Origin of the sequence: Ferrovibrio sp. (assembly GCF_025869515.1) — a bacterium.
Classification (GTDB): domain Bacteria; phylum Pseudomonadota; class Alphaproteobacteria; order Ferrovibrionales; family Ferrovibrionaceae; genus Ferrovibrio.
The window spans coordinates 1-41,021 of record NZ_JAOZVR010000052.1 but is presented as its reverse complement, the minus strand read 5'-3'; the positions used below and the strand labels follow the sequence as shown (position 1 = coordinate 41,021).

At 65.2% G+C, this 41,021-nt stretch carries 45 protein-coding genes; 27 read left to right on the top strand and 18 right to left on the bottom strand.

What is annotated here, in order from left to right:
* From OJJ21_RS08380 to pdxH, 3 genes are all read right to left on the bottom strand, one after another.
* A partial coding sequence (locus OJJ21_RS08380) for a sodium:proton antiporter (protein ID WP_297685041.1) occupies window positions 1–1,182 on the bottom strand: 1,182 nt, incomplete at its 3' end.
* Between the two features lie 70 nt (window positions 1,183–1,252).
* On the bottom strand, window positions 1,253–2,206 hold the full coding sequence (locus OJJ21_RS08375) for a cation diffusion facilitator family transporter (RefSeq protein ID WP_297685039.1): 954 nt from the start codon (window positions 2,204–2,206) through the stop codon (window positions 1,253–1,255).
* On the bottom strand, window positions 2,203–2,793 hold the full coding sequence (pdxH, locus tag OJJ21_RS08370) for a pyridoxamine 5'-phosphate oxidase (RefSeq protein ID WP_297685037.1): 591 nt from the start codon (window positions 2,791–2,793) through the stop codon (window positions 2,203–2,205). The genes OJJ21_RS08375 and pdxH overlap by 4 nt, the downstream gene beginning before the upstream one ends.
* Before the next feature lie 262 nt (window positions 2,794–3,055).
* Between pdxH and OJJ21_RS08365 the strand changes: the two genes are divergently transcribed.
* The gene (locus tag OJJ21_RS08365) at window positions 3,056–3,514 is read left to right on the top strand and encodes an RT0821/Lpp0805 family surface protein (protein WP_297685035.1); all 459 of its coding nucleotides are present in this window, start codon (window positions 3,056–3,058) and stop codon (window positions 3,512–3,514) included.
* Window positions 3,515–3,626: 112 nt separating this feature from the next.
* Here the strand turns inward: OJJ21_RS08365 and fabF are convergent, their stop codons facing one another.
* Window positions 3,627–4,886: a beta-ketoacyl-ACP synthase II gene (fabF, locus tag OJJ21_RS08360; RefSeq protein ID WP_297685034.1), complete on the bottom strand. Its 1,260-nt coding sequence runs from the start codon at window positions 4,884–4,886 to the stop codon at window positions 3,627–3,629.
* Window positions 4,887–5,008: 122 nt separating this feature from the next.
* Here fabF and OJJ21_RS08355 point away from each other — a divergent pair, with 122 nt between their 5' ends.
* Together OJJ21_RS08355 and OJJ21_RS08350 are read left to right on the top strand one after the other, a co-directional pair.
* Window positions 5,009–5,485, top strand: a complete 477-nt coding sequence (locus OJJ21_RS08355; RefSeq protein WP_297685033.1) for a MarR family transcriptional regulator — start codon at window positions 5,009–5,011, stop codon at window positions 5,483–5,485.
* A 12-nt stretch (window positions 5,486–5,497) separates the two neighbouring features.
* Window positions 5,498–5,941: a DUF3237 domain-containing protein gene (locus tag OJJ21_RS08350; RefSeq protein ID WP_297685032.1), complete on the top strand. Its 444-nt coding sequence runs from the start codon at window positions 5,498–5,500 to the stop codon at window positions 5,939–5,941.
* Here OJJ21_RS08350 and OJJ21_RS08345 read toward each other — a convergent pair.
* From OJJ21_RS08345 to OJJ21_RS08335, 3 genes are all read right to left on the bottom strand, one after another.
* The gene (locus OJJ21_RS08345; protein WP_297685031.1) at window positions 5,938–7,032 is read right to left on the bottom strand and encodes a PAS domain-containing protein; all 1,095 of its coding nucleotides are present in this window, start codon (window positions 7,030–7,032) and stop codon (window positions 5,938–5,940) included. The genes OJJ21_RS08350 and OJJ21_RS08345 overlap by 4 nt on opposite strands.
* 137 nt (window positions 7,033–7,169) lie before the next feature.
* Window positions 7,170–8,198 (bottom strand): site-specific DNA-methyltransferase, encoded by a 1,029-nt coding sequence (locus OJJ21_RS08340; RefSeq protein WP_297685321.1) that lies wholly within the window; start codon window positions 8,196–8,198, stop codon window positions 7,170–7,172.
* Between the two features lie 292 nt (window positions 8,199–8,490).
* A complete protein-coding gene (locus OJJ21_RS08335; RefSeq protein ID WP_297685030.1) occupies window positions 8,491–9,144 on the bottom strand; it encodes a ribonuclease HII in 654 nt (217 codons plus the stop codon).
* A gap of 114 nt (window positions 9,145–9,258) precedes the next feature.
* Between OJJ21_RS08335 and OJJ21_RS08330 the strand changes: the two genes are divergently transcribed.
* Genes OJJ21_RS08330 through OJJ21_RS08320 form a run of 3 tightly spaced genes read left to right on the top strand, consistent with a single transcriptional unit; the run spans window position 9,259 to window position 12,572 of the window.
* A complete protein-coding gene (locus OJJ21_RS08330) occupies window positions 9,259–10,065 on the top strand; it encodes a crotonase/enoyl-CoA hydratase family protein (protein ID WP_297685029.1) in 807 nt (268 codons plus the stop codon).
* On the top strand, window positions 10,065–11,549 hold the full coding sequence (locus OJJ21_RS08325; protein ID WP_297685028.1) for a M48 family metalloprotease: 1,485 nt from the start codon (window positions 10,065–10,067) through the stop codon (window positions 11,547–11,549). The genes OJJ21_RS08330 and OJJ21_RS08325 overlap by 1 nt, the downstream gene beginning before the upstream one ends.
* An 18-nt stretch (window positions 11,550–11,567) precedes the next feature.
* Window positions 11,568–12,572 carry a phosphotransferase gene (locus tag OJJ21_RS08320; RefSeq protein WP_297685027.1) on the top strand — a complete coding sequence of 335 codons (1,005 nt, stop codon included), beginning with the start codon at window positions 11,568–11,570 and terminating at the stop codon, window positions 12,570–12,572.
* Here OJJ21_RS08320 and OJJ21_RS08315 read toward each other — a convergent pair.
* The 7 genes from OJJ21_RS08315 to OJJ21_RS08285 all read right to left on the bottom strand — a co-directional run bounded on the left by OJJ21_RS08315 (window position 12,569) and on the right by OJJ21_RS08285 (window position 18,783).
* Complete coding sequence (locus OJJ21_RS08315) at window positions 12,569–13,519, bottom strand: RNA polymerase factor sigma-32 (protein WP_297685026.1); 951 nt, start codon at window positions 13,517–13,519, stop codon at window positions 12,569–12,571. The two genes, OJJ21_RS08320 and OJJ21_RS08315, sit on opposite strands and share 4 nt — an antisense overlap.
* Window positions 13,520–13,642: 123 nt before the next feature.
* A complete protein-coding gene (locus tag OJJ21_RS08310; RefSeq protein WP_297685025.1) occupies window positions 13,643–14,251 on the bottom strand; it encodes a PAS domain-containing protein in 609 nt (202 codons plus the stop codon).
* Between the two features lie 57 nt (window positions 14,252–14,308).
* Entirely contained in the window at window positions 14,309–15,124 is an 816-nt protein-coding gene (locus OJJ21_RS08305) for a hypothetical protein (protein ID WP_297685024.1), read from the bottom strand.
* 200 nt (window positions 15,125–15,324) lie between these two features.
* The gene (locus OJJ21_RS24400; protein WP_366092635.1) at window positions 15,325–16,344 is read right to left on the bottom strand and encodes a CarD family transcriptional regulator; all 1,020 of its coding nucleotides are present in this window, start codon (window positions 16,342–16,344) and stop codon (window positions 15,325–15,327) included.
* A 412-nt stretch (window positions 16,345–16,756) separates the two neighbouring features.
* Window positions 16,757–17,098: a ferredoxin FdxA gene (gene fdxA, locus OJJ21_RS08295; RefSeq protein ID WP_297685023.1), complete on the bottom strand. Its 342-nt coding sequence runs from the start codon at window positions 17,096–17,098 to the stop codon at window positions 16,757–16,759.
* 241 nt (window positions 17,099–17,339) lie between these two features.
* Window positions 17,340–17,627, bottom strand: coding sequence for an RNA-binding S4 domain-containing protein (locus tag OJJ21_RS08290; RefSeq protein WP_297685021.1), 288 nt, complete (start codon window positions 17,625–17,627; stop codon window positions 17,340–17,342).
* A gap of 34 nt (window positions 17,628–17,661) precedes the next feature.
* Window positions 17,662–18,783: a carboxylate-amine ligase gene (locus OJJ21_RS08285; protein ID WP_297685019.1), complete on the bottom strand. Its 1,122-nt coding sequence runs from the start codon at window positions 18,781–18,783 to the stop codon at window positions 17,662–17,664.
* 324 nt (window positions 18,784–19,107) lie between these two features.
* On the opposite strand from OJJ21_RS08285, the gene OJJ21_RS08280 reads away from it, so the two are divergent.
* Window positions 19,108–19,848, top strand: a complete 741-nt coding sequence (locus OJJ21_RS08280; RefSeq protein WP_297685017.1) for an SDR family oxidoreductase — start codon at window positions 19,108–19,110, stop codon at window positions 19,846–19,848.
* Between the two features lie 67 nt (window positions 19,849–19,915).
* Here OJJ21_RS08280 and OJJ21_RS08275 read toward each other — a convergent pair whose 3' ends face one another.
* Both OJJ21_RS08275 and OJJ21_RS08270 read right to left on the bottom strand, forming a co-directional pair.
* On the bottom strand, window positions 19,916–20,587 hold the full coding sequence (locus OJJ21_RS08275) for a glutathione S-transferase family protein (RefSeq protein ID WP_297685015.1): 672 nt from the start codon (window positions 20,585–20,587) through the stop codon (window positions 19,916–19,918).
* Window positions 20,588–20,665: 78 nt separating this feature from the next.
* A complete protein-coding gene (locus OJJ21_RS08270) occupies window positions 20,666–21,505 on the bottom strand; it encodes a MerR family transcriptional regulator (RefSeq protein WP_297685012.1) in 840 nt (279 codons plus the stop codon).
* Between the two features lie 189 nt (window positions 21,506–21,694).
* Between OJJ21_RS08270 and coaBC the strand changes: the two genes are divergently transcribed.
* The 13 genes from coaBC (at window position 21,695) to OJJ21_RS08205 (ending at window position 30,169) form a co-directional block, all read left to right on the top strand.
* Window positions 21,695–23,011: a bifunctional phosphopantothenoylcysteine decarboxylase/phosphopantothenate--cysteine ligase CoaBC gene (coaBC, locus tag OJJ21_RS08265; RefSeq protein ID WP_297685010.1), complete on the top strand. Its 1,317-nt coding sequence runs from the start codon at window positions 21,695–21,697 to the stop codon at window positions 23,009–23,011.
* Entirely contained in the window at window positions 23,011–23,496 is a 486-nt protein-coding gene (gene dut / locus OJJ21_RS08260) for a dUTP diphosphatase (protein ID WP_297685008.1), read from the top strand. Before coaBC ends, dut begins: the two co-directional genes overlap by 1 nt.
* 5 nt (window positions 23,497–23,501) lie before the next feature.
* The gene (locus OJJ21_RS08255) at window positions 23,502–23,954 is read left to right on the top strand and encodes an Rrf2 family transcriptional regulator (protein ID WP_297685006.1); all 453 of its coding nucleotides are present in this window, start codon (window positions 23,502–23,504) and stop codon (window positions 23,952–23,954) included.
* 54 nt (window positions 23,955–24,008) lie between these two features.
* The gene (cysK, locus tag OJJ21_RS08250; RefSeq protein ID WP_297685004.1) at window positions 24,009–24,989 is read left to right on the top strand and encodes a cysteine synthase A; all 981 of its coding nucleotides are present in this window, start codon (window positions 24,009–24,011) and stop codon (window positions 24,987–24,989) included.
* A 4-nt stretch (window positions 24,990–24,993) separates the two neighbouring features.
* Window positions 24,994–25,755, top strand: coding sequence for a molybdopterin-synthase adenylyltransferase MoeB (moeB, locus tag OJJ21_RS08245; protein ID WP_297685002.1), 762 nt, complete (start codon window positions 24,994–24,996; stop codon window positions 25,753–25,755).
* Window positions 25,756–25,861: 106 nt separating this feature from the next.
* Complete coding sequence (locus tag OJJ21_RS08240) at window positions 25,862–26,458, top strand: PAS domain-containing protein (protein WP_297685000.1); 597 nt, start codon at window positions 25,862–25,864, stop codon at window positions 26,456–26,458.
* A gap of 79 nt (window positions 26,459–26,537) precedes the next feature.
* A complete protein-coding gene (locus OJJ21_RS08235) occupies window positions 26,538–27,113 on the top strand; it encodes a PAS domain-containing protein (protein WP_297684998.1) in 576 nt (191 codons plus the stop codon).
* Window positions 27,114–27,375: 262 nt separating this feature from the next.
* Entirely contained in the window at window positions 27,376–27,756 is a 381-nt protein-coding gene (locus OJJ21_RS08230; RefSeq protein WP_297684996.1) for an AtpZ/AtpI family protein, read from the top strand.
* A 2-nt stretch (window positions 27,757–27,758) separates the two neighbouring features.
* Window positions 27,759–28,526, top strand: coding sequence for a F0F1 ATP synthase subunit A (locus OJJ21_RS08225; protein ID WP_297684994.1), 768 nt, complete (start codon window positions 27,759–27,761; stop codon window positions 28,524–28,526).
* Window positions 28,527–28,584: 58 nt separating this feature from the next.
* The gene (locus OJJ21_RS08220) at window positions 28,585–28,809 is read left to right on the top strand and encodes a F0F1 ATP synthase subunit C (RefSeq protein ID WP_144068315.1); all 225 of its coding nucleotides are present in this window, start codon (window positions 28,585–28,587) and stop codon (window positions 28,807–28,809) included.
* Between the two features lie 5 nt (window positions 28,810–28,814).
* On the top strand, window positions 28,815–29,309 hold the full coding sequence (locus OJJ21_RS08215) for a F0F1 ATP synthase subunit B' (protein WP_297684989.1): 495 nt from the start codon (window positions 28,815–28,817) through the stop codon (window positions 29,307–29,309).
* Window positions 29,310–29,326: 17 nt separating this feature from the next.
* Window positions 29,327–29,812, top strand: coding sequence for a F0F1 ATP synthase subunit B (locus tag OJJ21_RS08210; protein ID WP_297684987.1), 486 nt, complete (start codon window positions 29,327–29,329; stop codon window positions 29,810–29,812).
* A gap of 90 nt (window positions 29,813–29,902) precedes the next feature.
* On the top strand, window positions 29,903–30,169 hold the full coding sequence (locus OJJ21_RS08205; protein WP_297684985.1) for a hypothetical protein: 267 nt from the start codon (window positions 29,903–29,905) through the stop codon (window positions 30,167–30,169).
* 1 nt (window position 30,170) lies between these two features.
* Here OJJ21_RS08205 and OJJ21_RS08200 read toward each other — a convergent pair whose 3' ends face one another.
* Together OJJ21_RS08200 and OJJ21_RS08195 are read right to left on the bottom strand one after the other, a co-directional pair.
* Window positions 30,171–31,112, bottom strand: coding sequence for a methyltransferase domain-containing protein (locus OJJ21_RS08200; RefSeq protein WP_297684983.1), 942 nt, complete (start codon window positions 31,110–31,112; stop codon window positions 30,171–30,173).
* Window positions 31,113–31,346: 234 nt separating this feature from the next.
* Window positions 31,347–32,099 carry a DEAD/DEAH box helicase gene (locus OJJ21_RS08195; protein ID WP_297684981.1) on the bottom strand — a complete coding sequence of 251 codons (753 nt, stop codon included), beginning with the start codon at window positions 32,097–32,099 and terminating at the stop codon, window positions 31,347–31,349.
* A 725-nt stretch (window positions 32,100–32,824) separates the two neighbouring features.
* Here OJJ21_RS08195 and rpmI point away from each other — a divergent pair.
* The 7 genes from rpmI (at window position 32,825) to OJJ21_RS08160 (ending at window position 40,971) form a co-directional block, all read left to right on the top strand.
* Window positions 32,825–33,025 carry a 50S ribosomal protein L35 gene (gene rpmI / locus OJJ21_RS08190; protein WP_297684979.1) on the top strand — a complete coding sequence of 67 codons (201 nt, stop codon included), beginning with the start codon at window positions 32,825–32,827 and terminating at the stop codon, window positions 33,023–33,025.
* A 17-nt stretch (window positions 33,026–33,042) separates the two neighbouring features.
* On the top strand, window positions 33,043–33,411 hold the full coding sequence (gene rplT, locus OJJ21_RS08185; RefSeq protein WP_297684977.1) for a 50S ribosomal protein L20: 369 nt from the start codon (window positions 33,043–33,045) through the stop codon (window positions 33,409–33,411).
* A 128-nt stretch (window positions 33,412–33,539) separates the two neighbouring features.
* Window positions 33,540–34,625 carry a phenylalanine--tRNA ligase subunit alpha gene (gene pheS / locus OJJ21_RS08180; RefSeq protein WP_297684975.1) on the top strand — a complete coding sequence of 362 codons (1,086 nt, stop codon included), beginning with the start codon at window positions 33,540–33,542 and terminating at the stop codon, window positions 34,623–34,625.
* A complete protein-coding gene (gene pheT / locus OJJ21_RS08175; protein WP_297684973.1) occupies window positions 34,622–37,030 on the top strand; it encodes a phenylalanine--tRNA ligase subunit beta in 2,409 nt (802 codons plus the stop codon). Before pheS ends, pheT begins: the two co-directional genes overlap by 4 nt.
* 12 nt (window positions 37,031–37,042) lie before the next feature.
* The gene (locus OJJ21_RS08170; protein WP_297684971.1) at window positions 37,043–38,713 is read left to right on the top strand and encodes a carbamoyltransferase C-terminal domain-containing protein; all 1,671 of its coding nucleotides are present in this window, start codon (window positions 37,043–37,045) and stop codon (window positions 38,711–38,713) included.
* 125 nt (window positions 38,714–38,838) lie between these two features.
* Entirely contained in the window at window positions 38,839–39,828 is a 990-nt protein-coding gene (locus OJJ21_RS08165; RefSeq protein ID WP_297684969.1) for a tripartite tricarboxylate transporter substrate-binding protein, read from the top strand.
* A 75-nt stretch (window positions 39,829–39,903) separates the two neighbouring features.
* On the top strand, window positions 39,904–40,971 hold the full coding sequence (locus OJJ21_RS08160) for a tartrate dehydrogenase (protein ID WP_297684967.1): 1,068 nt from the start codon (window positions 39,904–39,906) through the stop codon (window positions 40,969–40,971).
* Window positions 40,972–41,021 lie beyond the last annotated feature (50 nt).

Below are 41,021 nucleotides of genomic sequence, written 5' to 3'. Positions count from 1 at the left end.
GTTGAAGAAGACGAGATAGGTCGGCGCATTGTCGAGGAAGCTCGACAATGCGCCGGACAGCCAGAAATACATCGCATTGTGCGGCGAGCCATCGGCATTCGACGCCAGGTTGACCAGCGGGCCGAGTGCGCCGTCCACGCCAGCACGCAGGATGGCGATGGCCGGGATGATGGTGATGAAGATGCCGGCGAATAGCTTGGCCACCTCCGCGATCGGTCCCCAGGTGAAGCCGTTGTCGATGCGGGTCTGTCGTGCTGTCAGCTTCAGCGACAGGAGCGCAATTGCCACCAGCAGGACGTCGCGGGCGAGATTCTGCAGCTCGACGCCGACGCCAAGCACATTCAGTTCGATGCCTGGTTTCCAGGTGCCGGACATCAGCACGGCGAGGATCACGGCGCCGAGCAGGATCAGGTTCACGCCACCCTCGATGCCGATCGGGCTGTCGGGCGTCGGATCGGCCGGTACGATGCCTTCCTTGTTATAGAGATAGCTGTCGATGGCGTAGAACACCCCGAGCAGCAGCACGGCGACCACCAGCGTCGGCATGAACAGGGCCTTGGTGGTCCAGAAGAAATCCACGCCCTTGAGGAAGCCGAGGAACAGCGGCGGATCGCCCAGCGGGGTCAGTGCGCCGCCGACATTCGACACCAGGAAGATGAAGAACACCACCACATGCACATTATGCCTGCGGTTGTCGTTGGCGCGCACCAGCGGGCGAATCAGCAGCATGGAGGCGCCGGTGGTGCCCATCCAGCTGGCCAGCACGGTGCCAACAAGCAGCAGGGCGGTGTTCAGGCTGGGCGAGCCGTGCAGGTTGCCGGTCAGCCGCACGCCGCCGGCCACGGTGAACAGCGAGAACAGCAGGATGATGAAGGGGATATATTCATGCAGCGCCACTTCCAGCAGCGCATGACCGGTCGGCACCGCGCCGATCTGCAGCGCGAAGGGCAGGATGACGCACAGGCTCCAGAAGGCCGCGACCTTGCCGAAATGATGGTGCCAGAAGCCGGGCGTCAGCAGCGGCATCAGGGCGATGGAGAGCAGGATGCCGGCGAAGGGCAGCACCCAGAGGATGTTCAGGCTGCGCCCGTCCACTCCGGTGGCGGCCTGCGCAGGCAGGGTTGCCAGAAGGCCGAACAGAACGGCAGGCGCGGCAAGACGCAGGACACGCAGCGAATTCATGATTCCCCCGGGCGACGATATCGGACGCGTAACTTAGCGGCGGCGGCGGGCCGGGATCAACCCGCCCCATTCACCGCGCAGGCGGATTCACGTCGGGCGCCTCGACATACTCGGCCAGCGGTCCGTCATAGCCGGCCGGATCCTGGTGGATGATGATCTCGGCACCGGGAAATACCACCAGCAGTTCGGCCTCGATTTCATCGGAAATCTCGTGCGCGGTCCGCAGCGAGATTTCCGGATCGAGTTCGAGGTGGAACTGGATAAAGACCTGGTTGCCGGCCTGACGCGTGCGCAGGTCATGCAGGGCACGGGCCTGTGGATGCCGGCGAATGACGGCAAGGATGCGCTCGCGGTCGGCATCGGCCATCTCGCGGTCCATCAGATTGTCGAGAGCGCCGCGTACGATGTCGATGGCGCTTTTCACGATCACCGCGGCCACCACCAGCGCGCAGGCGCCGTCGACCCAGACCAGGTCGGGCTGGCTGGCCAGCGCCAGGGCCACGATCACCGTCAGGTTGGTGACGATATCGCCGACATAATGCAGCCGGTCGGCCGACACGGCGAGCGAGCCGGTCTGGCGCACGACGCGGCGCTGGTAGAGAACCAGCATGCCGGTCAGCACGATCGACAGCACCATCACGGCAATGCCGGTTAGGCTGCGCTCGATCGGCTGCGGCGTGATCAGGTGGCCGATGGCCTCGAAGAACAGAAACAGCGCCGAGCCCGCCACCAGCGCGCCCTGGCCGAGCCCGGCCAGCGCTTCCGCCTTGCCATGGCCGAAGCGGTGTTCGTCATCCGCCGGCGTCAGCGCGTGGCGCACCGCCAGCATGTTGACCAGCGAGGCCAGGCCGTCGAGCAGGCTGTCAACCAGCGTGGCCAGCAGCGCCACCGACTCCGTCTGCAGCCAGGCGCCGAGCTTGGCGAGGATGAGAATCAGCGCCACCGCCACCGAGGCATAGGTAGCGTGCCGCATCAGCCGCGCCTTGGCGGCCGGATCGAGTGCGCTGGGTCGGATGGATGTCACGGATACAGCATCTCGGTGGTCCAGGGCGCATCGACCGTGCCGCGCCGGTAGACCAGCCGCTCATGCAGGCGGAAGGGTTTGTCGGTCCAGAATTCGATATAGCTGGGCGCAATGCGGAAGCCTGACCAGTATGGCGGCCGCGGCACTTCGCCGATGGCATGCCTGGCGGCGTATTTCGCCACCGCGGCCTCCAGGGCGAAACGGCCCTCCAGCGGGCGCGACTGCTGCGAGGCCCAGGCGCCGATGCGGCTGTCGCGCGGCCGCGAGGCGAAATAGGCATCGGCCTCGGCTTCCGTCACCACGCTCACCGCGCCGCGGAAGCGCACCTGGCGGCGCAGGCTTTTCCAGTGCAGCACGGCGGCGGCCTGTCGGTTGGCCAGCAGCTCGGTACCCTTCTGGCTTTCGAAATTGGTGTAGAAGACGAAGCCGCGCGCGTCGAAGCCCTTCAGCAGCACCATGCGTACGTTGGGCAGGCCGTCGGGATCGGCGCTGGCCAGGGCCATGGCATTGGCATCGTTCGGTTCGCTGGCCTCGGCATCCTTCAGCCAGGCGGCAAACAGGGCAAACGGATCGGCGGCGACGGTCATGGCCAAATTGCCTTCCAGGACAAGCCTTTGTTATTGCGAAACAATCGCGAGAGGTTGCGATGTCACCCGATGTTACAGTGTGCCGCCAAGTTACCCAACCCCTGCCGCAATCCCGCCGTAATCGGCCCGCAGATTCCTGGCCGTGCCCGCCCAGCAATGGATTTGGGGCATGTCTTTGAGGATCGCAGAATCCATGAACGCCATTTCCCTCCGTCCACCGGCTTCCAGCCCGTCCCATCGGCCGTCCCGCCGGATTGCCTCGGTGGTTGCCGCCCTCGGCATCGCGGGCCTGCTGGCTGCCTGTGCCAATGACAGCGGCCCGAAGCAGAATGTCGGCACCGTACTCGGTGGTGTCGGCGGCGCCGTCGCCGGCGCCCAGTTCGGCAAGGGCTCGGGCCAGCTGGTCGGCGTGGCCGCCGGCACGCTGATCGGCGCGCTGCTTGGCTCGGAAGTCGGCAAGTCGCTCGACAAAGCCGACCGCACCTACATGGACCGCGCCAACCAGCGCGCCCTCGAAACTTCGCCCTCGGGCAGCCAGGTGTCGTGGCGCAACCCCGACAGCGGCAATGCCGGCACCATCGTGCCGCAGCCGGCCTATCAGGCGCCGGGCGGCGAATACTGCCGTGAATTCCAGCAAACCATCCAGGTTGGCGGCGAGACCAAGCAGGGCTTCGGTACGGCCTGCCGCCAGCCCGACGGCAGCTGGAAGATCATGCAGTAACCCTTTCCCGTCCGGGAAACCGGCCGGGCTGCGTACCCGCGTATTTCCTCATTCCCTTCCCCCCAGACTAAACGGCGTATCCTTTCGGATGCGCCGTCTTTTTTTTGTCGGCTCAACGCCCGACAATCACGGCGGCATTGACGCCGCCGAAACCGAAGGCATTCGACATCGCATAGTCGATCTGTGCGGCTCTGGCCTGATGCGGCACCAGGTCGATGCCATCGCAGGCCGGATCGACCGCATCTAGATTGCGCGTCGGCGGCAGCAGGCCGGTGCGTACCGCCAGCAGCGCATAGATCGCTTCCACCGCACCGGCGGCACCGAGCAGATGCCCGATCGCCGATTTGGTCGAGGACATCGCCAGATTGGCCAGGCTGTTGCCGAACAGGCTTTTCACCGCAGAGATTTCGGCGGCATCGCCCACCGGCGTGGCGGTGGCATGGGCATTGATATAGCCGATCTGTCCGGGACTCAGGCCGGCGGCATTGAGTGCGATCTGCATCGCGCGCCTGGCGCCATTGCCGTCTTCCGGCGGCGCGGTGATGTGATGTGCGTCCGCGCTGGTGCCGTAACCCAGCACGCGGCCCAGAATCTGCGCGCCGCGCGCCGTCGCATGCTCCAGCGATTCCAGCACCAGGATGCCCGCACCTTCACCCATCACGAAGCCGTCGCGGTGCGCATCGAAGGGCCGCGAGGCTTTCTCGGGTTCGTCGTTATGCGCGGTGGCCAGCGCGCGGGCGGCGGCGAAGCCGGCGATGCTGACGCGGTCGATGCAGGCCTCGGCGCCGCCGGCCACCATCACATCGGCTTCGCCGCTGCGGATCAGCCGCGCGGCATCGCCGATCGCCTGGGCGCCGGCGGCGCAGGCCGTCACCGGACAACCGAGCGGACCTTGCAGCCCGTGGCGGATCGAGACATGGCCGGCCGCGAGATTGCCGAGGAAGGAAGGAATCACGAAAGGCGAGAGTTTGCGCGGTCCGGCGCGTTCCACCGTGCGGGTCGCTTCGGCAATCGCGGGGAAGCCGCCGATGCCGGTGGCGATGATGCAGCCGACGCGGGCTTTCGATGCCGCATCGGCCAGCTGCAGCCCGGCCTGCTTCATCGCCTCGCCGGCCGCCACCAGCGCGAACTGGATGAAGCGGTCCATCTTGCGGCGATCCTTCGCCGGGGCGGCGGTCTCGGGATCGAAACCATGCGGATCGTCTTTGATATCCGGCACGATGCCGGCCACTTTCGCGGCGAGGTCAGAGATATCGAAGCTGCTGATGCGGCGCAGGCCGGACAGCCCTTCCGTCAGGCGTTGCCAGTTGATCGCGGTGCCAACGCCCAGTGGCGTGACGAGGCCCAGTCCGGTGACGACGACATTGCGCATGCAGATTTCCCGGTTGCGAATAATAGATGTATATACATATATTGTAGCTACAGATAAGACTGCGGCCTACGGTTTGCAAGACCACCTGTTTGCAAATCTGCGGAAGCCGTTTATCTAGAGGGATGGCCCGCAAGACCGACCCTGTGCTGGAGTCTGCCGCTTTCCGCCAGTTGATGGAGGAGGGCTGCACCGTGCTGCGCCTGCATGCCGCCACGCGGCTCAGCATGCAGGCCTATAACGGCTTCATGGCCGCGGTCGACCTCACCATGCCGCAATTCGCCACCCTGGCCTCGCTCTACCAAGAAGAGGCGGGCCTTTCGGTGACCGAACTGGCGCAACTGATCGGCGTCGATTCCACCACGCTGACCCGCAATCTGCGCCTGTTGGAACGGCGGGCCCTGGTGCTGCAGGAGATAGCCGCCGATGACCGCCGCCGCCGTGTGGTGCGTCTCACGCCTGAGGGTCGCAAACTTTTCATCCGTGCAGTTCCTTTGTGGCATAAGGCGCAGGCAGCACTGAAGAAACGCCTCGGCGTCACGCAGATCGAGACGTTGCATAAACAGCTGACGCAGGTGGTCGAAAAACTGCGCGGCCTCTAAGCCGGAGGACACATGCTGACAGAAGTCTTTTCGCTGGCCGTCGATGTGGGCGTGCCGCAGAGCATCGGCCGCGATGCCGCCGGCGAGCGCCGCTGCGTGCCGATCACCGGCGGCACGGTGACAGGGAAAATCTCCGGCGTGATCCTGTCGGGCGGCGCCGATTGGCAAACGCTGCGCCCGGATGGGCTGGCGGATCTCGATGCGCGCTACATGCTGAAGCTGGAGGGCGGCGCGCAGGTCGAGGTGTGGAGCCGCGGGTTGCGCATCGGTCCGGCCGAAGTGATGGCACAGCTTGCGCGCGGCGAGCGTGTCGACCCGTCGGCCTATTACATGCGCACGGCGATGCGGTTCGAGACGGCGGCACCCGATCTGCAATGGCTGGTGCATCGCCTGCATGTCGGCATCGGCGAGCGCACGCCCGATCAGGTGCGTCTGCAAGTCTTCGGCGTCGATTAATCGACCGGTTCGTGGCGCAGCAGCCCGCGAATCCAGGCCACGCTGCCATCGGGCGCGCGTTCGGTTTCGGCCACCGATTCCAGCCAGACCGGCCAGGCGGGATCGCCGGCGGCGATACGGAATTTGATGGCGTCACGCGCTGCGCCCTGGCGCAGGCGCTGGTAATGGCCGCGCACCAGCTCGCGGTCGTCCGCATGCACGCAGTCGAGCCAGGCGGCCAGCGAGGCCGGGCAGGATTGCGGCGCCAGGCCAAGCAGATGATAGAACTGGTCGCTCCACACCACATCGCCGTCCGGTCCCTGCCAGTGCCACGAGCCGATACCGCAGATGCGCTGCATCGTGGCGACATCGGCGGCCAGCGTGTGATGGGCGTGTTCCAGTTCTCGATAGCTGATCTCGGCTGCCACGCGGGCGCGGTCGATCTCGCTGATCAGTGCGGCATTGCGCAGGCGCAGTGCAGCGGACAGGCGTTCGCGCCGGTTGTTGACCTGAGCGCAGAAGCACTGCGCCGCCAGCAGAATGGTGCCGAAAAAAGCCATGCCCACCGTGCTCGGCTCGCCAAACAGGAAGCCGCGCGCGAAAAACGGCACCGAGATGCCGATGATGAAGGCATAGAAGGACGGCAGATGCATCGCGCGGGTGTTCAGGCTGCTGGTGGTCAGCCCGGCCCAGGCAACGCAGAGCAGGGCCTGCAGCGCAAAATCGCCCGGCGGGTAGGCGAACCAGCCGAGCAGGCCCCAGCTCAGGCCGGTGCCGGCACAGCCGAAGGTGAAGCGCAGGCCCCAGTCCGTGGCGGTGTCGTAGCCGCCATTGGCGTTATAGGCGTCGCGCTGGTGGTCGAGATGCAGGGTGGAAACGGCATAGAGCAGACCGATGAAGGCGATCTGCCACCAGCGTAAATAATCCTGGTAGATCACGAAGGCGCCGAACAGCATCGGGATCGGCACATAGCGGGTGGCGAAGCTGCTCTGGTAGAGCCGCTCGATCAGCATGGCGTCGACTTTCGGATCGCGGCCGTCGAGCAGCGATTCGTCGTCTTCGGTCAGCCGCTGTAACAGCGCGGCCGATGCTGTCTGCCGGTCGTTCGACACCCGAAACCCCGTTGCCGCGAACCACCCCGCAATCACCCGGTGCGGCGCACCACAGGGTAGCACCGGCCTGCTGAATCAAGCCAGTATCCCATGCCGCTGCAGGGACAGATTACCGGAAAATAAGCCGCCGCGGCGGCTCAGCCGAGCTCCGCGCGCAGTTTCTGGCGCAGCACGTCGATCGGCACCAGCTTGCCCTCCACCAGCATGTGCCAGAAGACCCAGCCATTGCACGCGGTGGCCCCCATGACATGGGCGCCTATCTTGTGGATCGAGCCGCTGGCCGTGGCGGTGACCAGGCTGCCATCGGCGCGCACCTTGGCGGAAAACCGCCGTGACGGATCAACCAGCACGGTGCCGGGCTGCAGCAGGCCGCGTTCGACCACCCAGCCGAAGGGAATGCGTGGCTCATCCTTTTTCGAGCGCGTCACTTCGACATCGTCCGCCGTTGCCGGCTGCACCGTGGTGATGCGGCGTTCGGCCGCCTTGGCATAGCGCAGCTCGCGCTCGATGCCGATAAAGCGCCGGCCCAGCCGTTTCGCCACCGCGCCGGTGGTGCCGGAGCCGAAGAAGGGGTCGAGGATCACGTCGCCCGGCTTGGTCGAGGAGACGATCACGCGATGCAGCAGGGCTTCCGGCTTCTGGGTCGGATGCGCCTTGGTACCGTTGTCGCCGCGCAGCCGCTCGTTGCCCGAGCAGATCGGGATCAGCCAGTCCGAGCGCATCTGCAGGTCGTCGTTCAGCGCCTTCATGGCGTCGTAGTTGAAGGTATAGCCGCGCGCATCCTGGCTTTTGGCGCACCAGATCAGGGTTTCATGCGCATTGGTGAAGCGCTTGCCGCGGAAGTTCGGCATCGGATTGGTCTTGCGCCAGACCACATCGTTCAGCATCCAGAAGCCGAGGTCCTGCAACTGCGAGCCGAGGCGGAAGATATTGTGATAGCTGCCGATCACCCAGATGGTGCCGTTCGGCTTGAGCAGGCGCTGCGCCGCTTTCAGCCAGGCTTTCGAGAAACCGTCGTAATCCGAGAAGGAATCGAATTTGTCCCAGTCGTCGTCGACTGCATCGACCACGCTGTCGTTGGGCCGGCGCAGCTCGCCGGTGAGCTGCAGGTTGTAGGGCGGATCGGCGAAGATGCAGTCGATCGATTCCGCCGGCAGCTTGTTCATCTCGGCGATGCATTCACCGAGCAGGATCCGGTCCAGCGGCAGATCGGGATGCGGCAGCGCCTGGGCCAGTTCGGCCCGCGCCGGCTTGGCCACCAGCGGCCGAGAAACTTTAGTCTGGGCGCGGCTGGCGGTGGCGGTGCGTTTGGCATCGGGGCTGGTGCCGACGAGCCTGAGGTGACCCTTGCGAAGCCCGGCCTTGTTGCGGGACTTGCTGGTCGGATCGATAAACGTCGGCGCCATGTGCGGATCATCCCCCTAAAACGACCCGCAAGTCATTAGATTCTATAGGTGTTTAATTGGTTAACACTAAATCTAGAGTCATCTGACTCCTTACAGGCGCAAAACCTAGTCGGTGGTGTTTGGAGATTCCAGCCAGCCTGAGCCCTTCCTGGTGTTCAGGGGTGCCATAACCCTTGTTGCTGGCCCAGCCATAGGCCGGATAGCGCTGGTGCAGCTTGGCCATGGCGCGGTCGCGTACCACCTTGGCGACAATGGAGGCGGCGGCAATGGAAACGCTGAGTGCATCGCCATCGACCACCGCGGTGGCCGGGCAGCCGAGCTGTTTCGGGCAATGGTTGCCGTCGATCAGCGCATGCATGGGCACCACGCGCAACGCCGTCACCGCGCGGCACATCGCCAGCATGGTGGCGTGGAAGATGTTGAGCCGGGCGATTTCCGCAACGGAAGCGGCGCCGATGCCGATCCGGGCCTCCCCGGCCAGGGCATGCTGGCGCAATCTGAGGAACAGCGTTTCGCGCTTGTCATGGGTCAGTTTCTTGGAATCGTCGATGCCGCCCCAGAGTATTCTTTGGCGTTTGCGGCGGTCGAGAATGACGGCGGCGGCCACCACCGGCCCGGCCAGCGGGCCGCGCCCGGCCTCGTCCACGCCGCAGATCAGGCCACCATTAGGGCCGGCCAGTTTCAGTTCGAGCGCGAAATCGGGCACTGAACCATCCCCCGCGTCTGCCAAGCTTCCGCCATGAAAAGCATTATATACTCCCCTGCCTTGCCCGCATCCGGTGCGATATGGAAAAGTCATAAAAATAAGAGGAAATCCACGATGACCATGCAGCCCACGATCGCCGATCCGGATGGCGGGATTCTCAGCCGGCGGCAGGGTGCGGTGTTTCTGATCGGCCTCAACCGCCCGGCCAAGCTGAACGGCTTCACGCCCAAGATGCTGAAGGAACTGGCGGCCGCCTATACGGCCTTCGAACACGATGCCGAGGCCCGAGTCGCCGTGCTCTATGCCGAAGGGCAGCATTTCACCGCCGGTCTCGATCTGCCCCGGGTGGCGCCGCTGATGGGCGACAACAATCCGCTGGTCGAGCCGGGCCAGATCGATCCCTGCAACAATGTCGGCCCCTTCCGCACCAAGCCGGTGGTGGCGGCCGTGCAGGGCATCACCTACACCATCGGCATCGAGCTGATGCTGGCCGCCGATATCGTGGTGGCCGCCAGCGATTGCCGTTTCAGCCAGCTGGAAGTGAAGCGCGGCATCATGGCCACCGGCGGCGCCACCATCCGCATGGTCGAACGCGCCGGCTGGGGCAATGCCATGCGCTACCTGCTCACCGGCGACGAATTCGACGTCGCTACCGCTTTGCGGCTCGGTTTCGTGCAGGAGGTGACCGCGCCGGGCGACCAGCTGAACGAGGCGATCAGGCTGGCCGAACGCATCGCCGCCCAGGCGCCGCTGGCGGTGTCCGCCACGTTGCGCAATGCGCGGACCGCGATCGAAAACGGGCCGCATGCGGCGGTGGCGGATTTTCATGCCACGCAGAAGAAACTCATGGCCAGCGAGGATGTTAAGGAAGGCGTCGCCAGTTTCGTCGAAAAGCGGGCGGCGCAGTTCAGGGGCCATTGATGCAGGAATCCGTGATCATGCGCCGTATCGCCATTGCATTTCTTGCGGCCTGCTCGCTTGTCGCCGTCGCGGCGCCATCGTCGTTGCAGGCGCAGATTTTCATGTCGCCCGACGAGGCCAAGAAGCTCGGCCAGCAGGAACACCCGAAAATCCTGAAGGAATTCGGCGGCGTCTATGACGATCCCGAGATCGGCGCCTATGTCGCCGGCATTGCCGGGCGTATCGCCGGCCAGTCGGGCCAGCCGGCCGGGAACTTCACCTTCACGGTGCTGAATGCACCCATCGTCAACGCCTTCGCGCTGCCCGGCGGCTATGTCTACATCACGCGCGGCACGCTGGCGCTGGCCAACAATGAGGCCGAGGCGGCCGGCGTGCTGGGTCACGAAATCGGCCATGTGATCGCGCAGCATTCCGAAAAGCGCTACGACAAGTCGGTCTTCACCAATCTCGGCGTGGCTGGCGCCTCGATCCTCGGGTCGATCTTCCTCGGTTCCGGCGCCGGCGACCTGATCGGCCAGGTTGGCCAGGTCGGCGGCGGTGCCTATCTCGCCAGCTTCAGCCGCGAGAACGAACTGGAGGCCGACACCATCGGTGTGAAGCTGCTATCGCGCGTCGGCTATGCGCCCGATGCCCAGGCCGGTTTCCTGCAGAGCATGAGCAACTACAGCGACCTGGCCGGCAAGATGGCGGGCGCGGCCGGCAAGGATCGTATGAACGATCTGTTCGCCACCCATCCGGGCGGGCCGCAGCGTGTGCGCGAAGCCATCGCGGCCGCGCGGGAACAGCCGGTTGCCAATCCGGTCTATCGCCGCGACGAATTTCTCGATCGCCTCGACGGCATGATCTATGGCGACGATCCGAAGGAAGGGGTGGTGCGCGGTAACAGCTTCACCCATCCCGACCTGCGCCTCTCCTTCACGGTGCCCGACGGCTGGCGCCTTTCCAATACCAGCGATGCGGTGCTCGCCATCGGCACCGGCGGCCGGCTGCAGTTCGATATCGAAGGCGACAAGAAGAAGGTGCAGGCCTCGCGCAACGCCCTGGATTATCTGACCCGCATCTGGCTGCCCAACCTGCGCCTGGGCAATGCCGAGGCGATCAAGGTGAACGGCATGCCGGCCGCCACCGCCTCGGGCCGGCTGCAGATGAAAAGCGGCAATGCCGAGGTGCGTTTCATCGCGGTCGGTTTTCCGACCGACGATATCCTGCGCTTTGTCATCATTGCGCCGGTCGGCGGCCTGAGCAAAATCGAACCGGCCCTGATCCGCAGCATCAACACGCTGCGGCATCTGTCGGAGGCCGAGGCCAAAGCGGTAAAGCCGGTGCGGCTCAAGGTTGTCAAGGTCGACAGCGGCGATACGGTGGAAAGCCTTGCCGGCAAGACCCCGCTCGGCCGTTATGCCGCCGAACAGCTGCGCGTGATGAACGCGCTGCAGGGCAACGAGCAGCCCAGGCCGGGCGAACGCTTCAAGACGGTGGAGTAGGCCGCGAAATGGACAGCCATGGTCAGAAATCCGTTCGACGCGCTTCCGGATACGCAACGCGAAGCTGCAAAGTCGGCGTTGCGTGCAGCCTTTGGATCTGCTCCGATCGGCGCAATCGCGCCGCTTAAGGGCGGCGCTTCCAGCGCATCTGTCTTTTCGGTCGAGGCGGACGGACGGCGCTACCTGCTGCGGATCGAAGGCGTGGCAAGCCCGCTGCGCAATCCCCACCAGTATATCGCCATGCGCAGTGCGGCCGAGGCGGAGATCGCACCGGGAATTCATTACATCGATGAGGCATCCCGCGTTGCGGTGATTGATTTTATCGAGCAGCAGCCGCTGGAGACCTATCCGGGCGGGCCCCGTGCGCTGGCACAGGCGCTGGGAGCCATGCTGGCGCGCGTCCAGGCGACGCCACCCTTTCCGCGATTCGTTGAATATCCGGATATTGTCGGCCGGCTGTGGGCGCATGTATGCCGCACCGGACTCTTCGCTGCCGGCGCGCTCGATGCACACACGGAACATCTCGCGCAGATCCGCGAGGTCTATGTCTGGGATTCGGAAAAGTCAGTTTCCAGCCACAACGATCCCGTCCCCGGTAATATTCTGTTCGATGGAAAGCGTCTCTGGATGATCGACTGGGAATCGGCCTACCGTAACGACCCGCTCGTCGATGTGGCGATCATGCTGGACAATCTGGCGCCGTCACCGGAGCTAGAAGCCGTGTTCCTGCAGGCCTGGCTCGGCCGCGTGGCGGACGACAGTCTCCGCGCCCGCCTTGCAATGACGCGCGCGCTCACCCGCCTTTACTATGCCGGAGTTCTGTTCAGCGCGTCTGCTGCTGCAGCCTGGCGGACGGTACCTGACGCGGATATCTCGGCGGTGACTGTTTCGGAGTTTCGGCAGGCGATCCGCGAAGGGCGGCTGCAGCCCGGCAGACCGGAAACCAAGCATGTCCTGGGGAAGATGTTTCTGGCGTCTTTTATCTCCGGCGTTTCCCCGCCGGGGCTGGCTGCCGCCGTTTAGTGCGGCTGCAGACCGGGAATATCGCTTAAGCGCCTGCGCAGCCGTGTCAGCGCCTGCGCCTCAAGCTGGCGCACGCGCTCCTTCGAGATGCCCATGCTGGTGCCGAGCCGCTCCAGCGTCGTGCCGTGTTCGCTGAAGAACCGCGCCTGCAGGATGCGGCGCTCGCGTTCGGGCAGTTCGGCCATCGCCTCGCCGAGCCAGCGCGCTTTCAGGCGGCTGTCGCGCTGCTGCATCGCCACCGCTTCCGGATCGGGCCGGTCGTCGACCAGCATGTCCTGCCAGTTGCTTTCGCCGTCCTCGCTCAGGGTCGCATTCAGCGAGCGGTCGCCGGCGGCGAGGCGGCCTTCCATATGAAGGACATCGCTCTCGGTGACATTGAGCTGCCGCGCCAGCTGGCGACGGCCTTCCGGCGTCAGCGCGTCGGGACCGCCGCGCTCGATACGCGCGCGCAGCCGGCGCAGGTTGAAGAACAGCGATTTATGCGCCGCCGTCGTGCCGGTGCGCACGATCGACCAGTTGCGGAGCACGAAATCCTGGATCGCGGCCCGAATCCACCAGGCGGCATAGGTGGAGAAGCGCACCTCGCGCTCCGGCTCGAAACGGGCGGCGGCCTGCATCAGCCCGAGATTGCCTTCCTGGATCAGGTCGCTGACCGGCAGGCCGTAATGGCGGAAGCGCACCGCGGTGGAAATCACCAGCCGCATATGCGGCGCCACCAGCTTGTGCAGCGCGGTCTGGTCCTGGTGTTCGCGCCAGGCCCGTGCCAGGGCGACTTCCTCTTCGGGCGACAGCAGCGGCAGGCGCATGGCGCGGCGGACGAAGGCCCTGTCTTGATCAGGACGGGCACCGCCATGCGCCCCGCGATATTCATCCTGGCCGGCGTCGACCCGCCCGGCCCGTGTTGTGCCGGCCTGTGTTGTGGATGTCGCGTTCCGCAGTGGCGTCATGGCAGCCTCGCTGGTCTGCCAATTCTACGCCCGGGTACCGGCGGCGGATCACTCACGCCTGCGTGTTCGGGACGAAAGCTTTGTTACAATTGGTCCGGAAGGTTCTGCCGGAGCAGGCGGCGCTCAGGCCGCCGTGCCCGGACCGGCCGGTTTGACCGGGGGCCGCGCCGGCGGCCGCCAGCGACCGGCAATGTTGCAGGCCAGGAAGCGGCTGACCTGTCCATCCGCGCCGGCCAGCGGCAGGGCCAGGCGCTGCCAGGATTCCACCGCCACATGGGCCGGCGGATAGTGATGCGAATAATACGAGGCCTTGCGCAGCCACGATGCCCGATACAGCGAGCGGAAAAAGATCGAGGCATAATTGCCGCCATCGATATCGGACAGCAGCCGGCCGGTCATGTCGCGGCCATAGGTTTCGGCCACCTTGGTGCCATAGACGCGGAACCGGCCGTTCCAGCCGTCATCCAGCACGTCGATCAGCAAGACATGGCCGAGCGCCGGCTTGAGATCGAAGGGCGATACGGCATTGGCCGGCGGCAGCAGGTCGCCGTCGCGCAGGCGGTCCCAGTATTCGATCAGAAAGCGCAAGATGGGTTGATCGGTATCCGCCGTGGTTGGGGACCAGATCAGGCTTTCCAGACGCGCGCCACGGGCGGCGAAATAGTCCTCGAGTTTTGTTCGCTGGTCGTCGAGCAGATCGACGACCAGCTGCTCCATATCGGAGTTCTGCATGGCCGACATGCTATCGACGCGCTCGGATCGCGCAACTGTCAGGGAAGGGTCCGCGGCCTAGATTGCAAAACTTTCAACTAGGGCGCCGTCGAGCCCGAAACAGGCGACATTGAGCGGGCCGCCAAAACCGGCGCCGCCATCCAGGCAGCAGGTGAAGGCATCCAGATGGGCGCCTTCGCCGCGCGGATTGCCGCCGCTGACCACGCGGCGGAACCCGGCATAAGGCTGGCTCAGGCCCCGGAAAGCCGGCGAACCCCACCACAGATGGTCGGACTGCGACGTCAGCGGCACGGCCGGGTCGATGCCAGCATGCACGAACAGCAGCTCGTTGCCTCCGGTATAGGCGGCGCGGCGGAAGCTGCCGAACAGGTCGTCATGGCCGGGATGCCTGCGGATCGCGGCGCGGAGCGAATTGGTCCAGCGGCTGATGCCCAGCGCGCCTTCGCGCAGGATGCCGCGCGCCTGCTGCGGATCGACGCCATAGCCGTGCAGCATCGGCGCCAGGCCATGCCGCAGCATCCAGTCAAAGACCTCGGACGGGCCTGGTGCGAACTGGATCTGCAGCAGCTTGCGCCACATCTCCTCCTGCGCGCCGCGCAGGTACACGATGTCGTCGGGTTCGGCGCCAGGCAGGCAGAGGAAGTCGCGGCGGAACGCCAGCAGCTCATCCATCGTGGCGATGGTCTCGCTGCCCTGGCCGATCATGTTGCCGAGATAGACCAGGCGGTCGCCCGGCAGCAGGCGGGCAGCCAGCTCATCATGCGCCTCATGCAGGCGGGCGGCCTCGGCATGGACCGCGGCCACGGCCCAGACCCGGCGAGCATGGCGCAACACGGCAAAAACCGGATCGGCTGCCGCAGCGCCCTGAGACACGGAAACGGGCGCCGCCGGGAGCGGCGGGGTGAGAAGGGGAGCGGTGCTGAGTGGCGCGGACAAATCGCTAACGAATCGGCCAATGAAAAACGGGTCCGGCAACCGATGCTACCGGACCCGCTGAAGAATGCGAGCGAAAAGCCGTGTGATCTTTTCGCGCCTGAAGCGAAGGCGGGAACAAACCGGAGTCTGCCGCCGGATCAGGCAACCTTGAGAATCTTCTCCAGCTTCTTGCCGGCGGAATCCTCGTCGATCCGTTCCACCGCCGCCAGTTCGCGCACCAGGCGGTCGAGGGCCGATTCATAAATCTGGCGCTCGGAGTAGCTCTGGTCGGGCTGGCCGGCATTGCGGTGCAGGTCGCGCACCACCTCGGCGATCGATACCGGGTCGCCGGAATTGATCTTTGCCTCGTATTCCTGGGCGCGGCGGCTCCACATGGCGCGTTTGACGCGGGCGCGGCCCTTCAGGGTGTCCAGCGCCGATTTCATCTTCTGTGGCGAGCTGAGTTTGCGGATGCCGACCGAATTCACCTTCGACAGCGGCACGCGCACGGTCATCTTGTCACGCTCGAATTCCACCACCATCAGGTCGAGTTCGAACCCGGCGATCATCTGCCGCTCGATGCGCAGAATCTTGCCCACGCCATGCGTCGGATAGACGACATAGTCGCCGGCGGCGAAATCCACCTTCACCTTGGCCGGTACCGGCTTGAGCTGGATCGGCTTGTTCTGCTGCTGCTGCTGCTGTTTCGGCTCGGGCGCCGCCGGCTTCACCGGCTGCGGCAGCGGGCGGGTCGGCGGCGCGGAAACCGCCATCGGTTTGCCTGACCAGACCGGCTTGACCGGGACGGGCATCACCTTGGCCGACTGTTTGGCCTTGGCCGCTGGCTTGGCCGCAGCAGCGGCCTTGGCGGGTGCGGCAGCCTTGGGGGCGGGTTTGGCCGGCGCGGCCTTGGGCGCAGGTTTGGCCGGCGCAGCCTTGGCCGCCGGCTTCGCGGCCGGCTTGGCGACGGGCTTCGCAGCGGCCCGGGCGACCGGCTTGGCGGCGGGTTTGGCCGCCGGCTTGGCAGCATGCTTGGCAACGGTCGCCGGCTTTTTACTGGAGGCGGCCTGGGCGGCCGTTTTCCGGGCCGGCGTCTTCTGGGCCGGCCTGGCGGCAGCCAGGGCAGGCTTTTTCTGGGCCGGCGCCTTGCCGGATTTCTTAACTGGGGCTTTCGTCACTGGACCACCCTCGCTTGGCATTACGCACATGGCTTGGCATCACGCATACGGCTGCGGAACGCATATGGACTGCAAACCGCGACAGCGGCCTGCAACGAACGACCGGGGTCAGGCGCCGACCGAATAGCCACCGGCCAGGTTCCCGGGGAACCTGCTGAAAGGTCGCTGTGGTCGAAACCCGTCTCGCGAACGCAACCAAGAGCTGCAACATGCCTCCCCCTGCAGCCCGGTCGCTTTCGCCCGGCCGCACAGGATTGCAAGCCGGGGTTATTCAATCGTTATAAATCTAACACAAAATGCCGCTGAAGGACAGCAGCGAACCGCCGCGCCGGCCCGGGAGTCTGCGCGCGAGAGTGGAAATGGAAATGCCTGAGCGCCGAGTATGGCGAAATACGCCGCCGTCTGCGGAAGGTTATTTGCTGCCGTCGCCGGGCTTCGGGCTGAAGTGCTTTTCGAATTTGCCCTCGACGCCCTTCCAGGCATCGGCATCGGGCGGAGCCTCTCCCTTGCGGGTGATGTTCGGCCACTTGGCGGCATAGTCGCGGTTCATCTCGACCCACTTTTCCGCCCGGTTATCCGTATCGGGCAGGATCGCCTCGGCCGGGCATTCCGGTTCGCAGACGCCGCAATCGATGCATTCGTCCGGATTGATCACCAGCATGTTCTCGCCGACATAGAAGCAGTCGACGGGACAAACCTCGACGCAATCCATGTATTTGCACTTGATGCACTGCTCGGTCACGACATAGGTCATCGGCGGAACCCTGGGCTCGGAAGCTGGTCTGTCTGGGTCTGTGGTCTCTGCTGCCGCTTACATGGGGCAGCGGCGGCCCGTCGGGTAGCATAGCACCTGATCAGGGTCAATTATTCGTACACATATGATAAATCGTCAAACCCTAACTGCGCCAAGATAAAGAAATTCGGCGGTATGTCTGCTGCGACACTGCGCCGCGACTCCACATCCGGCCGAAGGGGAATCTCCCGTGTGGCATCCTTCAGGGGATCAGCGCGTAGCTCGCCTGGGCCTCGGCGGCGGGGCCGCGCCGCGCGGGCAGGGTCAGCACCTTCACCACTTTGACCGCCGCGGGCAGCGGCAGGGTGATCACATCATCCACCCTTACCAGCGCATGCGGCTTGTCGACCCGGCGGCCGTTGATGCGGATCCGCCCCTTGGCGGCCAGTGTCTGCGCGATCGCCCGCGTCTTGCAGAAGCGGGTCATCCACAGCCATTTGTCGAGGCGCAGGGCGTCCGGGGTGGTGTCGTCATCGTCGTCGTCACGCATGCGGCGCGCACTATATCGCGGCCGGCGCGGATGACTACTCTGCCGTTGTCTGCGCCAGCCAGCCGACCACCTGGCGCAGGGCCTCCAGCCGGCTGGCGCCGCCATCGCGCGCCGCGCGATACAATGCCATCTGCTGTGCCGCCGATGTGCCGCGCGTAAGGATGGTGCGGGCATGCCGCACCTCCTGCACGCAGTCGAGCGCCTCGGCATCCTCGGCGATCAGCGCCAGCAGGCCCTCGATCACATCGGCAAACGGCACCAGGCGTTTCTCGTTGAAGTCGATCAGACCTTCGGTGGTGCCATAGCGCTGGGCACGCCAGCGGTTCTCCTCGATCAGCAGCCGTGTGTGGTTACGCCAGATGCCGTTCAGTTCGGGCACGCGGCCGAGCGCGCGGATCAGGCAGCGATAGAGCGCGGCGATGCACAGCGTGTCTTCCATATGCGTGCAGGAATCGCCGATGCGCAGTTCCAGCGTCGGAAAGCGCGCGGAGGGCCGGATCGCCCACCAGACATGGCTGGCATCCTCGATCACGCCGGCCGTGACCATGGTGGCGATCAGTTCGTTATAGTCGGCCAGATTGACGAAGAAATCGGGGATGCCGGTGCGCGGCAGCTCGTCATAGGCGGCGAGACGGTATCCCATCAGCCCGGTCGGATGCTTGCGCCAGAACGGCGACGAGGTACTGAGCGCCAGCAGCGTGGGCAGAAAGGGCAGTACGCGATTCATGATGTCGATGCGCACATGCGGGTCGGTGACCTCGACATGGATATGCATGCCGCACATCATGTTGCGCATCGCCAGGAATTTCAGGTCGTTGGCCAGCTTGGCGTATCGCGGCTTGTCGGTCGGCGTCTGCTCGGACCATTCCGCCATCGGATGGGTGCCGGCGGCGAAGACTTCCAGCCCGAATTCCGCGGTGGTGTCCCGCAGCGTGCTGCGGTAACGGCGCAGATACTGGCGGGCTTCGTCCAGCGACTGACAGACCGGCGTCACCACTTCGATCTGCGACTGCAGCAGTTCCGGCGTCACCTGATTGCCGAGCACGCTGCGGGCGCGCCGGATCAGTGCCTTCGGCATGCGCGAGATGGCATTCTTGCTGCCCGTTTCGGCGAGGAAATATTCTTCTTCGATTCCGATGGTGTAAGCCGGCTTCATGCACGCTCCTGCAACTGCGCCAGCGCGGCATCGTGCCGGCCAGCCGAAAGAAACGGCTCGCCTGCGAAAAAACTCCCGCAGCATTGCGGCAATTATGGCGGCGTTGCGGTATTTTCGCCGACACATCGCCATTGTGCTGAATGCCGGCCGCTGCCCGCGTGATGAATATTGCATCAACAGCGGGCCGGGCGCGGCGACGGTAACGCGGGCGAAACCGGCTCTTGCCCCACCTGTCGGCAGGCGCAGGAATCAAGCGACGAATTCGTGCGGCCTGATCGCACCGCCGCTGGCGCGGCCCATAGTGTTGCGATAGGTTCTCAATCCATGACGGATCGCCAACGTACACTTATTCTCACCGGTGCCAGTCGCGGCATCGGCCATGCCACCGTGAAGCGCTTTTCCGCCGCCGGCTGGCGGGTCTTCACCGTGTCGCGCCAGCCGTTTTCCGAACACTGCCCCTGGGAGGGCGGCGCGGAAAGCCATGTGCAGATGGACCTGAATGACATCTCGACTCTGCCGGCGACCATCGCCGACCTGAAAACGCGCCTGCCCGACGGCAAGCTGGATGCGCTGGTCAACAATGCCGCCATCTCGCCCAAAGGTCCGGGCGGCAGCCGGCTCGGCGTGCTGGATACCGATCTGGCCACCCTGATGCATGTCTACAACGTCAATCTCTTCTCGGTGGCCCTGCTGGCGCGCGGCCTGTTCGACGAGCTGAAGGCAGCCCAGGGCTCCATCGTCAACGTCACCTCGATTGCCGGCAGCCGTGTGCATCCGTTTGCCGGCATGGCCTATGCCACCTCGAAGGCGGCGCTGGCGGCGCTGACCCGCGAGATGGCCTGGGAATTCGGGCCTCATAACGTGCGGGTCAATGCCATCGCGCCGGGCGAGATCGATACCTCGATCCTGTCGCCCGGCACGGACGAGATCGTGCGCCGGGATATCCCGATGCACCGCCTGGGCAAGCCGGAAGAGGTGGCCTCCACCATCTATTTCCTGTGCACCCAGACCTCGTCCTACGTGAATGGCGCCGAAATCCACATCAACGGCGGCCAGCACGTCTGACCGGCACGTCTAGTAGACTGGCACGTCTAGACCGGCGCCTTGGGGGCGCCGGTCCATATCATCGTTGTCAGGCCGCGATCCGGCTGCGATCCAGTCCCATCGCCTCCACGGCGGCCTGTTCGGCCCTGATGGCGGCACCGAAAAAGGGCGAAGCGATCTGGCGTTTGAAATAGGCTGCCAGCTTCGGGAAGCGCGCCGTCTCGATCTCCAGGCCGAGATAGCTGTAGGTCAGCAGGTTCGACACCACCGCAATATCGGCAATGGTCAGACTGTTGCCGGCCAGATAGTCGCCGCCGGCGATGCTGTCGAGATAGCCGAACACACCCGGCCTGATCCCGCTGCAGATCTGTTCGACAACAGCCTGATCGGTCGCCTCGCCGCGCACCTTGGGCCGCAGCACCTTCTGGAAAAACAGCCCGTGCACCACGTTGCGGAACAGTGTGCCGCCAGCATAGGCATCGAGGAACAGCGCCTGACCTGCCAGTCTATTGTCCTGCGGCAACAGTGGCTGTGCAGGATAGGCGCGCTCCAGATACAGGAAAATCGCGGTTGAATCGGCCAGCGTGAAATCGCCGTCCTTGATCGCCGGAATCAGCCCGGTCGGGCTCAGCGATGACCATTGTTGCGGCGGATCGAAGGGGAAGACCTGTTCAAGCTTGTAGTCCAGGCCCTTGAACGCGGCCGTCAGCGTGATCTTGCGGGTGTGGACCGAGAAGGGCACACCATAGATGGTCAACATGATCGGATATCCTGTCGTTGTTACGAAGATGGCCGAATGGCCACGACAGGAGCCTGCGGGTTTGACGCGGCGTCAAAGTCAAGCGGTGTTCTTGCGTACCGGAAACTGGATTTCCATGACCGCGTCTGCTGCCGCCGGAACCTGAAACGGCAGTTCCAGAAACACCTCGCGGCTCGGGCCGGCGATTCGGTAGCCATTGGCCTCCATCCACAGCCCCAGCGCACCGAAAGCGATATGGCTTTGCTCGCCTGGACCGCGACGGATCAGAGTCGCCAGCGCGTCCACCGCCGGCAGTTCCGTCACGGCCATGACGGTCTGGTCCGACAGGGTGACTGCGCGATTGAAGGATTTCGTCAGTCCGAAGCCGATATCGAGATCCAGGTCTTCGTCGTCGAAATCGGAATGCGCCACCACGATCAGCTCGTTGCGCTGACCGGGCGAAACCTGGGTGATGACGGCCTGAACGACACTGCGCAGCATCGCCACCACGTCATCCATGCCGTTGAAGCGGCGCCGTACCGACAGATAAGGCTGCGCCGGCGCGGATTTCAGGATCACATCGTAATTCTTCAGCTCGCCCTGCTCGTCGATCTGCTGCAACCGTGACTCGATATGGCGCAGCCGCGCGATTTCCGCGTTGAGCGACTGCTCCAGTTCGGCCTTCTTCAGCAGCAGCATGCCGCGGATCTCGTCGGTCGAGACCTGTTCGTCGATCAGCCGCGCCACCTGGTCCAGCGTCAGGCCGAGATCCTTCAGTGCCAGGATGCGATTGAGCCGGCCGAGCTGGTCGATGGTGTAATGGCGATAGCCAGTCGCCGGATCGACATACCGGGGACTCAACAGCCCGATACTGTCGTAGTATCGCAGCAGCCGCCCCGAAACCCGGGCAATCCTTGAGAACTCGCCGATTCTGAACATCCTGCCTTGCCTGTTGATTTGGAGTATCCGCCGGCCGTTGTGCAGTTTGACGTCACGTTAAAGTCAATGTGGGTCTTGGATTTCCCGCCGGCACTTGTGGTTTTAGGAGATGTGGATTAAATTGAAACACATTCTAATCGCGTTATTTTTGTCCGGTCTATCTGGTTTTACCGGAAAATCGAGGGAACGGTGCTCAAGGGTAAACGGATTCTGCTGGTGATTTCCGGCGGCATTGCCGCCTACAAGGCGCTGGAGCTGATCCGGCGCCTGCGCGAGCGTGGCGCCAGCGTGCGTTGCGCGATGACCGCATCTGCCGCGCAGTTCGTCACCCCGCTCAGCGTGTCTTCGCTCAGCGGTGAGAAAGTCTCGAACGATCTCTTCTCGCTGACCGACGAAGCCGAGATGGGCCATATCGAACTGTCGCGCGATGCCGATCTCGTGGTGGTCGCGCCGGCCACGGCCAATATCCTCGCCCGCATGGCCAATGGCCTGGCCGACGACATGGCCACCACGCTGCTGCTCGCCACCGACAAGCCGGTGCTGGTCGCGCCGGCGATGAACGTGCGCATGTGGGTTCATCCCGCCACCCAGCGCAATGTCGAACGGCTTAAAAAGGATGGCGTCGCCTTCGTCGGGCCCAATGACGGCGAGATGGCCTGCGGTGAATACGGCCCCGGCCGCATGGCCGAGCCGCTGGAAATCGTTGCCGCCATCGAGGCGCGGTTCGGCCAGCCGCTGCCGGCGCATCTGGGCCTTGTACAGCCGCGCGGCGATCAGCCCTCGACCGTGCAGGCCGCCAATATTCAACCCATTGTGCAGGATCTGAAAGGCAAGCGGGCCATTGTCACCTCCGGTCCGACGCATGAGCCCATCGACCCAGTGCGCTATATCGCCAACCGCTCATCCGGCAAGCAGGGCCATGCGATTGCCGCAGCCTTGGCCGCGCGCGGCGCCGATGTGACTCTGGTGACCGGGCCGGTGACGCTGCCCGATCCTGCGGGCGTGAAGACCGTGCATGTGGAAGCGGCGCGCGACATGTTCTCGGCCTGCTTCCTCGACCTTCCGGTCGATATCTTCGTGGCCGCTGCCGCCGTCGCCGACTGGCGTGTGGCGGTGGAGGCATCGCAGAAGATGAAGAAAACCGGCGAATTGCCGCCGGTGCTGAAACTGGCCGAGAATCCCGATATCCTGCGCGCCATCAGCACCACCGATGCCCGGCGGCGCCCTGCGCTGGTGGTCGGCTTTGCCGCCGAAACCGAAAACGTCGTCATGCATGCGCAGAAAAAGCTGCAGTCGAAAGGCTGCGACTGGATTCTGGCCAATGATGTTTCTGAGGGCACCGGCACATTCGGCGGTGACAGCAATGCAGTCCATCTGGTGACGGCCTCCGGCGTCGAGGACTGGCCGCGTTTGAGCAAGCCCGAAGTGGCCGCGCGGCTCGCCGCCCGCATTGCCGCGTCGTTCAAAGATGCACCTATAAAGAAAAACGCCAAGAAAGGTTCGTGATGTCGCGTCCTGTTCCCCTGCATGTGCCGATCAAGCAGCTGCCGCATGCAGTCGGCCAGCCGCTGCCGGCCTATGCCACGGAAGATGCCGCCGGTTTCGACCTGCTGGCTGCCGTGGCGGAGTCCATCGTGCTGCAACCCGGCGAGCGCAAGCTGGTGCCGACCGGCATCAGCATCGCCGTGCCGCCCGGTTTCGAGGCGCAGGTGCGGCCGCGTTCGGGGCTCGCCTTCAAGCATGGCATCACCGTGCTGAATTCGCCCGGCACCATTGATGCCGACTATCGCGGCGAGGTGGGCGTGGTGCTGATCAATCACGGCGACCAGCCGTTCACCATCAATCGCGGCGAGCGCATCGCGCAGATGATCGTCGCCGCCTACAGCCGCGTCGAATGGGTGCCGGTCGCCGAACTGCCGGAAACCCAGCGCGGCGCCGGCGGATTCGGTTCTACGGGTGTGGCAACGCCCAAGACAGCAGCAGGAGACTGAGAGCCATGTTGAAGTGTACGCGGCGCACCATGCATGCGCTGGAAGCAGTGGTGGACATCGCCTTCCATGCGCGACCCGAGCCGGTGCAGTCCAAGGATATCGCAACCCGGCAGAACGTGCCGCAGCGCTATCTGGAACAGGTGATGCAGCATCTGGTGCGCAACGGCATCCTCAAGGGCGTGCGCGGCCCGCGCGGCGGTTACACGCTGGCGCGCGAACGTCGCCGCATCACGGTGGGCGAGGTGGTCCGTATCGTGTCCGAGCTGGATGCCGACGGCGAGGACGATTTTACCGCCGGTTCCGAACTCGGCCGCCGCACCGTGCAGCCGATCTGGGAGGAATGCCAGGCCGCGCTGATGGCGCGTGTCGACAAGATCACGCTGGACGATCTGTGCAGCCGGGCGGAAACCAGCGGTTTTGCTGCCCAGCTGGAAGGCGCCGATAATTTTGCCATCTGAGCCCAATCTGCTTTTCAGCATTGTCGCTCGATGCATTCATAGTCCGGAGGACACATGACCGAGGCCCGGCCGAATACGATCCGTCATTTCAACGCCCCGCGCGGCAAGGTGTATGACTCGATCGTCGACACTATCGGCGCCACGCCGCTGGTGCGCATCAACCGCCTGGCCAGTGAGGCCGGCGCCAAGGCCGAGCTGCTGGCCAAGCTGGAATTCTTCAATCCGCTGAATTCGGTGAAGGACCGCATCGGCATCGCCATGATCGAGGCGATGGAGCGTTCGGGCAAACTCAAGACCGGCGCCACCATCATCGAGCCGACCTCGGGCAATACCGGCATCGCGCTCGCTTTCGTCGCCGCGGCCAAGGGCTATCGCCTGATCCTGGTGATGCCGGAAAGCATGTCGATCGAACGGCGCAAAATGCTCAAGTTCCTCGGCGCCGAGCTGGAACTGACGCCGCCCGGCCTTGGCATGAAGGGCGCGCTGGCCCGTGCCGACGAAATGCTGAAGGAAATCCCAGGCAGCGTGATGCCGCAGCAGTTCGAGAATCCCGCCAATCCGGAAATCCACCGCGGCACCACGGCGGAAGAAATCTGGGTCGATACCGCCGGCAAGGTGGATGTGGTGATCTCAGGCGTCGGTACCGGCGGCACCCTCACCGGCGTCGGCAGCGTGTTGAAACAGAAAAAGCCGTCGGTCCGCATCGTCGCTGTCGAGCCCGAGGACAGTCCTGTGATTTCCGGCGGCAAGCCCGGTCCGCACAAGATCCAGGGCATCGGCGCCGGCTTCATTCCCGGCAACCTGGATACCAGGCTGATCGACGAGATCATTACCATCGGCAACGAGACCGCCTTCGAGACCTCGCGCCGGCTGGCGCGGCTGGAAGGCATCCCGGCCGGCATTTCCTCGGGTGCGGCGGTCGCCGCCGGCCTGGAGATCGCGGCGCGCCCCGGCATGGAAGGCAAGACCGTGGTGGTGATCATTCCGTCGTTTGCCGAGCGCTATCTCTCGACCGCGTTGTTCGACGGACTCTGAGTCCGTGTTCAGTCGCGACGAGTTGGAGCGCTATTCCCGGCATGTCATCCTGCCGGAAATCGGCGGCGCCGGTCAGCAGAAGCTGAAACAGGCGCGCGTGCTGGTGATCGGCGCCGGCGGGCTCGGGTCGCCGCTGCTCCTGTATCTGGCGGCGGCCGGCATCGGCACGCTCGGCATCGTCGACGACGATACGGTGTCGCTGTCGAACCTGCAGCGTCAGGTGCTGCATGGCACCGAGGCGATCGGCCGGCGCAAGACCGAAAGCGCCGCGGTCGCCATTGCCGGTCTCAACCCGCATGTGCGCGTCGTCGAGCATACCGAGCGCCTGACGCCGCAGAATGCCGACAGTCTGATCGGCGCCTATGACATCGTTGCCGATGGCAGCGACAATTTCGACACGCGTTTCCTGGTCAACGATACCTGCTATAGCCTGGGCAAGACGCTGGTGACGGCGGCGATGCTGCGCTTCGATGGCCAGCTCTCCACCTTCAAGCCCTGGAAGGGCGCGCCGCATCCCTGCTATCGCTGCGTCTTTCCCGAACCGCCGCCGCCCGGTTCGGTGCCGGCCTGTTCGGAAGCCGGCGTGCTGGGCGCCCTCGGCGGCGTGATGGGCAGCCTGCAGGCGCTGGAAGTGGTCAAGGAGCTGCTCGATCTCGGCGACAGCCTGTCGGGCCGCCTCCTGCTGTACGATGCCTTGCGCGGGGATTTCCGCACCGTGAAGCTGCGCCGCGACCCCCAGTGCCGCACCTGCGGTGATCGCAGCTGATCCTGCCGCGGCGGAGTAATCCCGGGGGGCTAGTTCACACCCCCTCGTTGTGTCCTATGATCGCTGTCAAACATAAGAAGACAGTACACAGGCGGGTTTGCGGGGGATGATGCAGGACAGTGTTGTGGCAGGCGATGCGGGCGGGACGATCAACCAGCAGGTGATCATGGCGCCGCCCGGATGCTGGCCGGCGCTGACCGATCCCCGGTTCCGCAGCCTGCTGCGGCACTGGGCCGAGCGCCGCCAGGGCCTGATGGCGCCGCGCCATGCCATCGATCCGGCGGCGATCCGCGGCTGCCTGCCGCATGTCTGGCTCTATCAGTATCTGCCCGCGGAAAACGATTTTCTCTGCACGCTGGCCGGCGAGAAGGTCAACGAGGCCTGGGGCCAGAGCCTGATCGGCAAGCGCGCCAGCCTGTTCATGCCGCCGCCGATGCGCGAGCACGTGCCGAAACTGTATCGTCGCATGCTGGAGCAGCCGGCCCTGCAGGTCAGCCGTCGCCGCATCACGCCTGCCGATGGCGTGGCGCAGAGCGCCGAACGCCTGATCCTGCCGCTGGCGCGCGAAGACGGCAGCGCCTATGGCGTTTTCGGCCTGACGCTGTACTACCTTGGCGCCCAATCCAGTTTTGACGATCCGCTGGACATGCAGGGCGCCGTCACCCTGTATGACTGCGCCGGCCTGCCGGCATCGCCGCCCTGACGGCGGCGGTTGACGTTTTTCCACGCCTCGATGCATCGACGGACCCGCATGTCTCGCTTAGCATGCGGGGCGGATGGGTATGCAGGGGCACAGCGATATTGCCGGGGAAAACGGTCAGGTGGCGCCGCCGGGCGAGTGGCCGGGGTTTCGCGATTCCCGCTTCATGCTGCTGCTGCAGCACTGGGCTGCCAACCGCAACGGCCTGATGATGCCGCGCGCCGCCCTCGATCCCGCCGCCATCAAGACCTGCCTGCCGCATGTCTGGCTGTTCCAGTATCTCGCCGAGAGCGACAGCTTCCTGTGCCGGCTGTCGGGCGAGCAGGTCAACGAGGCCTGGGGCGTCAACATGGCCGGCAAACAGCCGCAGGAATTCATGCCGCCCGAAAGCGCGGCGATGGCCCATCTGATCTATCGCCGCATCCTGCTCACCCCGGCGCTGCATGTCGGGCACCGCCGCATCGCGCCGGCCGGCCGCCAGGCCAAGTTGGCCGAGCGCCTGGTGGTGCCGCTGAGCGATGCCGAGGGCCGACCCTACGGCATCTTCGGCCTCTCGCTGTATTACTTCGACCCGATCACCCAGGCGGAACTGCCCCCCCATGTCGGCCCCGAAGTGACTTACTACCCCTGCGCCGGCCTGCCAGCCGGCCTGCCCTGACGCTCCCGGACCGCCCTGCTGCGGCGGATTGTCGCAGCCGGAAGCCTCTCCGTCGCCGCCGCGCCGGCCGGTGAATCGCGCCTGCGCGCCTTTCGCGAATAGGCCTGAAAAACCCTGATGTTACAAAGGGGTTGATTTGGCAGATGCGATTGATTCTTAAATCTTGCTGTGCCGTCCGGCGGCTTGACGCTGAATCCCTCGCTTCCTATGGTGCGCGCGCTTTCTGGGGGCGGTCGCCTCTGGCGCCGGGGGAATCTGAACCATGGCTGAACAGGATCGACCGACCGCGGGGAGCAGCGATGCCGAGGATCCGGCGCTCGCCAGGCTCGACCGCGACCTCGAAGCGGTGCGCGACCGGCAGGCAGCCGAGGCGGCAAAGCGGCGCCCGGATGCCGATCCCCGCCAGACGGCGACGGTCGGCAAGGCCTGGTCGCTGGCGATCGAAATGGTCGCCGCGGTCGGTGTCTCGGTGTTCATCGGCTGGTGGCTCGACCGCTGGCTGGGGAGCGCACCCTGGGGTCTGGTCGGTTTTATCCTGCTGGGGATCGCGGCCGCGATGTGGTCGGCGATCCGCACGGGACTGATGATGCAGCGCCAGCAGCTCGCCGACAGCGAGCGCGACGCTAAAAAGGAAGGGGACTAACGGTGGCAGCCGAACAGCACAGCCCGCTTGAGCAGTTCAAGGTCAAGTGCATCGCGCTTTGCGGCGACGGCGGCACACTTCAGGCCTTCTCCTTCACCAATGCCTCGCTGTTCATGGTGCTGAGCGTGGTCGGCGCTGTGTTGCTGATGGTCTATGGCATGCGTCAGCGCAGCCTGGTGCCGGGCCGCCTGCAGTCGGTGGCCGAGCTGTCCTACGAATTCGTCGCCAACATGGTGCGCGAGAATGTCGGCCCCAACGGCCGCCAGTATTTCCCCTTCATCTTCTCGCTGTTCATCTTCGTGCTGATGGCCAACATGCTCGGCATGGTGCCCTACAGCTTCACGGTGACCAGCCACATCATCGTCACCTTCGCGCTCGCCATCGTCGTCTTCCTCGGCATCACCGCGATTGCGATCGCCCGTAACGGCATCCACTTCTTCACGCATTTCATGCCGGCCGGCGTGCCGATGTGGCTGGCGCCGATCATCGTGCCGATCGAGATTATCTCCTATCTGTCGCGCCCGATTTCGCTGTCGCTTCGTCTCTGCGCCAACATGCTGGCGGGCCACACCACGCTCAAGGTCTTCGCCGGCTTCGTCGTGTCGATGATCGGCATGGGCGGCGTGCTGTCGGCCTCGGGCATTCTTCCTCTGATTATGGTCACTGCACTAACGGCGCTGGAATTCCTGATCGCCTTCCTGCAGGCCTATGTGTTCGCCATCCTCACCTGCCTCTACCTCGCCGAGGCCGTGAATATGGAACATCACTAAGCGTATTCGTCAGTTCAGTTTACCAACCAGTTCAAACCTAGAAAGAAGGATGAGTATCATGGATCTTGCTTCTGCCAAGATGATCGGTGCCGGCATTGCGGCGATCGGCATGGGCGGCGCGGCGATCGGCGTGGGCCTGATCTTCGCGAACTTCCTCAACGGCGCGCTGCGCAATCCGGGCGCGGCCCCGAAGCTGTTCGGCAACCTGATGCTCGGCTTCGCGGTGACCGAAGCGCTCGGCATCTTCGCGCTGCTGATCGCACTGCTGATCCTGTTCGTCTGAGTTAAATGCCTCAGCTCGAAACAGCCACTTTCCTGCCGCAGCTCGTCTGGCTGCTGATCAGCTTCGTCATCCTCTATGTGTTGATGGCAAAGCTGGCGCTGCCGCGCGTGGCTGAGGTGGTGGACGGGCGCCGCAAGCGTCTCGAACACGACCTCGAGGAAGCGGCGCGGCTGAAGCGCGAGACCGAGAAGGCGATCGCCGACTACGAGCAGGCGCTGGCAGCGGCCCGGGCGAAAGCCCAGGCCATCGCCGGCGAAACCCGCGCCCGCATCTCTGCCGAACAGGCGGCGGTGAAGGCCAGGCTCGAAGCCGAGATCGCCGAACGGACCAAGGCGGCGGAAGCCAGCATCCTGGCGGCCAAGCAGCAGGCGCTCGCCGCGCTGAAATCGGTCGCGGCCGAGGCTGCCTCCGATGTCGTGGCCCGGTTGAGCGGCACGGCGCCGAGCAACGACGCGGTGGAAGCCGCCGTTGCCCAGGCGCTTGCGAAACGTAGCGCCTAAGGGCCCGGAGGTCAGACATGTTCCATGATCCGACATTCTGGGTGCTGGTCGCCTTCATCCTGTTCTTTGCCCTGATCTTCTATCTGAAGGTTCCGGGCAAGGTGCTGGGGCAGCTCGACGAGCGTGCCGCCCGCATCAAGCAGGGCCTGGACGAGGCCGAGAAGCTGCACCAGGACGCGCAGCATCTCTTCGCCGAGTACCAGCGCAAGCAGCGCAACGCCATGAAGGAAGCCGAAGAGATCGTCGCCGCGGCCGAAGCCGAGGCGAAGACCCTTCTCAAGGAGACCGAGGCCGACCTGAAGGTCAGCCTGGAGCGGCGTCGCAAGCAGGCCGAGGACAAGATCGCCCAGGCCGAGAAGCAGGCGGTGCAGGAAGTGCGCGAAACCGCTGTCGACATCGCGGTGGCGGCCGCCACCCAGGTGCTGAGCCAGTCGCTGCAGGGTGCTGCCGCGGCCGCCCAGATCGACCGCGCCATCACTGACGTGAAGGCCAAGCTGCACTAAGCATTCAGCCAATCGCGCATATGAAAAGGGCCGCAGCGATGCGGCCCTTTTTCTTTGCTATACTGCCGCCATCACAAGGCGGGATCGACCATGCACATGCTGATGATGACGGTGTTGGGCTTTATTGTGCTGGCTGTGCTGTGGGGCGGTGCGCGTTTCATCAACGCTCGTGCCGGACGCACGGTCGTCAACGGCGCGCGGCTGTTTCTGCCGGTCTGGGCCGCCGTGTCGTTCTACAACGGCTATATCGGCGTCACGCGCGCCGGCTATTCGGTGCAGGCCGAGCTGCTGGTACATCTGGTGGTGTTCGGATTGCCGGCCGCCGTGGCGGTCTGGCTGATATGGCGCGGCCGCTAGTTCAATCCACTACGCGGCAGAACACGCGGTAGAGCCGGATGATGTTGGCGTCCAGGGCGCTGAGCCGGATCGCCCAGTGCTCGCCCTCGCAGATCGCCCATTCGCGTTCGTTCTCGTCGATCGCCTTGCCCTTCAGCTTCACCTCTTCGGCATAGGCGGCGAAGGAGTCGATCACCGCGGCTTTCAGCTCATGGGTGACGTCTTCCATGTAGCAGATGATGAAGTTCAGGCTTTCCAGTTCGGCCTGCAGGCCTTCCGGCGTCAGCAGATGCGGCTTCACCGGCTCGCGGTCCCACCACACTTCATAGACGCGGCTCTCGGTCGAGCCGGTGAGCAGGAAGTCGGTGAACATCAGCTGGCCGCCCGGCTTCATGGCGGCGCGCAGCTTGGCCAGCAGCAATCTCTTGTCCTGCACGCTCATCAGCCCGTCCTTGGACAGGAAGACGTCGACGCTCTTGCGCTTGAAGCTGAGGTCGTCGAGCGGCGTGGTCTTGATATTGGCGCGCTGTTTCACGCCCTGGCTCTTGGCCAGGTCGATCGAGGCGGCGGCCAGGTCCGCGTCGGGCTCGTAGGCGTCGATCCACAGGTTTTCGCGGGCCATCAGGCGGGTCATGCCGCCCATGCCGCTGCCCAGTTCGGTGATCGACATATTGGGGTTGAGGCCGAGCGGAGCGACCAGCGGCTTCATCAGCTCTTCGCCGCCGGGCTGGTTGAAGCCCTCGCCGAACAGCTTTTGCGCCACCTGGCGGCGCCGCGGCGACCAGCTGTCGATGCTGGGCACCTCTTTCGGCAGATCGTCAGCCGGCTCCAGCGCCGCCATCGCGGGCTGGGTCGAATAGTCCTTGACGGTGTGCTGCATGACATAATCGTCGCCATGCCACCAGGCGCGCAGCTTGTCGCGCCAGGTGACCTCGTCGGACTGCTCAGTATTCTCCTTCGCCACCAAAGCCATATCCAGGATTCAGAGTCGGACACCCTGCTGTAACGCCGGCATGGTTGATTTTCTGTTGCCGTGTCATGACGAAAGCCGGCGTCCTGTGGAAAACACTGGCGCAGGGGATGCGTATAAGCAAGCGCCCGCCGGAGGGGCGGGCGCTTGGCCATGCTTGAAATTTAGTTACCTGACCTTCCGGCTAACGGCAGGTGCCGTCAGGGAAATTTCATCCGGTCGGGCGGCTTAACGCCGGCCGGCCATCCGTTCCGGCAGCAGGTCGCGCACCCGGCGGCGGGCTTCGGTGTCGCGAATACGGGCCGACTGGGCGGTGGTGATCAGGCGCGGCGCCGGCGGATTGGCCAGCACGGTGACCGGATCGGTCAGCAGGTTGTCGGCCAGCTGCTTGATCTCGGCCGGCAGGGTGGTGGCGAACACGATGGTCTGGCGCTCGGTCGGCGCGGCCTCGAAGATGGCGCGCAGCTCGTTGGTGACGCCGAGTTCCAGCATGCGGTCGGTCTCGTCCAGCACCATGATCTCGAGCTTGTTCAGCTCCAGCTGGCCGGCATTGATCAGTTCGACCACACGACCGGGCGTGCCGATCAGGATGTCGATGCCGCGCGACAGCGCCTGGGCCTGCGCCGCCTTGCCGGGGCCTTCATAGACCGTGACCTGGCTGAGGCGAACGAAGCGGCCGTAAGCCCGGAAGCTTTCCTGGATATGCTGCACGCGCTCGCGCGACGTGGTCAGGATCAGGGCGCGCACCTTGCGCGGGCCGGCCGGGTGCCGGTCGATCGAAAGATGCTGCAGAATCGGCAGGGTGAAGGCGACGGTCTTGCCGGCGCCGGCCTCGGCCTGGCCGAGCAGATCGCGACCCTGGAGCAGATGTGGAATGGCCTTGGCCTGGATCGGCGTTGGCGCCACATGCTTTTCAGCCGTGAGGGCGCGCTGGATCGGTTCAACGAGATCGAGGGAGGAGAATTGATTGTTGCTCAACATCGGCCTGCAAAGGTTCAGTTACGCGGCAGGTTACCACTAAAAGACCGGGCACCGGGAAACTGGTTAGTGACAGTTTTTCCCTGTCCGGCAGCGCCAGAAGCGCGGCGGCGAACGGAGAGGTCGTGTCACGGAAGCCAGGATCTGAGGTACGGCGGCGTCCGGCGGGGTACCGCGAACCCGCGTGATACTAGCTGTCGTTCCCTGTTTTGCAAGCGCGAAACCTCATGGTGCGACAATCGTGTAAAACCGGCGAAAAATGCTGTTTTTTCACGCCTGCCTCTAGAAAGTCATATGGTGTCAAGACCGTGGTTTTTCAAGGATATGACAGTCGATTGCGGTATCTTTTTCGTGTTTCGCCTGCGGCGGGCGGGTGCGGCGCCGGTCCGCCCGCCCGGCGGGTATGCAGGCGCGGCCGGCAACGACTCGGCAGGCCGGGGCGGAACTCGGCCGGCCGGTGAAAAGCATTAATCCGGCCTTGCGGGAGCTGCTTTCCCCTAGGGAAATCCGCCCGAATCCCTGCCATGGTGTCTGCCGGGCTTTCCCGGCCTGTCCGGGTCAGCGCGAGGCCGGCTCCGGGGCTGGGCTCCGGCCTGGCTTTCCGCCCGCAATCCGCCTTGCAATCGCACGGATTGGCCGCTAAAACCGCGCGCTCGTATCGGGTGTTCCGGCCGGAAGGGCTGCCGAGTTCGCCTTGAAGATCACTCCATACCTTCGGAGGTTATGAAATGCCCAAGTTGAAGACCAAGAGCGCGGCCAAGAAGCGCTTCAAGCTCACGGCGACTGGCAAGGTGAAGCGAGCCCATGCGGGCAAGCGTCACGGCATGATCAAGCGCACCAACAAGCAGATCCGGAATCATCGCGGCACCGCCGTGGTGTTCGAAGGCGACGCGCGCAAGATCATCAAGAACTACCTGCCCAACGGCTGAGCTGAGGAGATACTGATATGGCACGTGTTAAGCGGGGCGTTACCGCCCATGCCCGCCACAAGAAGGTCCTGAAGCTCGCCAAGGGCTACCGTGGCCGCAATTCCACCGTCTTCCGCGTCGCGATCGAGAAGGTCGAAAAGGGACTGCAGTATGCGTTCCGCGACCGTCGCGCCAAGAAGCGCAACTTCCGCTCGCTGTGGATCCAGCGCATCAACGCTGCGGCTCGCGAGCAGGGTCTGACCTACGGCCGATTTATCAACGGCCTCGCGCTCGCCGGCATCGAGATCGACCGCAAGGTCCTGGCCGATCTCGCCGTGCATGAGCCCGAGTCCTTCAACGCCCTGGTGGCGCAGGCCAAAGCGGCCCTGCCTGCTTCGGCGGCCTGATCGGCCCGCACTCGCAGTTTCAAGACAAGCGACCGTTTGCGAAGGGGGCCGTCACCACGGCCCCCTTTGTTTTGTCTGCAACACCGTTGTCGCGTCGCCGGCTTATAGTTGAGCAGTAAAGAGGAAGCATGACCGAGATCGCCAGGCTGGCTGCCGAAACCGAAGGCGCCATTGCCGCCGCCCAGAATCTGGATGCCCTGGAAGAAGCCCGCCTTGCGGTGCTCGGCAAGAAGGGCTGGCTGTCGGCCGCCCTGAAGGAACTCGGCGCGCTGGCACCCGATGACCGCAAGGCGCGGGCGCAAACCCTGAATGAAGTGAAGAACAGCCTCACCGCGGCCATCGAGTCACGCAAGGCGACACTGGGCGACGCCGCCATCGACGCGCGGCTGAAGGCCGAGACCCTCGACATGACGCTGCCGCTCGGCGACAGCGCCGAGCAAACGGGCCGCATCCATCCGGTCAGCCAGGTGATCGACGAGATCACCGAGATCTTCGCCGCCATGGGCTTCAGCATTGCCGAAGGCCCGGATATCGAAGACGACTTCCACAATTTCACCGCGCTGAACATTCCGCCCGAGCATCCGGCGCGGCAGATGCAGGACACCTTCTACCTGCCCAAACGCGGCGCCGATGGCGAACAGGTCGTGCTGCGCACGCATACCTCGCCGGTGCAGGTGCGCACCATGCGCGGCGGCCCGCCGCCCTATCGCATCATCGTGCCGGGTCGCACCTATCGCAGCGACTACGACATGACGCACACGCCGATGTTCCATCAGGTCGAGGGGCTGGTGATCGACCGCGCCACCCATATGGGCCATCTGAAAGGCGTGCTGACCGAATTCTGCAAGGCCTTCTTCGAGACCGACCAGGTGAAGATGCGCTTCCGCCCCAGCTATTTCCCCTTCACCGAGCCGTCGGCGGAAGTCGACATCAACTGCTCGCGCGAGGGCGGCGTGCTGCGCGTGGGCGAGGGCAGCGACTGGCTCGAAATCCTCGGCTCCGGCATGGTCAATCCCAAGGTGCTGGAATATTGCGGCCTCGATCCGGCGGAATGGCAGGGCTTTGCCTTCGGCATGGGCATCGACCGCATCGCCATGCTGAAATACGGCATCCCCGATCTGCGCAGCTTCTTCGATGCCGATCTGCGCTGGCTCAAGCATTACGGTTTCGTGCCGCTCGACATACCCACGCTGGGCCAGGGGGTGGCGCGATGAAATTCACCCTTTCCTGGCTGAAAAGCCATCTCGACACGAATGCCTCGCTGGATGAGATCGCCGCGAAGCTGACCGCCATCGGCCTGGAAGTGGAAGGCATCGAGGATCGCGCCGCGCTCTTTGCGCCCTTCATCGTCGCGGAGGTGCGCAAGGCCGAGCAGCATCCCAATGCCGACAAGCTGCGGGTCTGCGAGGTTTTCACCGGTGCCGAGACCTTCCAGGTCGTCTGCGGCGCGCCGAATGCGCGCGCCGGCATGAAGGGTATTTTCGCGCCCGTCGGTTCGACAGTCCCCGGCACGCAGCTGCTGCTCAAGGCCGCCAATATCCGCGGTGTGGCGTCCAACGGCATGCTCTGCTCCGAACGCGAGATGGGCCTGACCGACGAACATACCGGCATTATCGATCTGCCGCTCGACACGCCGCTGGGTGCGCCGATGGCCAAGGTCTTCGGGCTGGACGATCCGGTGATCGAGATCAAGCTGACGCCCAACCGTGGCGATTGCCTCGGCGTGCGCGGCATCGCCCGCGATCTCGCCGCTGCCGGTCTCGGCACGCTCAGGCCGCTGGAGATCGCGATCGTGCCGGGCGCCTATGCGAGCCCGATCACTGTTTCGCTCGATTTCCCGGCCGGTGCCGAACGCGCCTGCCCGATCTTTGTCGGCCGCCATATCCGCAAGGTGAAGAACGGGCCGTCGCCGGCCTGGCTGCAGCAGCGCCTCAAGGCCATCGGCCTGCGGCCGATCTCGGCGCTGGTCGATATCACCAATTTCTTCACCTACGATCTCGGCCGCCCGCTGCATGTCTTCGATGCCGCCAAGGTGAAAGGCAATATCCAGGCCCGTCTGGCCAAGGCCGGCGAAAAGCTGCTGGCGCTGGACGGCAAGGAGTATGCGCTGGATGACAGCATCACCGTGATCGCCGATGAGGCCGGCCCTGAAGGGCTCGGCGGCGTGATGGGCGGCGAACATACCGGCTGCTCCTTCGAGACCACCGAGGTCTTCGTCGAATCCGCCTGGTTCGATCCGCTGCGCACGGCCGCCACCGGGCGCAAGCTCGGCATCCATTCCGATGCGCGCCACCGCTTCGAGCGGACCGTCGATCCGGCTTTCGTGAAATCCGGCATTGATGTGGCCACCGCGATGATTCTCGATCTCTGCGGCGGCGAGCCGGGGGAGACGGTGATTGCCGGCAAGGAGCCGGACTGGAAGAAGACCGTCACCCTGCGGCCCACGCGCCTGCTGGGTCTCGTGGGCTTCGACCTGCCGGTGGCGGAGCAGACCCGCATCCTGACGGCGCTCGGATTCAAAGTCACCACAGCCGGTGATGCTCTGTCGGTCGAGGTTCCGAGCTGGCGCCCGGATATCGACGGCGAGGCCGATCTGGTCGAGGAAATCGCGCGTCTTCACGGTTTCGATGCCATTCCGGCCGAACCGCTGCCGCCGCTGCGCGCCGTGCCGGCCCCGGCGCTCACCGCGGCGCAGCGCCGCGTGCGCATGGCCAAACGCGCGCTCGCCGCCCGCGGCCTCACCGAGGCGATCACCTATTCCTTCATCCGCAAGGCCGAGGCCGAGGCCTTCGGCGGCGGGCAGGAAGAGCTGCTGCTGGTCAATCCGATCAGCGCCGACATGGACGCCATGCGGCCCTCGATCCTGCCGGGTCTGATGGCGGCGACAAAACGCAACATGGATCGCGGCAGCATGGATGTCGCGCTGTTCGAGGTCGGGCCGCAATATGCGAGCGTCGCCATGGACGGCCAGGCCATGGTGGCCACCGGTCTGCGTCGTGGCGCCACCGGCGCGCGGCACTGGCGCGACAAGTCGCGCGCCGTCGATGCCTATGACGCCAAGGCGGATGCGCTCGCCGCACTCTCGGCGGCCGGCGTCGATGTCGGTCCGCTGATGGTGATGGATGGCGCGCCCGGCTGGTATCACCCCGGCCGCTCCGGCACGCTGCGGCTCGGTCCGAAAACCATTCTGGCCGCCTTTGGCGAGCTGCATCCGCGCGCCCTGCAGGCGATGGATGTGAAGGGGCCGCTGGTCGGCTTCGAAGTGTATCTCGACCGCATCCCGGCCAGCCGCGCCAAGCCAGGCGTGCGCACCAAACCGGCGCTGAGGCTTTCGGAGCTGCAGGCGGTCGAACGCGACTTCGCCTTCATCGTCGATGCCGGTGTTGCCGCCGAGACGCTGCTGAAAGCCGTGCGCGGCGCCGACAAGGCGCTGATTGCCCGCACCAGCGTGTTCGATGTCTTCGCCGGCCCGGGGATTCCCGAGGGCAGGAAGTCGCTCGCCATCACGGTCCGACTCGAACCCTCGCAGCAGACGCTGACCGATGCGGAGATCGAGGCGGTGGCGAAAAAGATCGTGGCTGCGGCCGAGAAGGCCTGCGGCGCGACACTGCGGGCCTAGCCGAAAATGCTGGTGCTCGGCGTCCATTCCGGTTGGCAGGACGCCGGCGCCGCCGTCTTCGACGGCTACAGGCTGCTGGCCGCCGCCCCGCTGGCGCGGCTGAGCGGCGTCGCCCATGACGGCGGACGGCTTCCGGTGGAAGCCATCGCGGAGTGCCTCGATATCGCCCATGTGCGCGCCGGCGATATCGGCGGCCTGGCGCTGAGCCAGGGGCTGTTTCCCGGCCGGCATTTTCGCGCGTTGTCGCTGTCCCGCCGGGTCGGCCGCGGGTTGCGCAGCCTGCTCGGCCGCGACACGCCGATCAGCCTGCTGGATGAAGCCCGCAAGCATCATCGTTCCAGCCCGGAAAGCCTGCTCGATCTCGGCATGCTGGCCGGCGATCTCGGCCTCAACCGCCATATCCCGGTGCGGGTCTTTGATCGTCACACCGCCCATGCGCTGCTGGCGCTGACCGCCGCGCCCTGGGCCGACGACACGCTGGTCTTCACTGCCGACAGCAGCGGCTGCATCGCCCGCGTGCTGAAATACGGCCGGCTCGCCACGCTGACCGGCGATGAGGCCGACACGGCGGAAACCGATTCTCCCGGCCGTCTGGTCGATCTCGCCGTCGACGGCCTCGGCCTGCCCGATGCCGCGGCGCTGTTCGCGCTGAGCGCCCATGCCAGCGCGAATGGGGGCGAACCGGTCCTCGCCGAGGCCTTCAAGGCGCATGTCACGGTCGATGCGCAGGGGCGGATCGTGACGGATTTCTCGGCCGAGGGCGGTGCGGCACGCTGGCTGCGCCGGCTCGCCGAGGGCCAGCCGCCGGCGCTGGTCGCCGCCTCGCTCGGCAAGCTGCTGGTCGACCGCTTCGCCGAAGCGATCCAGGTTCTGCTCGACCGCCAGATGCTGCGCCGCGTCGCGCTCGGCGGTCCGCTGCTCGCCGATCCGGTGCTGTTGCAGCAGTTGCAGCAGACACTCGGCGACGGCATCGCGGTGGCCGTGCATGCCGCGCCCGACGAGACCGCGCTGCCGCTCGGCGGCGCGCTGGCCCTGCTGCAGCAGCAGGACGGGTTGGAGACTTTCCTGCGCCAGCGCCGGCCGCTGCAGGCCGCCGCCTGGGGCCGCGATTATTCTGCCGATCTCGATCCGGTGCTGGGCAATGCCGGCTGCCGCATGGTCAGCCGCGACCCGCTGCGCGCCGCCGCCGCCCTGCTCAATGCCGGCAAGGTGATCGCCATCGGCGAGGGCCGCGGCATCGGCGCCAGCGGCGGCATGACTCGCACCATCCTGTTTGCCGGCGGCGATGCAGATGCGGTCGCGACGGTGAATGCCCGGCTCGACCGACCGGCCTTCCTGCCGCCCGTGCTTTACGCATCGCGCGAGGCATTGACCGACCTGCTGCCGGCCTGGCGCGATCCGGCGGTGGCCGCCGCGCTGGCGCCGCGCTGGGCGCCGCAGCTGCCGGCGGCGGCGCGGCATCCGCTGCGCGCCGAGGCGGTGGAGGCCGGGCAGCAGCCTGTGCTGCATGGCCTGCTGGAGGCTTACAAGTCGCTCAGCTGGCTGCCGGCTTTGCTCGGCCTGCCGATGCAGATCGGCAGCGAGCCGGCGCTGGATGCGCCGTCCGACCTGCTGCGCCTGCTGCGCGACGGCCGCGTCGACTACATCGTCACCGACCAGGCAGTGTGGGAACGCGCGACCTGAGCCCGCGCACCATGCTGTCCGTCGCTATGCCGGCCCGGCATCGACTGAGGCAACAGCGGCATTGGCCGGACTGAAGCCGGCCGCGCTAGACTCCTCCGTACAAAACAAAAACCGGAGGAAACCCCATGCGTCATTTCACGCGTCATCTCATGCTCGCGGCCGCCGCGCTGCTGCCGCTGTTCGCGGCCGGCCATGCAGCCGCGCAGGCCTGGCCGTCCAAGGCCATCACCGTGGTGGTGCCCTATGCCGCCGGCGGGCCTACAGATACGGTGGCGCGGCTGACCGCGCTCGGCCTGTCGCGCCAGCTCAACAATCACAGCGTGGTGGTCGAGAATGCCACCGGGGCCGGCGGCACCATCGGCGCCAACCGCGTCGCCACCGCCGAGCCCGACGGCCATACCCTGCTGGTGCATCATGTCGGCATCTCCACGGCGGCCACGCTGTACCGCAAGCTGCCCTACGATACCAAAACCGCCTTCGCGCCCATCGCGCTGCTGACCGATTCCGCCATGACCATCATCGCGCGCGAGGATTTCCCGCCCAACACCCTGCCCGAACTGATCGCCCATCTGCGCAAGGAGGGCAAAAAGATCTCCTACGGCAATGCCGGCATCGGCGCCGCCTCGCATCTCTGCGGCATGCTGATGATGTCGGCGATGGGCGTGCAGCTCAACACGGTGGGCTATCGCGGCAATGCGCCGGTGATGCAGGACCTGCTGGGCAAGTCGCTCGACATGACCTGCGATCAGGCCACCAACACCACCGGCCAGATCAAGGCCAAAAAGGTGAAGGCCTATGCCATCACCACCAAGCAGCGGATCAGTGATCTGCCCGACCTGCCGACCGCCGACGAGGCGGGCCTGAAGGGTTTCGAGGTCAATGTCTGGCATGCGCTCTATGCGCCGAAGGGCACCCCCGACGCCGTCGTGCAGAAGCTGGCCGCCGCCGTGCGCGGCGCGCTCAAGGATGCCGAGATCGTCAGGCGCTTCGCCGAGATCAACACCACCACGGCCTCGGATGCCCGCGCCACGCCCGACGCGCTGAAGGCGCATCTCTATGCCGAAATCGACAAATGGGCGCCGCTGATCAAGGCCGCCGGCCAGTATGCCGACTAAGGCCAATGTGACTCTGCTAGCGTAATCTGTTTAAGTCTCCCCAGACCTCAAGATCAAAAAAGGACGCGTACCGACATGGCAAAGCACAGGATCGCCACCATCCCTGGCGACGGCATCGGCAAGGAAGTGGTGCCCGAAGGCCTGCGGGTGATGGATGCCGCCGCCCGCCGCTTCAACATCGATTTCCAGTTCGATCATTTCGACTGGAGCGTGGATTACTACCTCAAGCACGGCGCCATGATGCCGGCCGACTGGAAAGAGAAGATCGGCGGCCATGACGCCATCTTCTTCGGCGCCGTGGGCTGGCCGGAAAAGGTGCCGGACCATATCTCGCTCTGGGGTTCGCTGATCCAGTGGCGCCGCGAATTCGACCAGTATGTGAATCTCCGTCCGGTGCGCCTGATGCCGGGCATCCCGTCGCCGCTGGCCAATCGCAAGGTCGGCGATATCGATTTCTGGGTGGTGCGCGAGAATACCGAGGGCGAATATTCCTCGATCGGCGGCCGCATGTTCCACGGCACCGAACGCGAATTCGTGGTGCAGGAAACCATCCTCAGCCGTATCGGCACCGACCGCATTCTCAAATTCGCCTTCGAACTGGCGCAGAGCCGGCCGAAGAAGCATCTCACCTCGGCCACCAAGTCGAACGGCATCTCGATCACCATGCCCTACTGGGACGAGCGCGTGGCCGAGATGAAAAAGGGTTATCCGGGCGTGCGGGTCGACCAGTATCACATCGACATCCTGACCGCGCATTTCGTCCAGCATCCCGACTGGTTCGATGTCGTGGTCGGCTCGAATCTCTTTGGCGACATCCTTTCCGATCTCGGTCCGGCCTGCACCGGCACTATCGGCATCGCACCGTCGGCTAATCTCAATCCCGAGCGCAAGTTCCCTTCGCTGTTCGAGCCGGTGCATGGCTCGGCGCCGGATATCGCCGGCAAGGGGATCGCCAATCCGGTCGGCCAGATCTGGTGCGGCGCCATGATGCTGGAGCATCTCGGCCACAAGGAGGCCGGCGCCGCGGTGCTGAAAGCCATCGAGGCGGTGCTCGAAGCCGGACCGCGCACGCCCGATATGGGCGGCCAGGCCAATACCCAGGATGTCGGCAAGGCAATCGCCGAGGCGGTGGCCAAGGGATAGCACGCTCTCGTTGTCATGCCCGGGCTTGACCCGGGCATCTCAGCCAGACC

Excerpts from the sequence above, each read along its gene's own strand:
- pdxH (WP_297685037.1), bottom strand. The coding sequence starts at position 2,793 with ATGACCGTCGCCGCCGATCCGTTTGCCCTGTTTGCCGCCTGGCTGAAG.
- fabF (WP_297685034.1), bottom strand. The coding sequence starts at position 4,886 with ATGCGCAATGTCGTCGTCACCGGACTGGGCCTCGTCACGCCACTGGGC.
- OJJ21_RS08355 (WP_297685033.1), top strand. The coding sequence starts at position 5,009 with ATGGCCCGCAAGACCGACCCTGTGCTGGAGTCTGCCGCTTTCCGCCAG.
- OJJ21_RS08350 (WP_297685032.1), top strand. The coding sequence starts at position 5,498 with ATGCTGACAGAAGTCTTTTCGCTGGCCGTCGATGTGGGCGTGCCGCAG.
- OJJ21_RS08340 (WP_297685321.1), bottom strand. The coding sequence starts at position 8,198 with ATGAACAAGCTGCCGGCGGAATCGATCGACTGCATCTTCGCCGATCCG.
- OJJ21_RS08330 (WP_297685029.1), top strand. The coding sequence starts at position 9,259 with ATGACCATGCAGCCCACGATCGCCGATCCGGATGGCGGGATTCTCAGC.
- OJJ21_RS08325 (WP_297685028.1), top strand. The coding sequence starts at position 10,065 with ATGCAGGAATCCGTGATCATGCGCCGTATCGCCATTGCATTTCTTGCG.
- OJJ21_RS08320 (WP_297685027.1), top strand. The coding sequence starts at position 11,568 with ATGGTCAGAAATCCGTTCGACGCGCTTCCGGATACGCAACGCGAAGCT.
- OJJ21_RS08315 (WP_297685026.1), bottom strand. The coding sequence starts at position 13,519 with ATGACGCCACTGCGGAACGCGACATCCACAACACAGGCCGGCACAACA.
- OJJ21_RS08310 (WP_297685025.1), bottom strand. The coding sequence starts at position 14,251 with ATGCAGAACTCCGATATGGAGCAGCTGGTCGTCGATCTGCTCGACGAC.
- fdxA (WP_297685023.1), bottom strand. The coding sequence starts at position 17,098 with ATGACCTATGTCGTGACCGAGCAGTGCATCAAGTGCAAATACATGGAT.
- OJJ21_RS08290 (WP_297685021.1), bottom strand. The coding sequence starts at position 17,627 with ATGCGTGACGACGACGATGACGACACCACCCCGGACGCCCTGCGCCTC.
- OJJ21_RS08285 (WP_297685019.1), bottom strand. The coding sequence starts at position 18,783 with ATGAAGCCGGCTTACACCATCGGAATCGAAGAAGAATATTTCCTCGCC.
- OJJ21_RS08280 (WP_297685017.1), top strand. The coding sequence starts at position 19,108 with ATGACGGATCGCCAACGTACACTTATTCTCACCGGTGCCAGTCGCGGC.
- OJJ21_RS08275 (WP_297685015.1), bottom strand. The coding sequence starts at position 20,587 with ATGTTGACCATCTATGGTGTGCCCTTCTCGGTCCACACCCGCAAGATC.
- OJJ21_RS08270 (WP_297685012.1), bottom strand. The coding sequence starts at position 21,505 with ATGTTCAGAATCGGCGAGTTCTCAAGGATTGCCCGGGTTTCGGGGCGG.
- dut (WP_297685008.1), top strand. The coding sequence starts at position 23,011 with ATGTCGCGTCCTGTTCCCCTGCATGTGCCGATCAAGCAGCTGCCGCAT.
- OJJ21_RS08255 (WP_297685006.1), top strand. The coding sequence starts at position 23,502 with ATGTTGAAGTGTACGCGGCGCACCATGCATGCGCTGGAAGCAGTGGTG.
- cysK (WP_297685004.1), top strand. The coding sequence starts at position 24,009 with ATGACCGAGGCCCGGCCGAATACGATCCGTCATTTCAACGCCCCGCGC.
- OJJ21_RS08240 (WP_297685000.1), top strand. The coding sequence starts at position 25,862 with ATGATGCAGGACAGTGTTGTGGCAGGCGATGCGGGCGGGACGATCAAC.
- OJJ21_RS08235 (WP_297684998.1), top strand. The coding sequence starts at position 26,538 with ATGCAGGGGCACAGCGATATTGCCGGGGAAAACGGTCAGGTGGCGCCG.
- OJJ21_RS08230 (WP_297684996.1), top strand. The coding sequence starts at position 27,376 with ATGGCTGAACAGGATCGACCGACCGCGGGGAGCAGCGATGCCGAGGAT.
- OJJ21_RS08220 (WP_144068315.1), top strand. The coding sequence starts at position 28,585 with ATGGATCTTGCTTCTGCCAAGATGATCGGTGCCGGCATTGCGGCGATC.
- OJJ21_RS08215 (WP_297684989.1), top strand. The coding sequence starts at position 28,815 with ATGCCTCAGCTCGAAACAGCCACTTTCCTGCCGCAGCTCGTCTGGCTG.
- OJJ21_RS08210 (WP_297684987.1), top strand. The coding sequence starts at position 29,327 with ATGTTCCATGATCCGACATTCTGGGTGCTGGTCGCCTTCATCCTGTTC.
- OJJ21_RS08205 (WP_297684985.1), top strand. The coding sequence starts at position 29,903 with ATGCACATGCTGATGATGACGGTGTTGGGCTTTATTGTGCTGGCTGTG.
- OJJ21_RS08195 (WP_297684981.1), bottom strand. The coding sequence starts at position 32,099 with ATGTTGAGCAACAATCAATTCTCCTCCCTCGATCTCGTTGAACCGATC.
- rpmI (WP_297684979.1), top strand. The coding sequence starts at position 32,825 with ATGCCCAAGTTGAAGACCAAGAGCGCGGCCAAGAAGCGCTTCAAGCTC.
- rplT (WP_297684977.1), top strand. The coding sequence starts at position 33,043 with ATGGCACGTGTTAAGCGGGGCGTTACCGCCCATGCCCGCCACAAGAAG.
- pheS (WP_297684975.1), top strand. The coding sequence starts at position 33,540 with ATGACCGAGATCGCCAGGCTGGCTGCCGAAACCGAAGGCGCCATTGCC.
- pheT (WP_297684973.1), top strand. The coding sequence starts at position 34,622 with ATGAAATTCACCCTTTCCTGGCTGAAAAGCCATCTCGACACGAATGCC.
- OJJ21_RS08165 (WP_297684969.1), top strand. The coding sequence starts at position 38,839 with ATGCGTCATTTCACGCGTCATCTCATGCTCGCGGCCGCCGCGCTGCTG.
- OJJ21_RS08160 (WP_297684967.1), top strand. The coding sequence starts at position 39,904 with ATGGCAAAGCACAGGATCGCCACCATCCCTGGCGACGGCATCGGCAAG.